The following is a 57,671-nucleotide window of genomic DNA, read 5'->3' as shown; positions in this document are numbered from 1 at the left end:
AAGACCTTGGAGCAGTCGATCGTGCCGTCCTCCGGGTCGGTCACCGTGACCTTGTACGGGATCTTGTCCCCGAACTCGATCAGCTTGCCGTTGACCGGGGTGTCGATCTTCACCTCGGGCGCGGTGTTGCCCGCGGTGATCGGGATGTTGGCGTAGCCGGTCTTGCCGGAGGAGTCGGTGACCTTGAGCTGGGCGGTGAAGTCGCCCTTGTTCTCGTAGGTGTGGCTGGGGTTGGCCTCGGTGGAGTCGAAGGTGCCGTCGCCGTCGAAGTCCCACTCGTAGGAGAGCGAGTCGCCGTCGGGGTCGCGGGAACCCTCGCTGGAGAAGTCGACCGCCAGCGGCACCGGCCCGTTGGTCGCCGAGGCGGTGGCCTTGGCGACCGGGGAGCGCTTGCCCTGGCTGTAGTCGATGCGGTACAGCCCCGAGTCGCTGTTGCCGCCGCCGAACGCGCTGCCCCACTCCAGGACGTAGAGCGAGCCGTCAGGGCCGAAGGTCATGTCCATCGGCTTGTTGAACTTCGCCGAGGACAGGAAGTCGTTGATCTTCAGCAGCTCCTCGTTCTCGTCCCAGCGGACCTCCTTGACGTAGTTGCGGGTCCACTCGTAGAGGAAGCCGGCGCCGTCGAAGTACTCGGGGAACTTCGTCTCGGAGGGGTTGTCCGGGTCGTAGTTGTAGACCGGGCCGCCCATGGGACCGGAGCCGCCCTGGCCCAGCTCGGGGAACTTCTCGGAGGGGCCGTAGCCGTACCAGATGTCGGGCTTCTGGACCTTCGGCAGCTCGGTCAGGCCGGTGTTGTTCGGCGAGGGGTTCGTCAGGTTGTCGCAGTCGAACTTCGCACCGATCTCGCCGGTGTCCGGGTTGTACGGGGCGTAGGGCTGGTTGTCACCGTGGCAGAAGGGCCAGCCGAAGTTGCCGGGCTTCTTGATGACGTTGTACTCGACCATGCCCTCGGGCCCGCGGTCCGTCGTCGGCAGCCCGCGGTCGGGGCCGTAGTCGGCGGCGTGGACGTAGCCCGTCTCCTGGTCGACGGTGAAGCGGAACGGGTTGCGGAAGCCCATCGCGTAGATCTCGGGACGGGTCTTCTTGGTGCCCGACGCGAACAGGTTGCCCTTGGGGATGGTGTAGGCGCCGCCCTTGGTGGGCTTGATCCGCAGGATCTTGCCCCGCAGGTCGTTGGTGTTGCCCGCGGTCCTGGCGGCGTCCAGCATCTCCTGGCCCTTGCGCCAGTCGATCGGCGCGTACCCCTGCCAGTCGGGGCTGAGGTTCGGCGGCACGTCGTCGCCGGTGCCCAGGTACAGCGTGCCGTCGGGGCCGAACTCGACGGCGCCGCCGGTGTGTCCGGGCTCGGGGAAGGTGCGGTCCCGGTACGCGGGCACGTCGAGGAGCTTCTTCTCGCTGGCGGTGTCGAGCTTGCCGTCCTTGAGCGTGAAGCGCGACAGCCTGTTCACGTCCTCGGCGCTGCCGGCCGGGGCGTAGTAGAGGTAGATCCAGCCGTTCTTGGCGAAGTCCGGATCCAGCTCCATGCCGACCAGGCCGTCCTCGCCGCCGGTGTAGACGTCGAGCTTGCCGGCGGTGGTCGTCTGGTGGGTGGCCGGGTCGAAGACCTGGACCTCGCCGGCGCGCTGGACGTAGTAGACGCGGCCGTCCTCGGCCACGTCCAGCTCCATCGGGTCGGCGGTGTCGTCGTCGAGGGTGACCTTCTCGTAGCCGTTCCAGACCGTGCCGCCGCAGTCGCCGGGCTCGGCTCCCGCGGCCCACTTCACGCCGCCGATGACGTGGTCGCGGAACTCCTCCTCGCTGTACGCGGGGGTGTCGTGGCCCATGGCGGTGGCCCAGACCTTGCCGCCCTCGGCGTTACGGCACCAGGAGATCGGGTGGTCGGCGCCCATGGCGTCGTTGCCCGGGTTGTACGTCGTCTCGTCGGCGGTGACCAGGACGTGCACGTCGCCGCGCGGGTTGACGTCGAAGTTGTACCACTCCTCGGGGCGCTCCCAGCGCTCGGGCAGGCCCTTGGTCGAGGGGTGCACCTTGTCGGCGACCTTCGCGGTGCCCTGGAGCACACCGGGCGAGTGGCTCGGCATGTGGGCGCCGCCGTTGATCAGCTCGTCCCACCACGGGAACTCGTTCTCGATCCCCATGTCGAGCGTGTTGTGGATGGCCGCGACGCCGCCGCCGGACTGCACGTACTTCTGCATGGCGGCGCGCTGCTCGTCCGTGTCCCAGACCATGCCGGAGTTCTGCAGCATGATGATTACGTCGTACTCGGCGAGCGTGGCGTCGTCGAAGACGGTCGAGTCGTCGGTCTGGTCGACCTCGAACCCGTTCTCCTCCGCCTCCTCCTTGACCATCTGGATGCCCGCCGGGATGGAGCCGTGGACGTAGCCCACGGCCTTGGTGAACAGCAGCGCCTTGAAGGCCGGCGCCTTTTCCGCCGCTGATGACGGCAGCGCGGTGAGTGCGAGCAGGACGGCGGCCAGCAAGGTGACCAACGACCTGCCTATGTCACGAGCATGACAGCTCATGAGTCGGTCCTCTCCTTCGGTGTGCGGGATGGGATGGGCGTACCGGTCGGTGAGAGGGGTTCGTGGGGCGCCGAGCGCGCAGGGGTGCGCGCAGGGGTGGTCCGCCGGGCCCGGATCGGGGTCCCGGAGCTCCGGGCCCGGCGGCGTGTGGCGCGGGGGGTGCGTGCGGTGCGGGTGCGTACGCGGTCAGGGTGCGTACGGGAGGACGGGTGGGTCGGGTAGGTCAGGTGGGTAAGGCGCGGCGCAGGAAGGCGAGTCCTTCGACGGCGATGGCGTCCTGGGTCGGCGCCAGCGCGCGCCACACCGACGCGGCCACCGCGATGGTCGCGTTGTGCGAAGTGAACGACTCGATGCACAGCGGGCCGCGGTAGCCCGCCTCGTCCAGCGCGCCGAGGAAACCGGGCCAGTCCAGGTGGTCCGCGCCGGGTGCGCCCCGGTCGTTGGCGCACACCTGGACGTGCGCGATCCGCCCGGCCGCCGCGCGCACGGCGCCCGGCAGGGAGCGCTCCTCGATGTTCTGGTGGTACGTGTCGAGGGCGACCCCGATCGTCTCGCCGGGCAGCCCGTCCAGCGCCGTCACGGTCTGCGCGACGGTGTTGAGCAGGCTCGTCTCGTACCGGTTGAGCGGCTCGACCGCCAGCAGCACCCCGGCGGCCGCGGCGTACGCGACGACCGGCGCGATGTTGTCCCGCCACTCGGCGTACGCCGCCGCCCGCTCGTCCGCGTCCATCCGCCAGGTCCTGCCCACCGCCGCGTACATCGGCCCGGCGACGACCGGCGCGCCGATCTCCCGCGCGGCGTCCACGCAGCGGCGCAGGTAGTCCTGCGTCGTACGGACCGCCAGCGGCTCGGCGCGGACGAGCCCGCGCTCCGGCGGCATCACGGCGAGCACCGCGGCCGCCGCCAGGCCGTTGCCGTCGAGCAGCTTCGCCGCGGCGGCCGGCTGCCAGTCACCCGGCTGCTCCAGCGGCAGCTCCGCGCAGTCGAATCCCCAGTCCGCCAGCCGCGGCAGCACCCCGGCCAGCGCGCGATCGGTCACCGGGGAGTGCCAGATCCACGGGTTGGCGCCGATCAGCCGTCGTCCGGCCGGCATCACTCACCGCCCCAGTCGCCGGGGTAGCCGGGCAGGTCCTCGCAGCCGCAGGCGCCGTAGTGCAGCGGGGGCATGCCCTCCTTGTAGTACTCGTCGAAGTTCTCCGCGGTGACCACCGGCTGCGGCAGCGTCCACTCCTTCGGGACCTCCTCGCCGGCCAGGATCTTGAGCGCGGCGATCACGGGCGTACGCCACTGGAAGGTCGGGTACGCCGGCGCGATGGCGGTCAGGTCCTTGTCCTTCCACGCCTGGAGGAAGTCCTGCTGGTCCTCGCCGGTGATCGGCGGAATGTCCTCGCCCGCGTCCTCGAACGCCTCGACGGCGGCGACCGACGTGGCGCCGGAGTCCATCCACACGCCGTCGATCTGGCCGTGCCGCGCGATGGCGTCGGAGACGATCGACTTGGCCTTCGACGGGTCGCCGTCGGTGAACTTCACCTCGACCACGTCGAGTCCGGCCTTCTCGAACGCGATCTCCGCCGCCGACCAGCGGGTCTCCAGCACGTCCACGCCGGGCGAGATGCGCAGCGCCACGATCTTGCCGCCCTTGTCCACCTCGTCCACCAGGAAGTCCGCGGCCGCGGCACCGTAGGCGTAGCCGCCGATGGGGCTGATGAACGTCACGGCGCAGTCGGTCTCCACGCCGCGGTCGAAGACGATCACCGGGATCTTGCCGCACGCCTCCTCGACGGCGGGGGTGAGGGTGGCGGTGGTGTTCGGCGAGACGATCAGCGCGTCGCAGTTCTGCCCCGACAGCTCCTGGATGTCGGAGATCTGCTTGTCGTCCTTGCCCTGCGCGTCCAGGACGGTGAAGTCCTCGATCTCGTCGTGCTGCGCGACCTCCGCCTTCATCGTCTTCAGCCCCACCTGCCGCCAGGGGTTGAAGACGCCGGCGTTGGAGAAGCACAGCTTGACGCCACCGTCGCCCTTCTTGGCGTACTCGGAGGTGTCGACCATCCCGCCCGACTGCGGATCGAGCATCTGCTCCCAGGGCTTGCCCTCGGGACCCTCGGGAGTCGCCTCGGTGAGCTCCAACTGCCGGTCGTAATCCGCCTGGTTGAAGAACTCCGACTGCTTGTCGCCGTCCTCCGCCTGCTCGGAGGCGGCGGGGTCGTCGGCCAGGTCGTCCTTCGGCGCGTCCGACGAGCAGGAGGCGAGCAGCGCTGCGGCCAGCAGCGCGGCGGCCGGTGCGGCCAAGCGGTTGCGAGCGCCGGGGCGGGTCGTGCGGCGCGTACGGCTCATGAGGAGGACTTCCCTTCCAAGGGCGTTGACGGTGCGGAGGGTGGTGGTGCGGTACGGCGCGGGCGCAGCCGGGAGAAGCCCGACCTGCCGGTGGCGCCGAGGCCGACGGCCGCGATGACGATGAATCCCTGGACCGTGGACTCCAGCGCGCCGGAGACGCCCTGGAGGTTGAGCAGCGTGAACAGCGCCTGGAGCGAGAACGCCCCGGCCATGGCGGCGACGACCGAGCCGCGGCCGCCGCCGAGGATGACCCCGCCGAGCACGACGGCGGTGATCGCCTCGAACTCAAGCCCCCGGCCGGCCTGCGCCGAGACCCCGGAGAAGCCGGCGACGAGGACCGCGGCGAGCGCCGCGGCGGTGCCGGAGAGCACGAACGCGAGGGTGCGCACGCGGGGTACGCGCACGCCCGCGAGCGCGGCGGCGCGCTCGTTGTCGCCGGTGGCCAGGAGCGTACGGCCGAAGTCGGAGCGCATCAGCCACACGGCGATCGCGCCGACCGCGAGGCACGCGAGCACCGCCCAGGGCAGCCAGCCCCCGGCCTCGCCGCGGCCGAAGTTGCGGAAGCTCTCCGGCAGCACGCCCTGGGGGGAGCCGCCGGTCCAGTAGAAGACGGCGCCTTCGAGGATCAGCATCATGCCGAGCGTCGTGATGAACGACGGCACCAGCAGCACGGTGGTGATGAGCCCGTTGACCAGACCGACGATCGCCCCTGCCAGCAGCAGCCCGGCGGTGACCAGCAGCCAGGGCGCGTCCGGGTACGAGCCGTAGAACTCGGCCCCGGCGACGACCCCGGCCGTGACCACCGCGCCGACGGAGAGGTCGAAGCCGCCGGAGACGATGACCATGTACTGGCCGGCGGCGAGGATCACCAGCGGGGCGGCGCGCTTGACGAACGCGAGGAAGGAGTCGGGTTCGTAGAACCCGGGGTCGGTGATCGCCAGCGCGGCGAGCAGGACGGCGAGGAGGACGTAGACGGGGGCACCGGTGCCGAGGCGGCGGCCGAGGGCGCCGAGGACGCTCGCCGGGCCCGCGGTGGTGGTGGGCGGGGTGGTCGTCGTCATGCGAGCGCTCCCTTCCGCTCCTCGTCGCGCTTCCGCGCCTCGTCGCGCTCCTTGGCCCGGCGCCGGAACGGGCGGGCGTAGAGGGCGACGGCGGCGATGATGACGACGCCGCGGACGACGTTCTTGAAGAAGGGGTCGACGGAGAGCTGGTTGAAGATGCTGTCCAGCACGGACAGCAGCAGCACCCCGCCGAGGGTCCCCGCCACCCCGCCGCGGCCGCCGGCCAGCGCGGTGCCGCCGAGCACGACGGCGGCGATGGAGTCGAGGTCGTAGCGCGCCTCGGTGCCCGCCCAGGGGGCGCCGGCGCCGAGCCGGGAGGCGAGGAAGAGGGCGGCGGCGCCGACGCACAGGGCGCACAGCACGTGGGCGTAGATGACGGTGCGCTTGGTGCGTACGCCGGACAGGCGGGCGGCGTGCTCGTCGCCGCCGGTGGCGTACATGTGGTGGCCCAGGCGGGTGCGTTTGGTGATCAGCCAGAGCACGGCGGCCACGGCGATCAGCAGGAAGACGGAGACCGGGATGAAGCCGATGCGGTCGTAGCCGAGGCGCTGGAAGGACGCGGGGACGTCGCCCGCGGGTCCGGTGTAGTTGTCCTCGATGTAGCCGCGCAGGATGAACGCCATGCCGAGGGTGGCGATGAAGGCGTTGACCTTCAGCCCGGTGACGATGAGGCCGTTGGCGAGTCCGACCGCGGCGGAGAGCGCGAGCACGGCGAGCACCGCGGTGACGACGCTGCCGCCCTCCATCGTCTCGGCGGCGACGAGCGTGCCGATGCTGATGAGGTACGCGACGGACAGGTCGAGCGAGCCGGTGAGGATCACCGCGGACTGGCCGATGGCGACCAGGCCGAGGGCGACGGAGTTCTGCATGATGCCGGTCGCGTTGGACTGGGTCATGAACTGGCCGCCGTCGATGGTGACGACGATCCAGCCGATGAGCGTGACCGCGGCGGCGGCCAGCCAGACGCCGACGACGGGGTCGGTGAGCTTGAGCCGCCCGGTCGCAGGCAGCCGGCGCGGGCGGGCTGCCGGGGCCGGGGCGTCGGTCCGTACGGCGGTCATGCGGCACTCCCCTCGGGGGCCGTGCCCGACGCGTCCCGGGTGGCGAGCCGCATGATGTCCTCTTCGCCCGCCCCGGCGGGGAGTTCGCCGGCGAAGGTGCCGTCGGCCATGACGAGGATGCGGTCGCTCATGCCGATCAGCTCGGGCAGTTCTGAGGAGACGATGAGGACGGCCATGCCGTCGCGGGCGAGTTCGCGGACGAGGGTGTGGATGGCGGCCTTGGCGCCGACGTCGACGCCGCGGGTCGGCTCGTCGAAGAGCAGCACGCGGGGCCGGGCGGCGAGCCACTTGGCGATGACGACCTTCTGCTGGTTGCCGCCGGAGAGGTACTGGACCTCCTGGTCGTGGCCGCGGGAGCGGAGGTTGACGCGGTCGAGCAGCCCGGAGACCTCCCCGGCCTGCGCGCCGCCGGCGTGGACGGCGCGGGTGACGAGGAGGGCGTTGTCGCGTACGGACTGGCGCAGCGCCAGGCCCTCGCCCTTGCGGTCCTCGGTGACCAGCGCGACACCGCCGCGGATGGCCTGGCGGGGGCTGCCGGGGCGCAGCGCGCGCCCGGCGACGGTCATGCTGCCGCGGGTGAAGGGCGCGGCGCCGAAGAGGGCCCGTACGAGGGCAGTCCGGCCCGAACCCTGGAGCCCGGCGACACCGGTGACTTCGCCGGCCCTGAGGGTGAGGTCGATGCCGGCGAGGCGCTCGTTGCCGGCGCCCGAGGTGGTCAGCAGCGGCTCGCCGATCTCCTCGGCGCGGGCGCGGGGCGGGTAGTACGAGCCGAGTTCGCGGCCGACCATGGCCCGGACGACGTCGTCGGGGGTGGTGTCGGCGGTGGTGAGGGTGGCGACCTTGCGGCCGTCCTTGAGGACGGTGATGCGGCGGGAGAGGTCGAAGACCTCGCGGAGGCGGTGGCTGATGTAAAGGATGCCGATGCCGCGGGCGGCGAGGCGGCGGATGAGCGCGTAGAGGAGTTCGACCTCGTGGTCGGCAAGGGGTGCGGTCGGCTCGTCCATCACAAGCACACGGACATCGGACGCCGCCAGCGCCTTGACGATCTCCACCGTCTGCTGGCGGGCCACCGAGAGGTCCTTGACCTGGGTGTGGGGGGCGATTCCGGTCTCGTCCAGCTCGGCGAGGAGCTCGGCGGTGCGGCGCTCCATGGCGCGCCGGTCGACGACCCCGCGGCGTACCGGCTCGCGGCCGAGGAAGACGTTCTCCGCGACGGTGCGGTGCGGGAGCAGCGCGAACTCCTGATGGATGAGACCGATCCCGGCGGCCTGGGCCTGTACGGGGTGCGAGAAGGCGTGCACCGTGCCGTCGAGCGTGATGGTGCCCTCGTCGGGGGCGTACTCCCCGGCGAGCACTTTCATCAGCGTCGACTTGCCCGCGCCGTTCTCCCCCACCAGGGCGTGGACCTCACCCGGTTCGAGGTCGAGCGACACCCCGTGCAGCACCCGTACCCCGAGAAAGCTCTTGGACACGTCCTGCATCGTCAGCATGAAATGCAGAGTCCCCAGGCTTCTTTGGACTGTCAAGAGCCTAAGCAAGGGCTTTCGCTGATGAGTTGGCAAAGACTTTGGCCGAATGTCGAACAAAGAAGGTCTTGTTGGTGCTCTTGGCGGTCTCTAAAGTGGTCGATGTGACAGCCGCTTCTTCGTCTTCCTCGCCGATGCCGCCACCGCCGCGGCCGTCGGCCTCCGGCACGCCTCCCCCCGGCACGCCCGGAGCACCGTCCGGGGGCCCGCCCGGCGCCCCGCCGTACAGCCCGCCCGCGGGCCAGTCCCCCGGCGAGGTGCTGGCGCTGATCAGCTCCGGCGCCGCCGCCACCCGCGCCGAGATAGCCCGGCTCACGGGCCTCGCGCGCTCCACCGTCTCCCAGCGCGTCGACGCGCTGATCGCGCACGGCTTCGTCGACGAGGACGCGGAAGCCGGCTCCACCGGCGGCCGCCCCCCGCGCCGCCTCTCCCTGCGCACGCGAGAACACGCCGTCGCCGGCGTCGACCTGGGCGCCTCGCACTGCCGGGTCGCGCTGCTGGACATCGGCGGCACGCTGCTCGCGGTCCGCGAGGACCCGCTGACGATCGCTGACGGCCCGGAGGCGGTTCTCGGCCACGTCGAACGGACCATGCAGCGACTGCTGGAGGAGGCCGGCCGGGACCCCAAGACGCTCCGCTCCATCGGCGCGGGCGTACCGGGCCCGGTGGAGTTCTCCACCGGCCGCCCGGTGGACCCGCCGATCATGCCGGGGTGGCACCAGTTCCCGATCCCGGAGTTCTTCGACGAGCGCTTCGGCGTCCGCGCGCTGGTGGACAACGACGTGAACGTCATGGCCCTGGCAGAACAGCGCCGCGCCTTCCCGGACACGTCGTACCTGCTGTACCTGAAGGTGGGCACGGGCATCGGCTGCGGCATCATCGCCGACGGCCGCCTGCACCGGGGCGCGCAGGGCTCGGCGGGCGACATCGGCCACATCCGCGTAGGCGAACGCGAGGAACTGTGCCGCTGCGGCAACTCCGGCTGCCTGGAGGCCATCGCGGGCGGCGCGGCCCTGGCGGTCCGCCTCCGGGAACTGGGCCTGGAGGCGTCGGCGGGCCTGGACGTCGTCCGCCTGGTGAAGGAGGGCAACCGCGAGGCGGTCCGCATGGTCCGCGAGGCGGGCCGGGCGGTGGGCGAGGTCCTGGCGGGCCTGGTGAACTTCTTCAACCCGGAGACGGTGGTGGTGGGCGGCGCCCTGGCGGCGGTGCACGACCAGTTGCTGGCGGGGGTGAGGGAGGCGGTGTACCGGAGGTCGCACCCGCTGGCGACGCATGTGCTGCGGATCGAGCCGAGCAGGACGGGGGAGAACGCGGCGGCGATCGGGGCGGGGATTCTGGCGATCGAGCATGCGCTGTCGCCGCGGCAGGTGGATATGGCGCTGGCGGGGGTGGCGGGTTGAGGCGGGAGGGGTGACCGGGGGTTGGCGACCGGCGACCTGTGGTTGGCGGTTGGTGGCCGGTGGTTGGCGACCTGTGGTCGGCAGGGGGTGGCCGGTGGCCGACGGTTGGTGATCGGTGGCCGGTGGCCGGTGGTTGGCGACCTGTGGTCGGCAGGGGGTGGCCGGTGGCCGACGGTTGGTGACCTGTGGCCCGTGGCCGGTGGCCCGTGGCCGGTGGCCCGTGGCCCGTGATCGGCGACCTGTGGTCGTTGGCCGGAACCACGTCCCCTCACACCCGCCCAAGGGTATGCGCCTCGACTGACAACGAGCCTGCCCACCACCGGGGTCGCCCACTCTGACCTGCACCGGGGCCAGGGTGTTCGCTCCGATCCCGGCGTACGGCCGCGGGCGTCAGCTCCGTGCGCGGCATGGGCCGGTCCGGGGGGGGCGGAGTCGAGGTGGACGGTGTCGTAGGTAGGCCGTCTCGACGTGGGTTTTGAGCATTGGGCCCACCTCGAACGCAGGCCGGCTGCGCAGAACAACCGCCGTCCGAGACAAGCGGCGATGATCGGGGACAACCGGCGGTAGAGCCCTCGGGTCTGACCCGAGCCAAGCCCCGGCGGGCGTACGCACCACGCAGACGGCCCGGCGGTCGCGTACCGATGCCCCTCCGGTGGCCCCGGGCGGAGAATTCGTGCCGTAACTCGGGGTAACACCCCCGGATCCAGCCCGAATCAGGCCGAGAGCACCGACTTTCGCACCCGCAGACGCATCCACCCAACCGGACCGCTCGGAATGGCCGCCACCGAGACAAACAAGCGGCAATCCGCCTCCAAAATCGCCACAAAACGCCCACGCGCGCCGACTTTCGCCCATCGACACGCACCCGACCGACTTCACGAATCCGCCGCCGCGACCGCAGCGCCCGAGTGAAGAAATTGGGTCGTAACTCGCGGTAACACCCCGGGATTTCGGCCCGAATCACCCCCCGAAGCCCGAACTTCGCCCCAAAACACGCACGCAACGACCGGAGCCCTATCCCGGCCCACCTCGGTCGCACCGAGTCCGCTCCCGTGGGGGGCATCCGCGCCGAGTGCCCAGCCGATGCCAGGGGCCCAACTCCCACCTTCCGTGGACCCGACCGATCGGGGTACGCCCGCCGCCGGCGCCCCGGCCCGCACCCACCCGGGGGAATCCGCGAACCGGACAGCCCCGCCGCGGGCCTCCGCCCACCGAGGACACGGGGCAACCGGAGCGGGCCCAGCTCCACACCGATTCGGGGTCGCTCCGCGAACAGGGCAGGCCAACTCCGGGCGGCCCGGCCCCCGTCCGCGGGGCTCCGCCTTCGTAGCGCAGCGTTAGGGTGCCCGCTCCCTCCGGGCCACCCATAGCCGCCGGTCTTTTACGGGCCGGAGTCCGGTGTCAAGGGTGGGGCGAAGCCCCATCGCGAAGCGACGTCCCTGAAGCGAAGCGGAAGGGACGCCCTTGACACCGGACGCAGGCCCGCACACTCAACAGCGGGGTGGCCCGGGGGGAGCCCCAACGACACGGCCACTCCCCTCACCGCACCCTCCGTACACCGGCCCACCCCACGCACCACCGCAGGCCCGACGCCGCACCCCCCGCACCCGGTCCCACCCCCACGACGTACCAGCTCAACGCCCCGCTACCCCCGCGCTGTCAGAGCAGGCGCATACCCTTGGGCGGGGGTGAGGGGATGTACGGGAGCGGACGCAACAGACCCGGCGCATACCTCGGGCGGGCATGACGGAACGTACGGGAGCGGACGCATCAGACCCGGCGCATACCTTGGGCGGGCACGACGGAACGTACGGGAGCGAACGCATCAGACCCGGCGCATACCTTGGGCGGGCACGACGGAACGTACGGGAGCGAACGCATCAGACCCGGCGCATACCTCGGGCGGACGTGAGAGTAGATGGGTCCGGAGGCGAACGGGGCGGACGCGAGGGGGATCGGCTCCCCGAGGCAAACGGACGGGCCCGCAGGGGATTGGGAACCCGTCGAGCAGCCGGGCGCGAGGGGAAAGTCCGGTCACCCGTGCGGACAGGCGGAGTGACGGGAAACGGGATCCAGACGAGGCGGCGAGCGCGGGAGCAAATCAGGTCTACGGGCGAACGGGGCGCGCGCGAGGGGGGAATCGGGTCTCCGAGGCGAACTGGCCCGGGAGGATCGGGTCCCCGAGCCTCCGGGCTCCCGGCTCCCGGCTCCCGGCTCCCGGCTCCCGGCTCCCGGCTCCCGGCTCCCGGCTCCCGGCTCCCGGCTCCCGGCTCCCGGCTCCCGGCTCCCGGCTCCCGGCTCCCGGCTCCCGGCTCCCGGCTCCCGGCATCAACGAGAGCAGGTGCTCACCCGGTGGATCGATCTGCCTTCCTCTGGGACGACTTCGCATGGACCACCCACATCCCCCTACCGCCCGAACCCGCCGCCCCACGCCAAGCCCCTTCGCACACCCAGGTCCGCGTTCCCGTCTGCTTCGCGCCGGAAGGCAGAGAAGACCAGCCGCTCGACGACTCCGAGATCGCAGCGGTCGCCCGGGCCGTCGCCAACCTCCCCCGGCTCTTCACCGCGCTCCTTCCCCACCTGCTCACCTACTGCGAAACACTCCGAGCCCACCCCGAAGCCCACGACCTGGCCCCGGACGACCTGCCGGCAGTCGACACCCCGGCAGCGATGACCGCCCTCATCGAAGTCGAGAACATCTACGTCCATCAGGTCAGCCAGGACGGCATCCCGTACGCAGGCATCGAGTTCTCCTACCCCTGGGAGGAGGAGCACGGCCTCGGAGTGCTCATGCACGACACCCGCATCGTCGAACTAGGCGGTGCCGACAGCGCTCTTCTCCTCTGGATCGCGAAGGAAGACGCACGCCAGGCCCCCGCGTAACCAGCCCACCGCACACCGACGCCAACCCCGACGCCCACACCGACGACACAGGCTCGGCACGAGCCGGACCGGCAACCAAGGCGGGTACGTCGAACCGCGGTTCAACGCGCCCGGCCGGGGCTCACACCTACCCCTTCCGACCCACCCCGCAGTACCCGAACACCGCCGGCGGCGCCCCCTCCGCGTCCTCCTCCGGCCGCCACCTGCTCATCGACACCACCCCCGGCTCGATCAGCTCCAGCCCCTCGAAGAACCCCTCGATCTCCTCCCGCGTCCGCGGCGTCAGCGGTGCCGCCGCCGACGCGTTGTACTGGTCCTGCGCCCGCCGGTTCTGCGCCGCCACCTCCGTGGCCCCCAGCGACGGGTCCAGCGTCGCGTGGGTGAGGGCCAAGTAGCTGCCCTGCGGGACGGCTTCCAGCAGGTGGCGGACGGCCCTCCGGGCCTCGTCGTAGTCGCGGAGGAAGTGCAGGATGCCCAACAGCGTGAGGGCGACCGGGCGGGTGAAGTCCAGGGTGTCCGCCGCGCCCGCGACGATCGCCTGGGGGTTGCGGAGATCGGCGTGGATGTAGTCGCAGGAGCCCTCCGGGGTGGAGGTGAGCAGGGCGCGGGCGTGGGTGAGGACCATGGGGTCGTTGTCCACGTAGACGATGCGCGCGCCCGGCGCCGCCCGCTGCGCGACCTCGTGCGTGTTGTTCATCGTCGGCAGCCCGGTACCGATGTCGAGGAACTGGCGGACGCCGGCATCCGCGGCCAGGTAGTGCACGGCGCGGCCCAGGAACGCGCGGTCCGTGCGCGCGATGTCGGTGATCTGGGGGAAGGTCTCTCTGTACGCGTCGGCCGCTCTGCGGTCGGCCTCGTAGTGGTCCTTGCCGCCGAGGAGGTAGTTCCACACTCTCGCGGAGTGCGGGACCGTGTTGTCGATCACCTGACGAGGGTCCTCGCCTCGGTACATGAACCGCCTCCTAGCTGCTGGTGCTACCCACCTCACCAGTGTCACCGGTAGCCGCCCAAGATAGTGGCGGCCCCGGGTGACAATCCTCCGCGCGGCTGAAGCCCGCGTGTCCGTTCCCCTTCGACGACCGACACGCCATCCTCGACGACCGACACGCCATCCTCGACAGCCGACGCGCCATCCCCGTCAGCCCTCCGCCGTCGCCGCCGCCAGGAACTCCTCCCACGTCTGGTGCCCCACCGCGTGGTCCGGAGTCAGGTTGGCGCCCGCGCGGAAGGCCGCGGCCGCCTTTCCCGGCATCCGCATCGCCATGACCGGGCGGCGCCGGCCGCTGCTCGCCGACTCCGTGGGCGTCGCGCTGCTCGTCGTCCTGGACACCCTGGCGCCCGCGGAGCGGCTCGCGTTCGTGCTGCACGACATGTTCGCCGTCCCCTTCGACGAGATCGGGCCGATGCTGGAACGCACCCCCGTCGCCGCCCGCCAGCTCGCGAGCCGTGCCCGCCGCCGCGTACGGGGCGGGGCGGCGCCCGCCGCCGCGCCGGGGGAGGACCTGCGGCGCAGGCGGCGGGTCGTGGACGCGTTCCTGGCCGCGACGCGTGGCGGGGACTTCGAGGCGCTCGTGTCCCTTCGCCACCCCGACGTGGTGCTACGGGCCGACCGCGCGGCGATCCCCACTCCGGAGCCGGTCGAGGTGCGCGGCGCGACGCCGGTGGCGCAGGGTGCGATGGCCGCCGCGGGCCGGGCGCAGTTCACCGGTCCCGCGCTGATCGACGGCGGCGTGGGCCTCGTCATGGCGCCGCTGGGGCGGATGCGGCTGCTGCTGGGCTTCACGGTGGCGGACGGGTTGATCACGGAGATCGACGTCATCGCGGACGCGGACCGGCTGCGGGGGGTGGAGCTGGGCGTGCCGGAGGCTTGAGCACGGGACCGGGGGCCCTCTCCCCGGGGGCCGCCACCGGCGCCGGGCGGGGGCTGCACCGCCCCCCGGTGCCGGGCGGCGGGACCCACCCCCGGCGCGTACCCGGCACCGCCACCGGCGCGTACCCGGCACCGCCACCGGCGCGGGTCCGCACCGCCCCGGCGCGCGCCCCCGGACCACCCCCCGGCGCGCGCCCGGGTCCTACTCCCAACACCCGCCCCCCCAACGGGTGAAGCTCGCCCCTCCCCCGGGTGGCAGCCCGCCCACCCGTCCCGCCGGCCCCGCGCAACCGCCCTACGGTGTGCGCCATGTTGATCATGAAAGCCCGCCCGGCGGCCCCGCGCCGCCGCTCGCTGGCCGCCGGCGCCGCCGCGGTCCTGGGGCTCTCCCTGCTCTCCTGGACCGGGCCGTCCGCGGCCACCGAGCCGGCCGCCCAGCGGTCCCCCGTGCCCGTCCAACTCCTCGCCCTCAACGACCTGCACGGCAACCTCGACCCCGTCGACGGCCCCGCCGGCTCCGTCGCCCGGGTCACCGACTCCGGCGACGTGGTGCGCACCCAGGCCGGCGGCGTCGCCGGGCTCGCGGCCCTCCTCAAGGGGGCCCGCGAGGGGCAGCCCAACTCCCTCACCGTCGGCGCCGGCGACCTCATCGGCGGCAGCCCGCTGCTCTCCGCCAACTTCCACGACGAACCCACCGTCGACGCCCTGGAGGAACTCGGCCTCGACGTCGCGTCCGTCGGCAACCACGAGTTCGACGAGGGCCCGGAAGAACTCCTCCGCATCGCGCACGGCGGCTGCCACCCCGCCGACGGCTGCGCCGTGCCCGGCGAGCCGTACGACGGCGCGGACTTCCCGTACCTCGCCGCCAACGTCACCCGCAAGGGCAGCACCGAGCCGCTGCTGCCGCCGTACTCGATCGAGACCCTGCCCGGCGGCCAGCGCATCGGCTTCATCGGGCTGATCACCGAGAACGCACCCGACGCGATCTCCGCCGCGCGCATCCGCGACGTGGAGTTCCACGACGAGGTCGAGACCGTCGACCGCTACTCGCGCGAGCTGACCGACATGGGCGTGACCGCCCAGACCGTCGTCCTTCACGAGGGCGGCAACCACGGCGGGAGCATCCCGTACAACGAGGACTGCGACGAGGGCGGCCCCGCCGCGAAGCTGGGGCAGCCGATCCGCCGGCTCGCCGAGTCGTTCACGCCGGCCGTCGACATGGTCCTCAGCGGGCACTCGCACGAGCCGTACGTGTGCACCGTCGCCGACCCCGCGGGCAATCCGCGCGTCGTCACGCAGGCCGCGTCCTTCGGCCGTACGTACACCGACCTCCGCTTCGCCCTCGACCCCGGGACCGGCGACGTGCTCCGCGGCACGGTGGAGGCCGCCAACCACCCCGTGCTCACCTCCGCCCCGCAGGACCCGGCGATGGCGAAGCTGATCGGCACCTGGCGCGAGCGCTCCGCCGAGCTGGAGAACAAGCCCGTCGGCTACATCACCGCCGACCTGCCGGGCCGCGGCTCGTCCGCGCCCGAACGGCCGCTCGGCGGCGTGATCGCCGACGGGCTGGCCGACGCCACCCGCGGCAACGGCGCGGAGATCGGCTTCATCCAGCCGGGCGGGATCCGCGGGGACCTCACGTACGGGTCGTCCGGCGACGAGGGTGACGGGGTGGTGACCTACGCGGAGGCGTTCCGCGTCTCACCGTTCGAGTCCGCGATCATGACGATGACGCTCACCGGCGAGCAGGTGGTCGAGGCACTGCGGAACGGCTTCTCCGGCGCGAACGAGAACAGCCCCCGGTTCCTCCAGCCGTCGGCGGAGCTGTCGTACGCGGTGGACCTGCGCCGCGAGGGCGGGGCGCGGCTCGACGCGGCGAGCGTACGGGTGGCGGGCGAACCGGTGGTGGCCGACCGGGAGTACCGGGTCACCGTCAGCGAGTTCCTCGGCGAGGGCGGCGACGGGTTCACGGCGTTCAAGGACGGTACGGACCGGCAGGGCGGCGACCTGACGGACACCGCGGCCCTCGTCACGTACCTGCAGAACGCCAGCTCGCCCGACGCCCCGCTGGCACCGCCGGCGCCGGCGCGCATCGCCGCCCAGCGGTAAGAGGCGGTAAGCCGCCGCCAGGCAGTAGGGCGTACGCCCCTGGCGGGCGGGCTCCCGCGGCTACGCTCGGCGGTATGAGCGAGACGTGGGAGCCCACCGGGGCCGGAGTGATGCGGCTGCCGTCCGGGCGGTACGTGCGCGGGCGCGGGCTGCGCAAGCCGGCGCCCGCGGGCCCGGATCCGGAGCTGGGGGTGTACCTGCTGGGCCGCCCCGCGCCGGAGACGGCGTGGGAGAGCCGCTGGGTCCGGTGGCCCGACTTCCGGCTGCCGGCCGACCGCGGCTCGGCGGAGGCGGCGCTGCGGGAGGCGTGGGAGCGGGCCGAGCGGGAGCGGGTGGAGATCGCCTGCGGCGGCGGGGTGGGTCGTACGGGAACGGCGCTGGCCTGCCTCGCGGTGCTGGACGGCGTCCCGGCGGGCCGCGCGGTGGCGTACGTACGGGAGCACTACAACCGCCGTGCGGTGGAGACCCCTTGGCAGCGCCGCTACGTCGCCAGGTTCCCCGAGGGCCGCGGCGCTCCGGCCCGCTAGCGCCGCGGCGCGCCGGCCGGACAGGGCGCGCACGGCCACCTCCGGCCCGCCCGCGTCCGCGGCTTCGCCCGGACCCGGCCCGGCGCCGCTCCCCCTACTCCAGCCCCGCCACCAGGATCTCCCCGTTCTCCTCCCGTACCTCGTACACCTTGATCGGCTTCACCGCCGGCGGCGACAGCGGCTCCCCGGTGGCGAAGTCGAAGACGCTGCCGTGGCACGAGCACAGCAGCCCGTCCTCCGTGACCTTGCCGGACGACAGGTGGCAGGCCAGGTGCGTGCAGTAGTTGGCGCTCGCGTAGACCTCGCCCTCGAAGCGGGAGACCGCCAGCTCGGTGTCGCCGACGAAGAAGCGGCGCACCACTCCCTCCGGGACCTGGCCGGAGCGGGCGACCCGGACGTACGTCGCGTTCTCGGTGTCGGGCATCGTCAGTTTCCTCCCGCCGGCGCCGGCTCCGCCGCCGCCTCTTCCGCCAGTTGCGCCAGGTCCACGTCCTCGTCCGCCAGCTTCGCCGGGTCCGGCGCGGCCGCACGGGCGATCAGGTCCTTCGCCGCCATCACGTCCCCGCCGCGCTCAGCCGCGAACGCCGCCCGCAGCACGCCCCCTTCGAGGTAGAACGCGGTGAAGTCGCGCTCCGCCACCGAGCCGCGCACCACCAGCCGGTCCCACGCCCGCGCGTGCCCGACGTGCTGGAGGTTGAGGCCGAACTGGTCCGACCAGAACCAGTGCGGCTCCCCGTGCACCGCCGTGCGGCCCAGGATGTTCTTCGCCGCCACCATCCCCTGCTTGTTCGCGTTGTCGAAGTGCTCGACCCGCACCCACCGCCCGTACAGCGGGTGCCGGTGGTTGGCCACGTCGCCCGCGGCGAAGATGCCCGGGACGCTGGTGCGGCAGTGTTCGTCGACGAGGACGCCGTTCTCCACCGCGACCCCCGAGGCCCGCGCGACCGCCGTGTTGGGCACCGCGCCGACCGCGACGACCACCGCGTCCCCCTCGACGCGCAGCCCGGACTCCGTGGTGACGACGACGCCCTCAGGCCCGGTCCGTACCGACGCGACGGTCTCGCCGGTGTGCAGCTCCACCCCCGCGGCCCGCTGGACGTCCGCGCAGAAGCGGCCCATCTCCTCGCCCAGGACCCGCGCCTGCGGCACCGCGGCCTGCTCGATGACCACCGGCCGCACCCCGCGCGCCAGCGCCGTCGAGGCGACCTCCGAGCCGACGAAGCCCGCGCCGACGATCACCAGCCGGCCGCCGGGGCGCAGCAGCGAGCGCAGCCGCAGCGCGTCGCACAGCCCGCGGAGGTGGATGATCCGCTCGTCGTCCTCCGCCACGCCCGGCAGTCGCCGGGCGCTCGCGCCGGTCGCGAGGAGGAACCGGTCGCCGGGGACGGCCGTGCCGTCGGCCAGCTCCACGGCGCCCGCGGCCGTGTCGATGCGCCGGGCGGCGGTGCCGAGGCGCAGTTCGACGGCGTTGTCGCGGCACCACTCTTCGGAGAGCAGCGCCGCGTCGGAGTCGTCGGCGGCGCCCTCCAGCAGCTCCTTGCTGAGCGGGGGGCGCTGGTACGGGGCGTGCGGCTCGTCGCCGACGAGGACGATGCCGCCGTCGAAGCCGCGGCGGCGCAGGGTGCGCGCGGCGACAGCCGCGGTCTGGCTGGCGCCGATCACGACGACGCTCCTGGGGGTGTCGGGCATGGGTCACTCCTGGGTGGCGGCGGTGGGTGAGGCCGGGAACGGGACGGACGGCGGAGTGGCGGACGCGGGTACGGAGTTCGCCGCCGCGGCGGGTACGGAGGCGGGTGCGGCGGCGGCCGGGGCTACCGCGGCGGAGCCCGCGAGGGCCGCCGGGCGCAGCCACACGCCGCCGTCCGCGACCCGTACCTCGTACCGCGGCTGGCACTCCTCGCGGTCGTCCGCCTGCCCGGTGCGCAGGTCGAACGCCCACTGGTGCCCCGGGCAGACGACCCGGCCGTGCAGCACGGTGCCGCGCGCCAGCGACTTGCCCTTGTGCACGCAGGCGTCGCGGAACGCGAACACGTCGCCGTCGGCGTAGAAGAGCGCGACCCGCTCCTCGCCGAGCGCCACCAGCTTCTTTCTGCGCCGGCTCACGTCGGTGAGTTCGGCGACCCGCGTCCATTCGGACATGTGCTGTGCTCCTCCGGATATGAAGAGACGGCGGCGGCCGGATTGTCGCGTCCGGCCGCCGCCGTCTGCCGGCCCGCGGTCCTTTCAGGCGGCGGCCGCGGCCGGCTCCAGGTCCGGCCGTACGTAGTGGTCGTAGAGCGCCTGGGTGTACGAGTAGCGCATCTCCGCGCCCCAGCACACGAATTGCAGACACCGCTGCTGGAGCCGCGGGGTGTCGGCGTGGTCGAGCACGATCTGGTATCCGCGCTCGCCGTGCACCACGTCCGAGGTGATGTGCAGATCGAAGAACTCGATCTCGTCCTCGGTGAATCCGTACGATTCCCGCAGCGGCACGATCTGCTTCTTGTAGATGCTCGGCACCTGCGACTCCAGCCCCACGACGAGCGCGGCGGTGGCGACCACGAAGTGCTCGCGCATGGCGACCGCGTAGCACCAGGACTGCAGGCCGCGGGTGACGGGGTTCATGTTCGAGGGGTCCTCGATGCGCTCCTTGGTGGTGCCGCACGCCTCCGCGAAGCGGATGAGGAGGTCGGTGTGGCGGATGTCCGCCAGCTCCTCCTCGTACATGTTCTGGAGCGTGAAGTCCTTGGCGCCCGTGAATTCGTCCGGGGTGTTTCCGTAGATGTACCCCAGGTAGTCGGCGAACGGGCCGACGTAGTGGTAGTGGTTCTCCGCCCAGCGGGCGAAGTGCTCGCGCTTGAGCTGCCCTTCCGCCCACGCGGTACTGAAGGAGGCGTTCTTCGCCTCGCGGCCCTTGATGGCCTCTTCGAGCGCGCTGCGGAATGCGTCTCTAGAGAGCAGTTCCGTCATCTGCTGCGTCCTTTCCGCGGTCCGTGTGTCACCAAAGTAGGGAGCGTGCGGGGGAGTCGAGGATGGTGTTTGTGCACAGGCGTGTGCGGAATCTCTGTGCACTGTGCCGGGTACGGGTGCGGGCGGGCGTCAGAAGAGGACGGTCGCCAGCGCCGTGGCCGTCACCAGACCGGCGACGACCGGCACGAAGCAGTGCCGTACGACCTCCTGCACCGGCACCCGCGCCACCCCCGCGACCGCCAGCAGCGACGACCACGCGATGAGCACGCCGCCGCCGGTCCACACCGAGCCCATCTGCCCCACGGCGGCCAGCGTCGCGGGGTCGACGTCCGCGGCCGGGCCGAGGGAGCCGGAGAGCGAGCCGGTCAGCGGCAGGCCGGCGAATCCCGAGCCCTCCAGGCCGGTGATCATGCCGATGATCAGAATGGCGAACGCCACGATGAAGCCGATGTCGGGGATGTACTGGTCGACGGCGGTGACGAGGTCGAAGAGCAGCGCCGGCGGGTTGTCGTCCTGCACGCCGGTGATCTCGGTGATGAAATCGACGTTGCCGAGGAAGAAGAAGCCGGCGATGGGCACGACGACGCCCATGGCCTTGAACGCGAACACGAGCCCGTCGACGACGTGGTCCGCGGCGGTGGTCAGGCCCTCCTTGCCGTCGCAGCAGAACACGGCGGCGAAGAGCAGCAGCATCGCGACCCCGCCGACGAGCCCGGCGGCCTCGCCGCCCTGGACCTCGGTGACGGCGCCGGTGAACTTGCCGAGGAGCATGTAGCCGACGATGGCGGCGAAGGTCAGCGGCACGATGAGGGCGAACGCGCGGGAGCGGCGCACGGGTTCGCCGGGGGTGCCGCCGGAGCCGGAGCCAGGGCCGGAAGCGGAGCCGGGTTTGCGGTCCGTACCGGAGCCGGGGCCTGAGCCGGGGCCGGAGGCGGTGTCCGGGTCCGGGTCCGGGTCCGTAGCAGAATCGGTTCCGCTGCCGCCTGAGCCCGCGCCCCCCGGCGGGCTGAGCAGCTTCGTCGCCGCCCCCGCAGAGCCGCCGGACGCCGCCGCCGTACGCGCCGTGCGCCCCGCCCCCGTACCGCCGAGGGACGCTCCCCCGCCGTCCGCCGACAGCGCCTCCGCCTCGGCCTCCCAGCGCAGTTGATGCTCCTCGCTGGTCGTGCCGAAGGAGCGCCGCCCCTTCAGATACACCAGCGTCAGCGCCACCACCCCGGTGATCACCGACAGCACCATCGCCCGGTCCGCGACCGCGGAGGTCTCCACCCCCGCCGCCTTCGCGGACAGCCCCGGCGCCACCTGGATCACGTAGTCGCTGGAGAGCGCCATGCCCTGCCCCGCGATGGCGATGGCCGCCGCCGCGCTGATGGCGGGCAGCCCGGCCCGGATCGCCGCGGGCAGCAGGATCGCGCCGATCAGCGGCACGGCGGGCGTCGGCCAGAAGAACAGGCTGATGAAGTACGTGACACCGGCGATGGCGACGAACGCCATCCGCCCGTTGCGCATCAGTGCCCGGAACGGCACCACCATGCGCCGCTCCGCACCCATCGCGCGCATCGCGCCGAGCAAGGCGGTGATGAGGGCGATGATGAGGAAAATACTGAAAAGCTCCCCGGCCGCGGTCAGGCTCGCGGAGAAGATCGCGGCCAGCCCCTTGACGAGGCTGCCGCTGTAGAACCAGGCCGTGAAAAAGGTCGCGATGACCGCGGGAACGACGACATTACGCCGCGCGATCATCACGCCGATGATGACGACAACCCCCGCGAGATACGTCCAGTGCGCAGCAGTCAGCTCCACGTCCGCACTCCCTACCCGGCGGCCGGCATTGCTGCCGGACGGCCGAAGTCCGATGGTTGTGCGGCACTCTGGCGACCGTTTCTGCCAGGCCACAGGGGGAGGGTGCACATTGTCCGGCACATTATTTGTGCACTGTGCGGGCGGGAAGACCCCGGAGTTTCCTCGTCGTTTCCCGGCGGGGTCGAAGCCGTTGCCGGGCGTCCGGAATGTGCGGTGCGCACAAGGCGGTCGCCGGATCCGGAGGCAGATTGCACATGGATCTTCGGTTCCGCCGGGCGGATACTCGCCGTATGGCCGAGTCGTACGAGTCGCAGCAGCCGTCCGTCCAGCAGCCGCCTGAGCAGCAGCGTCCGCCCCGTACCCCCGTGCTCGCCGCCGGCGGCATGGCCGCGAGCGCGCACCCCGCCGTCACCTTCGCCGGCGCCGCCGTGCTGCGCGACGGGGGGAACGCCGTGGACGCGGCGCTGGCGATGGCCGCGATGTCGTGGCTCGCGCTGCCGGGCCAGTGCGGCGTCGGCGGGGACGCGTTCGCCGTCGTACGGGAGCCGGACGGCCGGGTGTGGACGGTCTGCGGCAGCGGCTACGGGCCCGACGGCGGCGACCTCGACTTCTACGCCGCCCAGGGCCACGGCGCCGTGCCGCTCTCCGGACCGCTCTCCGTCGCCGTACCCGGCGCGCCCGCCGCCCTCGCCGCCCTGCACGCCGCCGGCGCCGGCCGCGAACTCGCCGGGCTGTGGGCGCCCGCCGCCCGCGCCGCCGAGCGCGGCCTGCCCTGCACCGCGAAGACCCGGGGCGACATAGCGGAGGTGCAGGAACTCCTGGCCGCCGACCCCGACGCGCTGCGGAACCTGCTGCCTGACGGCCGCCCGCCCGCCGTCGGCCACCAACTGGCGCAGCCGGACCTGGCCGCGACGATACGCAGCCTCGCCGCCGACCCCGCCGCCTTCTACACCGGCGCGTTCGCGGAGCGGGCGGTAGCCGCCCTGCGCGCGGCGGGCGCGCCGTTCAGCGGCGAGGAGTGGGCGCTCTGCGGCGACGTGGCACCGCAGCCGGCGATCAGCACCGCCTACCGCGGCCGTACCGTGCACCAGACCCCGCCCCCCAGCCCCGGCTGGATGGCCCTCCAGCAACTCGCCCTCTGCGACGGCACCCTCGGCGCCCTCGCCCCGCTCGGCGCCGACGCCGTGCACCTGCTGGCGTCGGCGGCCCGGCTGTCCTTCGCGGACCGCGTGGAGCGCTGCGCGAGCGACACCGACGCGTGGCGGGAGACGCTGACGCCGGCCGCGGTCGCCGCGGCGCGCGAACGCCTCGCGCGCGGCGAGGCGCCGCCGGGCGCGGCGGGGCCCGCGGACGGCGACACGACGTCGATGGTCGCCGTGGACGCGGACGGGCGGGCGGTGAGCTACATCCACTCGCTGGCGTTCACGTTCGGTTCCAAGGTCACGATCCCCGGCACCGGCGTGCTGCTCAACAACCGCCTGGGCCGCGGCGCGTACCTCATACCCGGCCACCCCAACGCGGTCCGGCCGCGCCGCCGGCCGCTGCACACGCTGAACGCGTGGATCGTCACGGACGCGGACGGCCGGCTGGAGCACGTCGGGAACACCCCGGGCGGGGACGGCCAGGTGCAGTGGAACACGCAGCTCATCTCGCACCTGGTGGACCACGGGATGGACCCGCAGGCGGCGGTGGAGGCACCGCGGTTCTTCATCCACCCGGGCAGCGACGCGGACGTCCTCGGGCAGCCGGAGGAGCTGCGGTGCGAGTCGCGGCTGGGCGCCGGGGTGCTGGCGGGGCTGCGGGAGCGGGGGCACGCGGTGACCGACGCGGGACCGTGGGGCGGGGGCGGCAGCGCGATGGTGATCACGGCGGACCGGGAACGGGGCTGCCTGCTGGGCGGCGCGGACCCGCGGCAGGACGGGGTGGCGCTCGGTGTCTGAGGGGCGTGCGGTGTCTGAGGGGCGTGCGGTGCCGCGGGCTGCCGGGCCGACGGGGACAACGGCGGCGCGGCGGACGGCTGTCGCGGGGGACGCGGCGGACGGATCCGGCGCTGCCGCGGACGGGTCTTCCGCGGCGGTGGAGCCGGGTCGTACGGGGACGGAGGCGCGGGGGGCGGCCGTTGCCGCGGATGTGCAGGACCGGCCCGGCGCCACGGCGGACGGCCCGGCCGCGGCGGATGCCGGAGCGCGGGCCGGTGGGCCCGGGACCCCCGGGTCCGGGGCCGCCGCGCCCGTGCCGCAGGGGGACTACCGGGCCGCCGTCGTCGACGGCGGGCTCGCGCTCAGCGCGGGAATGACGCCGCGGGTCGACGGCAGGCTGACCGTCACCGGGCTCGTCGGCGGCGACGTCGACCCCGCGGTGGCCCGCGACGCCGCCGGGCTCGCGGCGCGCAACGCCGTCGCGGCGATCGTCGCCGCCCTGGACGGCGACGCGCGGCGGCTGCGGCGGCTGTTGCGGATGACGGTGTACGTGGCGTGCGTCGACGGGTTCACCGACCTGTCGGCGGTCGCGGACGGCGCCACCGCGGGGCTCCGCGGGGCCGCGCCCGCGGCGGGGCTGCCGGTGCGGTCGGCGATCGGGGTCAGGTCGCTGCCGTCGGGGGCGCCGGTGGAGGTCGAACTGACGGCGGCCGTACGCCCATGAACCCGGTCCGCGCGTGGCGCCGCAGGGCGGAAGGGCACAAGCGCGCCTCGGGGCCGGCGCCGGCGAACGCGCCGGAGGCCGCGGGCGGCCCCGAGCCGGTCGCCGGGGCCGAGTCCGCCCCCGGAGCCCAGTCCGTCCCCGGAGCCGGGACCGCACCCGCACCCGAGACGGCACCCGCGTCCACGACCGGCGCCGTGTCCGGGCCCGCCACCGCCCCCGGATCCGTATCGGCCGCCGCATCCCCCGCCAAGTCCGCGTCCGCCCGCTCGCGGGCCGCGCGGTGGGGGCTGGTGCCCGTGCTGACCGCCACCGTGACCACCACGATGGCCAACACCGTCGTCAACGTCCCGATGACCTCCATCCTCGCCGACCTCGACGCCCCCCTCAGCCGCGGTGTGCTCGTCGCCACCGCCTTCCCCGTGACCCTCGCCGCCCTCATGCCCGTCTCCGGCTGGCTCGGCGACCGGTTCGGGCACCGCCGCGTCCTGTGCTGGGCGATGTCCGGCGTGCTCGTCGGCTCCGCCGGGGCCGCGCTGGCGCCGAGCCTGCCGGTGCTCGTGGCCTTCCGGATGCTGCAGGGGCTCGCCGCCGCGCCCGTGCTGCCCGTGGTGATGGTGCTGGTGGTGCAGGTGCTCGGGGAGGGGCGGCGCGGGCGGGCGCTGTCGCTGTGGGCGGCGGCCAACGGCGCCGGGCAGGCGCTCGGGCCGACGACCGGCGGGCTGCTCGCCGAGTTCCTCGGCTGGCGCGCGGTGTTCTGGCAGATCGTCCCGCTGTCCGCGCTCGTCGTCCTCGGCGGCAGACTGCTGCTGCCCAAGCCGCAGGCACCGCCCGCCCGTACCCGGCTCGACTGGCGCGGCGCGCTCACCGTCACCGGCGGCGCCGCCCTGCTGCTCACCGCCACCTCCGCGGTGCCCTCGCAGGGCATCGGCTCCCCCGCCGTGTGGGGGCTCGCGGGCGGCGGGCTGCTCTGCCTGGCCGCGTTCCTCCTGGTCGAGCGGGGCCGGCCTGGGGCGTTCCTGCGGCCCCGGCACCTGGTCGAAGTGCGGTATCTGCGCTCGTCGTTCGCCGCCGCCGCGCAGATGTACGCGCTGGGGGCCACGCTGCTCGCGGCGCCGGTCTACCTGGTCGAGACGCACGGCATGCCCGAGGGCACCACCGGGCTGGTGGTGCTCGCGCTGCCGCTGGCCATGGCGTCGCTCGCGCCCGTCGCGGGGCGGGCGACCGAGCGGTTCGGCGGCCGGGCCGCCATGCGCGGCGGGCTGCTGACGCTGCTGGCCGGGCTGGGCGCGCTGGCCGCCGTCGCCGGCTGGCACGGGGCGGCGCCGCCGCTGGTCGCGGCGCTGCTGGCGCTGGGCGCAGGGGTGGCGTTCATCCAGACCCCGGCGGCGACCGGCGCGTCCCGGTCCCGGGCGGGGCGTACGGGCGCGGGCCTGGGGCTCTTCAACCTCGTACGGTTCGGCGCCACCGCCCTCGGCACCGCCTCCGTCGCCCTGCTGGGCACCGAACCGGAGCGGCTGGTCTGGGTCTTCGGCACCGGCGCGGCCCTGGCGGCGGCGGCGTTCGTCTTCTCCTTCGCCGGCAAGGACCCGCAGCCCGACGCCGCGGCCGTGCCGGAGCCGCAGCTTCCGGTACGTACCCGCTGAGGGCCCCGGCGCTACGCCGGGGGTGACAGCTCGGCCTGGAGGACCCGCAGCGAGTCGTTCAGCGTCTGGATGCGGTGCGCCAGCCACACCGTGAACTGCGTCTCCGCGGACCGTACGTCCATCTGGAGTGCCCGCGAGGCCCGTTCGAGCTTGTAGAGCATCGTGTTGCGGTGGAGCTGGAGGCGGCGCGCCGCCGCGTTGAGGTTGCCCGACTCGGCGATGTACGCGAGCACGACCTGCTCCAGGTTGCCCGTCTGGCCGTCCGCGCGGCGCAGCGGCTCCAGCACCTCGCGGGCGAACTCCCGCCCCTGCGCGCTCGCCGCCGCCTCCTCGACCGCCGCGAACACCCGCAGTTCCGCGTACCCGCACACCTCCGGCACCTGCACCCGTCCCGAGAGCTCCAGCGTGATCCGCGCCTCGCGGAAGCTCGCCGCCACCCCCGCCGCACCCGTGGCCGCACGGCCGTACGCGATCTGCGCGGCGGCGTCCGCCCGGCCGGTCACCAGCCGGTGCAGCCACCGCCCGTACCGCTGCAGCGCCGTCTTCTCGGCCTGCGCGTCGAACGGCGCCGCGGCGTCGGCCGCCGCGAACTCCGCGACGACGACCAGCAGCCGCCCCATCAGCGTCGCCATGGTGAACCCCTTGCCGTGCCCCGGCGCGGCGCCCGCCGCGCCCTGGCCCGTACCGCCGGGGCCGCCGCCCGCGCCTCCGCCCGCCGCGTCCGCCGCCCCCGCGACCGCCCGCTGCACCGCCTGCGCCCGCGCCGCGCTCGCCGCCGGCATGGCGACGACGAAGACGGCGTGCCGCGCGTCCATGTCGAAGCGGTAGTGCCGCGAGCGCGCCTCCAGCTCGTGTGCGTCCGTGAACCGCCCGTGCACCAGTGTGTCCAGGAAGTCGTCCCGCGAGCGCTCCTCCGCCTCCGTGACCGACCGCTGCCGCAGGATCTCCGACGCCACCAGCGGCGCCCCCTGCTCCACGATCACCCGGTGCTGCGCGAGCGCGTGCGACTCGGGCGCGAGCACCGGCTCGACGACGGCGACCGTCCCGTACGGCTCCCCCGCCACGCCCACCGGCGCGCACACCACGTGCAGCCGCTCGCCCCACGGCGCGGCCACGTCGAGGTCGCGGGCCGCCACGTGGTGGTGCCCGGCGTGCGGCGGGTGCGGCCTGCCACCGCCCGCCTTGGCGTGCACGGCGTCCGCCAGCTCCTGCCACTCCGCGTCGGAGGCCGCCCGGTCGCGCTCCGCGCGGGCCAGCAGCTCGCCGCCGCGGTCCAGGATCAGCACCGAGCCGCCGGACAGCGTCGCCATCGACCGCGCCAGCGCGGGCAGTCCCGAGCCGGCGGCGAAGACCTCGCCGAGGGTGCGGTGGACGCGGACGCTGTACTCCAGCACGTGCGCCGTGTCGGCGATCGACTTCACCGCCACCAGCCGCCCCACGCGGTGGTAGTCCGCCTCGGGCGCCAGCCGCACCAGCGGCAGCCCGGCGGTGTCGGCGGCGCGCATCAGCGGGCCGAGGTCGGGCTCGATGCCCTGCTGGAGCCGGGCCAGCACGGCGGCGGCGCCGCGGGCGGCGAGGCCGGAGAGCAGCCGGCGGGAGTCGGGGGCGGCGACGAGTTCTGCGGCCGGGGCGTAGACCGCGATGCCCGCGAGGTCCTCGCCGGCCGCGGGCCGGTCGGCCCCGGGCGGCGGCGGCAGCTCGGCCAGCGGCAGGCACCAGGTCACCTCGCGGCGCAGCCCGGCCTTGCCGCCCAGCAGCCGCCCGCGCAACACGGGCTCGGCGAGCAGCGATTCCACCGTCATGTGCAGTTTGTGCGATGTGTCGTGTGCCATCTGCCTACATCCTCCTGCGGCGATGGTGCGGATTGTACGAAGCCGCCTCGGCCGGAAACGCCAAAGCTAGGGACGAGGAACGAGGAACGTCACGGGAACCACGACGCGCTGCCCGGCCGATGAGGACGTGGAGGTCATCTTGTCGAGAAAAGCACTTGCACACCAGAGTCCGGGCAAACCGACCTGGCCGGGAGGACAGCGGTGACGGCCCCGGATCGGGCCGCCACGCCCGCCTCACCCGCCTCGCCGGCCGCCTCCCCGGCCGTGCTGCGCGCCACCGACCCGGCGGCCCCCGGCGAGACCGTCACCGAGGTCGCCGCCGCCACGCCGGCGCAGGCCGCCGAGTCGGTACGCACCGCGCACCGGGCCTTCGACGGCTGGGCCGCCGCCCCCGCCGGGCGCCGCGCGGAGGCGCTGCACGGCGCCGCCGCTGAGCTGGCGGCGGACGCGGACGGGCTGGCGCTGCTGATCTGCCGAGAGGAGGGCAAGACGCTCGGCTCGGCGCGCGGCGAGGTGGCCAAGACCGTCGAGCAGTTCCGGCTGGCGGCACAGCTCGCGTACCTGGTGGAGGGGGCGACGTACCCCGGTGAGAGCCCGGGTGTCGCGGCCTGGACGCTGCGCGTGCCGCTCGGCGTCGTCGTCGCCATCACCCCCTGGAACTTCCCGGTCTCGCTCGCCGCCCGGAAGATCGCCCCCGCGCTGGCCGCCGGGAACACCGTCGTCTTCAAGCCATCGCCGGTCACGCCGGGCGTCGGCGCGCGGCTGGCCGCGGCCTGCCATCGCGGCGGGGTGCCGGAGGACGTGCTGCGGGTCGTCCAGGGCGACGACCCGGCGGCGATGGCGGCACTGGCGGGCGCGCCGGAGGTACGGGCGGTGACGTTCACCGGCTCCGACCGGGTCGGCGCGGCGCTGCGCGGCACCGTCGGGCCCGCGGCCCGGGTGCAGTTCGAGCTGGGCGGGCACAACGCCGCCCTGGTCTGCGCCGACGCCGACCTGCCGCGCGCGGCCGCGGAGGTCGCGGCCGGGGCCTTCGGGCTCACCGGGCAGGTGTGCACGGCGACGGACCGGGTGCTGGTGGAGCGGGCCGTGGCGGCGGAGTTCACGGAGCTGCTGGCGGAGCGGGCCGCGAAGCTCACCGCGGGGCGCGGCGACGACCCGGGCGCCGACATCGGACCCGCCGCCACCGCCGGGCAGCGCACCCGCCTCACGGCGCTGCTGGACTCCGCCGTCGCCGCGGGCGCCGTCGTCGCGGGGCGCGGGTCGCTGGCGCCGGGGGCGGATCCCGCGGGGCACTGGGTGCTGCCGGCGGTGCTGACGGGCGTACCGGCGGACCATCCGGTGAACACCGGCGAGCTGTTCGGGCCGCTGCTGTCCGTGGTGCCGGTGGCGGGGCCCGAGGAGGCGCTTGCGGAGATCAACGCGGATCCGCACCGGCTGGTCACCGCGATCCACACCCGCGACCTCGGCACCGCGCACCGCTTCCTGCGGGCGGCGCGCTGCGGGGTCGTGAAGGTCAACGAACGCACCACAGGCAACGGCGTCGCACCGCCCTTCGGCGGCTGGGGCGCGTCCAGCTCCGGCGCGTTCCCCGAAGGGGGCCGGACGGCGCTGGAGTTCGTCACGGACACGAAGACCGTGTACTGCGCGTACTGAGGAGACTCCCATGCACAAGATCCACCGGCTCACCCTGGAAGACGCCCTGGTCATGCTGGAGGCCGCCGAGGCGGAAGCGGCGCGGATCGGCGTCAGGCAGACCATCTGCATCGCCGACGACGGCGCCCATCCGATCGCCCTGCACCGGATGACGGGCGCGCGGCTGACGGGCGTGGAGATCGCCATCGCCAAGGCGTTCACGGCCGCCGGCCACCAGCGGGCGACGCACCTGTTCAACGAGGAGCCGAAGGGCCCGGCGCTGCCCGGCAACGAGGCGTTCGGGATCCAGCACATGCACCCGGGGCGCTTCGCGGCGTTCGTGGGCGGGTTCCCGATCGTGTACGAGGGCGAGGTCGTCGGCGCGGTGGGGGTGAGCGGCGGCAACGGCGACCAGGACAAGGCGGTCGGCGCGGCGGCGCTGGCGGCGTTCGAGCGGAAGGTGGCGTCGGGGGCGGCGTGACGACGACAGCGACGACGGCGACAGCGGCGACGGCGGCCCGTCCGGCGGCCGTCTCCCGCTCGCGCGGGGCAACCCTCCGCACGGACACGGCCCTGATCCTGCTGACCGTCACGGCGGGGATCACGGACGCGATCTCGTTCCTGGGCCTGGGCGGGGTGTTCACGGCGAACATGACGGGCAACCTGGTGCTCGTCGGCATGGCGGCCACCTCCGACGAGGCGTGGCAGGAGGTGCTGCGCGGCGATGTCCTGCGCTGCACCGCCTCGTTCGCGGGCTTCGTCCTCGGCATGCTCGCCGGCTTCCGCCTGCTGCGCACCCGCCCCGCCGGCTCCGCCCGGGTGCTCGGCGCCGGGCTCGCGCTGCACGCGGTGTTCCTCGCCGGGTGGGTCACGACGGACGCCGCCCCCGGGACCGCCGCCGGCGCCGGGCTGATCGCCGCGTCGGCGACGGCGATGGGCGTGCAGACGGCGGCGGCCCGGGGCCTCGACCGGGCGGGCATCACGACGACGTTCGTCACCGGCACCCTGACGTCGCTGATCTCCGGCCTGGCGCAGGGCGACCGCCGGCACGCCGCCCTGCGCACGGCGGTCCTGGCGGCGCTGCTCGTGGGGGGACTGCTCGGCGGGCTGCTGCTGGCGTACGCGCCGAAGGCGGCCGCCGTGCCGCTGCTGGTGGCGACGGCGGGGGCGATGGCGCTGTGCGTACGCCCGGGTCAGCGGCCGGAACGTACGGGATGAACCAGGTACTTGAGGTGCGTGACCCCCTCCCCCTCGACGGCCCGGACCTGCTCAAGGCGGACCTGGCTGCCGTCCACGCCGTCGAGGAGGCGGGAGCCGCCGCCGAGGAGGACGGGCACGACGTGGAGTTCGAGCACGTCGAGCAGGCCGGCGGCCAGATACTGCCCGGCGATCCGGCCGCCGCCCCACAGCATCACGTCCTTGCCGTCCGCCGCCTCCTTCGCCCGCGCGAGCGCGGACTCGATGCCGTCGGTGACGAAGTGGAACGTGGTCCCGCCGGCCATCTCGACGGCCGGGCGCGGATGGTGGGTGACGACGAACACCGGGTAGTGGTACGGCGGCTCGTCGCCCCACCAGCCGTTCCACTGCTCGTCCTCCGCCCAGGGCCCGCCGCCGACGGGACCGAACATGCCGCGGCCCATGACGGCGGCGCCGATGTTCTCGACGGTCTCCGCGAAGACCTGCGAACTGGCGTTGACCTCGCCGCCTTCGCTGCCGTGCGCCTCCCGCCAGCCGGCGAGCGGCACGACCCAGTCGTGCAGGGCCTCGCCGCCCTCGCCGAGGGGGTTCCCGACGCTCTGATGCGGTCCGGCGACGTAGCCGTCGAGGGAGATGGAGATGTGACATCTGAGGTTGGCCATGGGGATGAGCATGTCCGGGGTCGGGGAATGACGTCCAATGCCAGCACATCGAAGATCACATCAATATTCTTGATGAGTGCTGAACCTCGTCCATCTGAAGGTGCTCGCGGCGGTGGCACGCCACGGCTCCGTGACCGAAGCCGCACGTGAACTCCACTACTCGCAGCCGTCGGTGAGCCACCACCTGTCCCGGCTGGAGGCGGCGACGGGCGCGAAGCTCGTCCAGCGCGCGGGCCGCGGCATCCGCCTCACGCCGGAAGGTGAACTCCTGGCCCGCCGCGCCACCGAGATCGTCGGCCGCGTCGACGCGGCGACCAGCGAACTCACCGCCCAGCTCGGCCTGCGCACCGGCCGCGTACGCCTGGCCGCCAACGCCTCCGTCCTCAGCACGATCGTCCCGAGGGCGGCCCGCACGCTGGCCGGAGCCCACCCCGGCCTGGCCCTGAGCATCGCCGACCGCCACCCGGTCGAGGCACTGCAGATGCTCCGCAGGGGAGACGCCGACGTGGCCCTCGTCTTCCGCTACGCGCACGCCCCGCTGGAGGACGACGGCTTCCGCCTCGCCCACGTTGCGGACGACCCGATCCACCTGATCAGCCGGCACCCGGACGACAGCGTGGCCGACCACCGCCACTCGCCGTGGATCGGCGGCTGCGAACGCTGCCGGCACGAACTGACCGCGGTCTGCGCGACCCACGGCTTCACCCCGCGGATCGACTCGGTCTGCGACGACATGGTCGTGGTCCAGGCCCTCGTCGCGGCGGGCATCGGCGTCACGACCCTGCCGGGCCTGGCCCTTGCGGCCCACCGGGGGGAGGGGATCCACACGACGGAGATCCCGGGGGCGGAACGCCGGATCTACGCGGCGACGTACGGGGACCCGCCGGACCCGCCGGGGGCGACGGCGCTCGTGGAAGCGCTGCAAAAGGCAGCGGCGGAACTCACGGCCCAGTAGTCTCGACAGAAGCGTCTCCGGATCATCGCCCCGGCAGCGAACTCCGCCCTTCCGCGAAGGAGTTCGGCCGACGTCACGGCGGGTCTGCAGCAATTCTGCATGCGGGCTGCAAGGAAACGCTCTGGTCACCTCCCGCAGACTCGGATGCGCGGGCCGGATTCCCGGTCCGATGCCGCAATCTGGGGGAGACGAGATCGACTATGCCGCGGTTTGTCATCGTGGGAATGACGAGGCTGGCGATGACTGCGCCCGTCGAGGAATTTCCGCTGCAATACAGCGCGTACCGCAGCGCTTCATGGATGCGCTGCGCTGTCGTGGGAGGTGCGTACAACGTCGCCGGCGCGTTACGGAAGCTGGGGAGTGAGGCACATATCTGCACGCTCGTGGGCACCGACGAGGCCGGAGCGGTGATCCGGGAGGCCATGGAGCGGCGGGGACTGAAAGGACGGGGAGTCGTCGATGTCGCGGAGACGGCCAAGACCATGATCCTCACCGACCCGAGCGGGCGCGTGGCACGTAACGCCTGGGCCGTGGGCGGCTCGGGCGACTATCCGATGGAGCGCTTCATCGAGCAGGCGGTGGACGCGGATCTGGCGGTGATCACCAACCGGCCGTTCGGCGAGCCCTTCCTGCGGCCGGCGAAGGAACTGCTGGGGCTGCCGGTGGCCGTGGACCTGCATGTGTCGGCCGATCTGGACGACGAGAGCCACCGGCCGTGGCTGGAGGTGGCCGACGTGCTCTTCTGCAGCCATGAGCGGCTGCCGGGCACGAGCGCCGAGTGGATCGGGGAGGTCTTCCACCGCTACCCCGGGTGCCGGATCGCCGCGGTGGGACGCGGCGAGGACGGCTGCGTCATGGGGCTCCAGGACGGGCGGCTGGTGGAGATCGGCGCGGTCACGCCGCGGCCGGTCCGCGACACGGACGGCGCGGGGGACGCGTTGTTCGCCTCCTTCCTGCACGGCTGGCTCACCTCGGGCAAGCCGGTGGAGGCGCTGGAGTCGGCCGTTCTCTTCGCCGGCTGGAAGGTCGGGGCCGGCTCGGCCGCCGAGGGATTCCTGACCGACAGGGAACTGGCCGCTCTGCGCCGCGTCTACCCGCTGCGTACGCGGGTCGGCACCTGGCGCTAGTGCGGCGCCGGCGGGGGTTCCGCGGGTTCGCCGGGCCCTGAGTCGGGATCGGTGCCGGGATCGGTGCCGGGATCGGCGTCGGGATCGGCGTCGGGATCGAGGCGGCGCCGGTGTCCGGCGGCGCGCTCCGCGTGCGGGAGGGCGCCGAGTTTGCGGTAGACCGTTTCGGCCCGGGCGTAGTGGCCCCGGGCCGAAAGGGGATTCCCGTCCTGCTCGGCGACCTCTCCGAGGATTTCGCGCAAGGTGCCCTCGTCGAAGACCGCACCGGCGCCCCGAAGCTCGGCCAGCGCGGTTTCGAGCTGGGCACGCGCCGCGGGGCGGTCGCCGGCCCGCAGGTATGCCTGGCCGAGTAAACGACGGGCGAGGATCTCCGAGTTGCGATCCCCCTTTCCCGCGATCATGTCCATCGCCTTGGTGAGATGGCGGAGGGCATCGTCGTCGTGCCCCCGGAGGCTCTTCACCTCGCCGATGGCGAGATGGGCCTTCGCCTCCCCGCGGGTGTCGGCCGCTGCTTCCCGGATGGCAAGTGCGTCCGCGAACAACTCGCCGGCCCGGTCCAGTTCCTCTCGTTGCATGTGCACGAGGCCCACGTTGTGCAGGACCAGGGCCTCGCCCGGGCGGTCGCCGATCTCCCGGCGGAGGGCCAGGGCCTGGTCGAAGGCGGCGAGGGCCTCCTCGTAGCGGCCCGTGTCCCGCAGGGCCATGCCGAGGCCGGTACGCATCCTTGCCTCACCGAGGCGGTGCCGGCAGGCATGGGCGGCCTCCGCGCCGATCTCGTGACTGGCGATCCAGTCCCGGTGGTATCGCGTGTAGATGAACACACCCCACATAGCGTCCACGATCTGCCAGGCGGCCGCATCGTGTCCGCGCTCCGAGGCGAGCCGCAGGACGGCCATGAGGTTGGCGAGTTCCTCCTCGAACCACCCGAGCGCGGTGGCGAAGTCCGCGAACGTACGGCTCTCCTCCGGCGGGAACCGGTATTCCGGCACCGGGCGCCGGCGGTGGGGATGGACGACGTGATCCGCGCTGTCCGCGGTGGCGAGATAGTGATCGATGATCCGCCGCTCGGTCACCGCACGCAGTTCGCGGTCGTCGTCCGCTTCGCCCCGGTGCCTGGCGTGCTCGTGGATGAGGTCGTGGAAGTGGTACCGGCCGGGCTGGTCCATGCCGAGGAGGTTGGCGTGCACCAGAGTCGCCAGGCCCTCGGCCGGCGCGGGGATTTCGGGACGTACGGCGGCCGCGGCCTCGGCGACACCGACGTCGAACTCGCTGCCCGGGTGCAGGCCCATCCGGCGGTACAGCCGTGCGGCGTCGTCGGGGAGCGCCGTGTACACCTGGTCGAGTCTGGTCGTCATGGATACCTCCTCGTCTGCTTCTGTGAAAGGAGAGCCGACGGCGGGGCCCGTCACCGCCGTCGCCATGCTCCAGCCGGGCCGCGCGACGAGCAGCGCCGCGCTGACGCAGACCGCCAGCGGGAAGCGGCCGCAGGAGAGGACCAGTTCGCGGGCGGCGGCGGCATCGGCCGCGACGCGCTCGTGGCCGGCCATGTTGCCCAGCAGTTCTATGGCCGAATCCGTGTCCAGCGGATCGAGCCGCACGAACTCGGCACCGTCCAGCACCAGGGGCCGGAGATGCCATCGGCTGGTCACCACGCAGACACTGCCCGCGGACGCCGGCATCAGGGGGCGGACCTGGGCCGCCGACAGGGCGTTGTCACAGAGGACGGCGATACGTCTGCCGGCGGTGACCGTACGGAAGTGGGCCATCTGCCCGGCGAGATCGAAGGGAACGTGCTCCGGAGCCACGCCGAGCGCCTGCAGAAACCGGGGCAGCACGTGGGCGGGACTGGTCGGCTCGCCTACCCGGTGCCCCTCCAGCCCGGCGTAGAGCTGACCGTCCGCGAAGTCGTCGCTGTGGCGGTGCAGCCACGACAGCGCGAGGGACGTCTTCCCGACCCCCGGCAGACCGCTGATGGAGACGAGCGCGGAGGAGTCCTCGCGCCGCGCCCGCGCCAGCGCATGGTCGAGAACCTCCAGCCCCGCCTCGCGGTTGGTGAAGTACCGGGGCCGCGGCGGAAGCTGCCGGGGAACCGGCGGCCGCTGCCGGGGCACGGCACCGAGGTACACGTCCCCGCGGATGGTGGCCGCCTGCAGACTGGGCCCGTGGACGGTCCCGGACAGCTCGTTGCGGGTGTCACTCCGCCCCCATGGCGCATGACCGTCGGACGGTGGCATACGGATACCCCCAGGGTCGTCAAGATCAAATCCGACTGTAGCCACACCTGGGCTGGCATATCCCTCTGGCAACCGCCAACACTCGAATGAGTGGCTGGCACGCTCACGACTCCGTGCGACTGTCGCACAGAGCACCGGACGCAACCAGGGGATTGTCAGCCGCCTTTGGACCGCCCGGAACCGGACACGCACACCCCACCGGCCCGAACCACAACTCCAGCCCCCCGACATACGTGCCACCGGGCGAAGTTGCGCTACCCGGCGTCCGGAAAAGGGCCAAAGCGCCCACGCAGCCCGAACTTTGCCTGCCTGCACGCGTAGCGACGCACACCCGGTCGGTTCGGGCAGCGAATGGCAGGTGCCGCACGTCGCTGCCGGCAGCTCGCCGGACGGTCGCCGCCCACTACGGAGCAGGAACCTCCTACGGAGGGGGCCGCGGCGAGGGGCCCCGATGCTCCAACCCCCCGGACCCGGCGCCCCACCCGAGTCGCTTGCCCCGTGCCACCCCCGGTGCCGGGACACCCGCCGCCGCTGCACCCCCCGGTGCCGTCTGCCGACAGTGGTGCGTAGGCCGGGGGCGCTCGTGGCCGCCGGGTCGGTGGTCGGTGCCCGTTCGGTGTGGACGGTGCCCCGCCCGTTGTTGGGGGCGGGGCACCGGGGGTGGTGCGGATCAGGCAGTCGGGTTGCAGGCGCCTGTGGCGCACTTTTGGAGCCAGTCGGCGAAGTCCGCGTCGTAGCGGTTGCCTATCGTCGTGGTCAGCAGCGTGCGCGCCGACTCCCAGTCGCCCGTGCGGTAGTGGTCCAGCAGCGTCGCCACGTCATCCGGGTGGGACTCGATGAGGTAGCGGACCGCCAGGTAGCCCCACTGGTAGGTGCGGGTGGTGTTGGTGTTCTCGTAGGTGGTGTCGAAGAGCGTGCTGAGGGCGTAGGTGTTGTTGCCCGCCTCCTCGATCGCCTTCTCGTTGGGCAGGTCGCGGTACGAGTAGTTGATGTACTCGGCGAAGCCCTCGACCCACATGACCGTCGGGGTCTTCATGTTCTCCTCGAAGTCGCCGTACATGTTGAAGCGGCCGTCGAGGTAGTGCGTGTATTCGTGGTTGAGGTTCCAGATCTCGAACTCGTCCGCCCATTCCGCGCGGTAGGCGACGAACCGCGGCAGGTTCCCTTCCTTCGCCGGGTCGCCTTCCAGGTACATGCCGCCGTTGTTCGTGTCGATGCCGAAGATGACCCCGGCATAGGTCTGGTAGTCGAGGCTGGAGTCGAAGGCGACGACCTCCAGCTTGGTGTTGTTGTCGTCCGCGACCGGGCCGTTGTCCTTGGCCACGCCGTGGAAGAACTCGTCCTGCCCGAGCATGCTCTTGCAGGACTGTTCGAGCTGGTCGTCGGTCAGCTTCTGCGCCGCGATCTCCAGGGTGTCGGCACACGTGTGCGCGACCGGCAGGACCGCCTCACGTACGCGCTCCTGAAGGTTGCACGTGCCGAAGGCATCGCAGTTCTCCTTGTCGTACGCATCGGTCATCTCCGCGACGCCGACCCACAGCGCCGCGGTCGCCGGGTCGTCGAGGGAAGTGGCGCCGAGCAGTTCCTTCGCCAGCGGGCGGACCGCCTCGCGGAGCTGGTCGTGCTGGAGGAAGCGGCCCAGTTCGCGGCCGGCGTTGGTGGTCAGGAACTGCTTGTCGGTGCCGATCAGGTCCTTGTGGTTCGTCGCGAAGTCGCGCAGGAGGGTCAGCACGCTCTGGTCGGCCGCCACCGCGTCGACGAACTCCGGCACCCAGTTGCCGCGGAAGATCACGGTGTAGGTGCTGTTGACGGCGTTGACCATCCAGTAGAACTCGTCGTACGAGGAGTCGTAGTCCGTCAGCAGCTTCTTGACGACGTCCAGGTAGCGGGCGTTCTCCATGGCGCTGTCGATCAGGATGACCGACTCGGAGAGCGTCTGGCCGTTGGCCTCCGTCACGTCGTAAGCGCGGGCGGAGTTGAAGAAGGCGTCCAGGCCGCCCTGGATGGCGGTCTTGAGCGCCGGGCCGTACTCTCCGACGCCCTCGGGGTCGCCGTACTGCACGTAGTAGCCGGCGCGCAGGTAGAGCACGATCTGGGTGATCGACGCGCTGTTGTCGCCCTGGTACGAGGCGGCGGTGTCACGGTAGGCGTTCGCCACCGTGACCATCTGCGACTCCTGGAAGAGCGCGCGGGCGTCGGCGCCCGTGACGCTGAACAGCGTGTTGACGCAGGCCGTCTCCGACGCCTTGATCTGGTCGACCAGCGCGCCGCCGGTCTTGGACGCGAAGTCCGCGACGTTGCACTCGGCCGCCTCGGGGCCGGCTGCCGTACGGGCCAGCCGGCGCGCGGTGGCGTCCGCGCCGGCCTCCTGCGGCGGGAGAAGGGTGGCGTCCGCCTTCAGTTCGGCGGTCGTCATCGGGTCGCCGGGCGCGAGGGCGGCGGCGAGCGCGTCGGGGGTGGACTGCTTCGGGGCGGGGACCGACACCGGCGCGGGCGCCCTGCCCGGTGCGGGTGTGGCTTCGGCGGCGGGGGCGACCAGTGCGTACCCCGCCCCCAGACACATCACCAGGGCGACCACCAGGAGGTAGAGCCCCGTTCTCGAAATGGGGGGTTTGGCTATCAAGTGAGCCTCCGAGTTCGTACGTTCCGCGTGCGCGGGACGGCCGGGAGCACCTGGCTGTCATGCACACGAGGCTTGGTGCCATGTAAAATTACACACGTCACATGGCGAGCCAAGGTCCCCGTCATCGCGGGCACTTGCACTTTTGATTCGTGAACACCCCGGCCGCATAACGGATTCGCATCGTCGCGGGATGAGCAGCCCGCGGCCCGCTCTCTCCCTGACAAGCGTTCTTTCGCCCTCTCCTCCCTCATGGAATGACCGCCATGTCCGAAAGCCCCACCGCCTTTCCCGCGTCCGGCGCCGCCCCCGGCGACGCCGACCTGACCGCCCTGATACGCGACGCGCTCCCCGGCACCGCCGACGCGGCGCTCGACGAGCTGTACCGGCGGCACCGCGCCGCCGTGCTGGCGTACGCGCGCAGTTGCACGCGGGACCCGCACACCGCCGAGGACCTGACGTCGGAGGCGTTCGCCGGTGCGCTACGGGCCGTGCGCGGCGGCAGCGGTCCTGACGGGCCGTGGCGGCCGTACCTGCTGACGACCGTCCGGCGGACCGCGGCCGCGTGGTCCCGTACGGCCCGGCGCACCGAGCTGTCCCCCGACTTCGAGGGCTGGCTGACGCGGGCGCCGACGGTGGAGAGCACCGAGGAGGGGACGCTGCGCAGGGAGGACGCGAACCTGGTGCTGCGCGCGTTCCGCAGCCTGCCGGAGCGGTGGCAGACGGCGCTGTGGCACTCGGCGGTCGAGGGCGAGCCGCCGGACCGCATCGCGACGCTGCTGGGCCTGACGGCGAGCGGCGTCGCGTCGCTCACGGCGCGGGCGCGGGAGGGGCTGCGCGAGGCGTACCTGGCGGAGCGCGCGGGGGAGGCCGGGGCGCCGGCGGAGTGCCGGCACTACACGGGGCTGCTGGCAGCGTCCGTACGGCGCGGAGGGCGGCGGCGGCGCGGGCAGCGCGGTCTTGAGCACCACCTGGCGGTGTGCCGGCGGTGCCGGCGGACGAGCGCGGAGCTGCGGGAGCTGAACAGCTCGCTGACCGCGGCGCTGCCGGTCGGGCTGCTGCTGTGGACGGGGGCGTCGTACGGGGCGGATGGTGCGGGAAGTTCGGGGGGCACGGAAGGTACGGGAGGCGCGTCGGGTACGCCGGGCGCCCCGGACTCCGCGGCCGCGGGCGCCGGTTCCGGTACGCCCGCCTCCGCCGCCTCCGGGGCCGCCCCAGCCGGCGGCACCGCCTCCGCCGCCGCCTCGGGAACCGCGGGAGGCGCCACCGGCGCAAGCGGCGCCGTCACCACCCTCGGCTCCGCCGCGACCGCCGCGACCGCCGCCACCGGCGGCGCCGCCTCCACCGGGCTCGCCGCCGCCGTCAAGGCCGCCGCCGTCGGCGCCGCCGTCCTCGCCATCGTCGTCACCGGCTACACCACCCTCCCCGGCGGCGGCGACCCCCCGCCGCCACCGCCCGCCCCCACCGCGACGACCGCCGCCCCCACCCCCACCGCGGAGCGCAGCACCTCCGAGGCCGGCGGAAACGACACAGACCCCGACGACCCCCCGTCCACCGCCTCCGCCGACCGCACCAAGGGGCCCGACGCCGCCGAGGACCGCAACGGAGACGGCGGTCCGGACCGCAAGCCGACCGCCTCCGACGGCGGGCCGCCCGCAGGCGACGACGACACCGGCCCCCCGCCCGACTGGTCCCCGCCCGCCGACGACCGCACCGCGCTGCCCGTCGCCGCCACCGGCCGCTGCATGGACATCGGCGGCGCCGCCGGCGACCAGCCGTACGAGGCCGACTGCGACGGCGGCCGCAGCCAGCAGTGGGAACTCCTCGTCTCCCTGCCCCCCGTCCAGGAGGTACGCATCCGCAACCACGCGACCGGCATGTGCCTCACCCACTCCGGCACCGACGCCGACGGCGCCCCGGTCAGCCAGCAGCAGGGCGCCTGCCGGTCCGACGAGTCGACCGCCCACTGGAAGTACTTCCTGGAGGAGGACGACAAGGTGGTCTTCACCCAGCGGGACTCCTCCGGGCAGTTCCTCGGCCTCGACGACTGGCGCGCCGCCGCCGAAGGCCGCCCGCACGCCCCGGACATCGGCACGACCGCGAACTACGAGGCGACCCCCTCGCTCCGCTTCCGCTACCGGGGCCCCGCCTTCGGCTACTGACCGACGACGGCGAGAACTCTTGGTAAAGCACCGGCAAAGTCGCGGGACGGCCCGGCCCGTACGCGCTCCTCCCCTACAGGAACCGATCACCGAGTCCGTACGGGAGAGGCATGAGCAGCGTTGCGCGGCTCGACGTCGGGAACGCCGACTGGGCCCCGGGGTACGAGCGCCGGGAGCGGTGGCGGCGGCGGCCGGTGCTGACGGCGGTACAGCGGTACGCGGGCCTGAGTTGCACGGCCCTCGGCGTCCAGGACCTGCCGCCGCGCCGCGTGGGCCCGCGGGTGGTGGAGCACCATGTCGCGCTGGTCCTGCTGGCCGGCTCCGGCTGGTTCTCCTGGGGCGGGCGGGAGCGGATCCACGTGGGGGCGCCGGCGCTGCTGTGGCTGCTGCCCGGCGTCCCGCACTCCTACGGTCCCGGGAAGCCCGGCTGGACGGTGGCCTTCGCCGGCTTCAGCGGCCCGGCACTCGCCGCCTGCGCCCAGCGCGGCCTCATCCCCGCCCCGGACGACGCCGTCGTCCCCCTCGCCACGGGCGCCCCCGCGCACCGTACGATCCGCAAACTCGCCACCGTCTGCAACGAGTCCGAGCCCGCCTACGACGCCACCTCCGCCGCCGGGCTCCACGAACTCCTCGCCGTCCTGCGCCGCTCCCGCACCACTCCGCCGCCCCAGCCGCCCGCGGTCGTCGAGGAACTCGCCCGCGCCGCCCACCTGCCGGTCTCCGTGACCGAGCACGCCCGCCGGCTGGCGCTGCCGCTGGCCGAGCTGCGCGAGGAGGTCCAGTACACGGCCGGGTGCAGCCCGAAGGACTTCGTCCTCGGCACCCGGCTGAACACGGCCAAGGACCTGCTCGCCACCAGGGACCTCAAGGTGGCCGCCATCGCCCGCCGCATCGGCTACGCCGACCCGGGGCACTTCACCCGGCTCTTCACCCGCCGGGTGGGCGTGCCGCCGGGCGCCTTCCGCGCCGGGCACGCACCCCGGCCGCATTGACGTGCGCCTGCCCGTTCCCTAACGTGCTGTCGTTTCGGGGCGGGGATGTCATGGGTCCAAGGCGGTCGGCTTGAGTCTCATCGAACGGGAACAGCCCCTGCTCGATGGGTTACGGCCGGACGAGCGGGCGGCGCTGCTGGCACTCGGCGTACCGCGGAGCTACCCGAGCGGCGACGTGCTCCTGCCCGAACGGGCCCCGACCTCGTACGTCGTCGCCATCCTCCGCGGCTGGACGGTGGTCTCGGTGGCGACCGAGCGCGGCCACCGGCTCATCCTCGCGCTGCGCGGCGCCGGGGAGCTGGTCGGCGAGTTGGCGGCCGTCGACCGCAGGCCGCGCAGCGCCACGGTCACAGCGCTGGGGGCGGTGGACACCGTGGTGATTCCCGGCGACCGGTTCCGCGGGTTCCTCGGCGCCAGTCCCGCGGTCAGCGCGCTGGTGCTCCGGCAGCTCAGCTCCCGGCTGCGCAGCTCGGACGGCGAACGGCGGTCGCTGGCTTCGGAGAACGTGCTCCAGCGGCTGGCCGTACGGCTCCTGGAGCTGGCCCAGCGCACCGGCCGCCGGCACCCCGACGGCAGCGTGACCATCGACCTGCCACTGCCGCAGCACGACCTCGCCGCCTCCGTGGGCTCGACCCGGGAGGCCGTCGCGAAGGCGCTGCGGCTGCTGCGCGGGCAGGGCATCGTCCGTACCGCGACCAGGCGGCTGGTCGTCGTCGACACCGAGCCGCTGCGGCTGCTGGCCGGCGACGGCACCGAGGTTGTGTAAACGGCTACATACACCGGCGCCCGGCGCGGCCATCCTGAGTACGCGGCACGGTCGCCGGGCGTCGTCCGAGGGGGGGTTGGAGTGAGCGTGAGCAGGGGCGGGGCGGTCCACCGGCTGGTGGTGAGCGCGGACATCAAGGGTTCCGGGCGCCTCGGCCACCGGGCCAGACTCCGGGCGCGCCAGGGGATGTACGAGGTCTTCGAGGCGGCCTTCGCCGCCGTGGGGGTGGGCGGCGACCGGGTGCACCTGGAGGACCGGGGCGACGGGGTGCTCGCCGCGCTGGCGCCCGAGGTGCCGCCGGCGGCGCTGGTCGGGCTCTGGCTCGAAGAGGTCCACCAGGGCGTGCGCGAGCACAACGAGGGGCTGAGCGAGCCGCTGCGGTTGCGGATCGCGATGCACGGCGGGCCCGTCGGCGACGACGGCAGGGGGCTGGTGGGCCGGGCGGTCGACCTGGCCTGCCGGCTGTGCGACAGCGAGCCGGCGAAGGCGATCCTGGCGGCGGACGACGACGTGCACGTGGTCTTCGTGGCCTCCGACGTCCTCTACCACTCGGTGGTCGCCGAGGGCGGCAGGTTCGTGGAGCCGGAGCACTACCGGCCGATTCCGGTACGGGCCAAGGAGACGGACGAGGTCGCGTGGTTCCACGTACCGCGCCGGGCCGCGCCCCCGTGGCCGGCCGCCGCACCGCCCGAGCAGCCTGCCCCGACCGCGGCGCCCGGGGGGCGGCCGGGGCAGGCACCGGGGGCGAAGTACTGGATCAACGTCAACGGCCACAACCAGATCGTGGACGGCGCGGAGGTGCACGGCGACATCGTCGGGGTGCGCGTGACCCGCGAGCGGGACGGCGGCGCGGAGGGGGCGGAGCGCGGTGAGTGACGGCGGCGGCGGTTCCGGCGCGGGCGGGCAGGGCGGTGGCGGGGGCGCCGGAGGAGGAGGCGGCGGGCGCAACGGCAGCGGGGGCGCGGGGCGCCACGCGGGAGCAGGCGGCGGCGGAGGCGGCGGGCAGGGACGCGGCGACGGCGGCGGTTCGGGCGGCGGGTCCGGCGGCGGCTCCGACGAAGGTCTCCTGAGCGCCGCCCACTCCGGCCCGTTCACCGGCCGCGTGGAGGACGGCGCGTACGACGCCGCACAGCAGGCCCGCGCCAACTTCGTGGACGTACAGGGCCGCAACGCCATCGTCGACGGCACCCGCGGCGACGTCCACCTCGGCGACCACCACCACTACACCACCCCCCGCGCCGACCTGCCGCGCCTGGTCACCGGCACCGTCCCCCGCGACGAACTGCGCCGCCTCCGGCTCGTCTTCGAAGAGCCCCCCGGCTATCCGGAGCTGCGCGGCATCCTGGAGCGGCAGCGCCTGATCGCCCTCTGCGGCGACGCCGGCAGCGGCCGCGGCTACGCCGCGCTGTCGCTGCTCGACGAGGTCACCCGCGGCCAGGTCGAGCGGATGGACCCGCGCACCGAGCTGGACCGGATCGCGGAGGCCGACCTGGCCGAGGGCCGCGGCTATCTGGTGCAGATCGCCGACCAGGTGCCGCTCGCCCCGCGGTGGCGGCCCGACGCCGACGACCGCGACCGGCCGGAGCGGGACGGCAGATGGGTCGCGGAGCGCCCCGCCGAGCTGCATCTCGACCGGCTCGGCGCGCTCCTCGCCCGGCGCGGCGCGTACGCGATCCTCGTCGCCGGCACCGACGCCTTCGGCGACGAACTGCTCCGCGGCCGCTACGGCCACCTGTTCCGTACGGCGTCGGCCGACGGCATGCTGCGCCGGCACCTCACCGCGCTCCTCGGCCACGCCGAGGAGGAGCCGCTGGCGGAGGCGCTCGCCCTGGCGCGGCGGGCTGACGTCACCGAGGCGCTGGGGCTCGACCCGCTGCGGCCGCACGAGGTGGAGTCGCTCGCCCGGCTGCTCGTCGCGCGGCTGCGGGCGGAGTCCACCGACGACGAACTCCTCGCCGGGCTGCGCACCTTCGCCCCGTCCCAGGCGCGGGCATGGTTCGCGACCACCGGGCGGGCCGCGCCGCGGGGCCGCGACGCGGTCGCGGGCGCGCTGCGGCAGGCGGCGTTCCGTACCGCGGCGGCCGTCTACAACGGCTCGCCGTACAGCGTCGCGACCTCGGCCGCGGAGCAGTTGGCGTGGGAGTTCGCGCAGGCCGCGGAGCCGGGCCGGGAGCCGGGGCGGGTGCTCTTCGGCGACCACAGCCGGGCCCGGCTGGCGGCGGCGCGGGCCGAACTCTTCACCGGGGACGTGCTGTTCGCCGACGGCCGGCGGCTGGAGACCCGCAAGGTGCGGCTGCAGGGAGGCGCGCTCGCGCGGGCCGTCCTCGCGCACGTGTGGGAGGAGCACCACAACGTACGGGGACCGCTGTGCCAGTGGCTCCGTACGCAGTGCGCGGACGAGCGGCCGGTGGTGTGGGTGCCGGCCGCGATCACCGCCGGGGCGCTGTGCACGCTGGACTTCTCGTACGCGCTCCAGGAGATCGTGCTCCCGCTGGCGTCCGACGAGTTCGTGCAGCAGCAGCTCGCCGCCGCGACGATGCTCGCCCAGGCGGCGGCGCTGAGCGAGCCGCTGCGCGTGGTGGTGCGGCACACCGTACGGGGGTGGGCGCGCGAGGACGACGAACCACGGGCCGGCACGGCGGCCCTGGTGCACGGCTTCGGGACCGTGGCGGAGTCGGTGTCCGCCTCCCTCGACGAGCTGGGCCGCATGGCCGGCCGGCAGTACGGGGGGCCCGACCCGATCGGGCTGGGCTACGGCGCGCTCAGCGCGGCCCGGCTGCTCGCCGGTGCGGAACCGGAGACCGTGCTGGAGCGGCTCGGCGCCTGGATGGGCGACCGGCGCACCAGCCACCGCAACCTGGCGCTGATCACCGTCGACTACATGATCCTGCTGCACACCTCCAGGCTGTGGGGACTCCAGGAGACCCCCGCGCGCCGCGGCCACGAGCGCTGGCCGCTCGCCGCCGCCCTGCTGGACGCGCATCCGCGGCTCACGCGGATGCTGGGAGACCTGGTGTGGTGCGGTCTCGACACGGCCAGGTCGCGGGACCGGCTGGAGGACTCGCTCGCCGAGTGGATACGGAACGGGGACGAGGACCCGCAACTGCTGGACGTCCTGTGCGCGTTCCTGCCGCACGCCCTGTACGACGAGGACGACGCCGCGCGGCTGCGCAACCTCGTACGCCGCCTGGAGCGCGACCCCGACGAACCCGTGGCGCCCGCCACCGTACGCAGGCTGCGCGAAGCGATTGCCGGGCAGCGGGCCATGACCGTACGAACGGACTGATCCGGCCCGCCGGACGAGACGAGGAAATGCAGATGCCCATCCAGCCCCCACCCGTCCCCGCCCCGCCCCCCGCGCCGGGCCCGCCGCCGATGCCCCACGCGCCCGGACCGGCACCGGTACCGGTACCCGCACCCCTGCCCGGGCCGCCGCCCGCGCCGGGCGCCGGGAACGGCCGGCTGACGGGGCTGACCCCCGCCGCCCCGCACCCGAAGACCCACGCCGACCGGCCCGCCGCCGCCCAGCAGTTGGCCGGCCCGTTCCTGCGCGAGTACCGCCCGGAGTGGCCGTACCGGCACCCCAGCGCCCAGGTCGCGACCGTGCTCTACTACCGCGGCCGGCCGACGCAGACGGTGCACCCCGACGGCGGGGTGCGGTTCCTGCTGCGCTGGTGGTTCCCCCGCCCGTACACCGCCTTCGAGCTGCAACTCGGCTGGCACACCGTGTCGTTCAAGGCCGAGCTGCCGGCGGAGGAGAACGGCCGGACCTTCCCCGCGGAGGTGGACGTGCGGTGGCAGGTCAGCGACCCGCAGCTCGTGGCGCGGTCGCAGGTCACCGATGTCGCCGCGCTGCTCGTACCGGAGCTGGAGCAGCGGCTGCGCGACGTCTCGCGCGGCTACTCCATCAACAGCGCGGAGGAGGTCCGCGACGCCGTGCGGGCGGAGCTGCGGACGCAGCCGCTGGGCAGCCAGTTCGGCCTGGACCTCGACGTGTTCGTCACCATCTCGGTCGACCGGCTGATCCGGGACCACGGCAAGAGCATGGGGCAGGTGCTGCACCAGACGGACCTGGAACGGCTCAAGCACAGGCTGCGTGACCTCAGGGACGACAACAAGCGCGAGCTGATCCGCAAGTGGGCCGCCGACTTCCAGGAGGCGGTGGCGAGAGGGGACCACGCGCTGATGGCGCAGATGATGGCGCGCAACCCGAAGGACCTGGCGGCGATCCGGCAGATGTTCCGCAAGGAACAGCGCAAGGAGCGCCAGGACGGCATGGAGCTGATGTCCCGGCTGATCGACGGCGGGCTCCTCGAACGCTGGGAGCTGGGCGACCAGGCCATGGTGGTGGTCGAGTTCCTGCGGTCCGGCACCCGGCACGTCACCTCGGACTCGCTGCCGCAGTTGACGGGCGGGGGTACGGGGACGGGGCCCAGCCTGTACTGGCAGGCGGCGGCGGGCGACGACGGCGGGGAGGCCGCGGAGGCACCCGAGGCGCCCGATCCGCCCGAGCGGACCGACTGACTGACCGACCGACCGACGAGACGGGAGGCGGGGACGATGCCGGCCCCGGACACCGCACCCCAGCACCCACCGTCCGCGGGGGCGACTCCGCCGGACCCGCCGCCCGCCCCGCCGCCAGCCCCGCCGCTGGCCGCCCCGCCGCCCGCCCCGCCTCCCTCCGTCTCCCCGCTCTCCGAGCCGGGCCCCCGCTACGTCGCCGAGCGGCTGCTGACCACCCTGCGCGAGGAGATCGCGCGGGCCGACACGAAGGCGGCCGTCCTGCTGTCGAGCGGCGTGGCCCTGCCCGCGCTCGCGGTCCCGGCCGTGCCTGCGGGCGTCGGCTCGGGCCCGGTGGGCGTGGCCGGGGTGGTGCTGTGGCTGGCGGGGATCGCGATGCTGGCCATCGTCACCCTCCCCCGTACCCGACCGGGCACCCCGCGCGCCGGCCCGTCGCCGACCGCGCTCCACCGCGGCCCCGGGCGGGACGGTGCGACGGCGGCGGTACTCGCGGCGGGGCGGGACCCGGGGCGCTGGCTGCTGGAGCAGTCGTACGACCTGGGGGCGATCCTGGCGGCGAAGTACCGCTGGATGCGGTGGGCGGTGGGGTGCCTGGTGGCGGGAGGAGCGGTGACCGCGGCGACGGCACTGCTCTGAAGGCAGTTATCACAGCACTGTTATATTAGCGCTGTGACATCTACGGACCCCACCAAGCTGCCCGACCCCTGGCAGTCCCTGCACACGCTCCTCGCCGGCCTCGACGCCGAGATCGAGCAGGTCTACGCCGACCGCGGCATCAAGGGCGTACGCCCCCGGTTCGCGTATCCGCTGATCCGGCTCGCCCACACCGGACCGCTGACCATCCGCGAGCTGGCGGAGTCCCTGCACCGCTCGCACTCCGCGGTCAGCCAGACCATCGCCGCCATGCGCAAGGAGGACCTGGTCACCTCCGAGCCCGGGCCCGACGCCCGTACCCGGCGGATCGAGCTGACCGAACGCGGCCGGTCGCTCGTCCCGTTCCTGGAGGCGGAGTGGCGCGCGACGCACGCGGCGGTCGCCGAGCTGAACGACGTGCTGCCGTACACGATGACCGCGGTGGTCGAGGACGTACAGGCGGCGCTGGCGGACCGGTCGATGCGCGAGCGCATCGAGGACCACCTCGTCGAGCCGCCCCGATGAGCCGGCGCGTCCGCTTCCTCGACACCCGCCCGCTGCGCAGCAGTCCCCCGTACCGCGCCCTGTGGATAGGCACGTCGGCCTCCCAACTCGGCGCCCAGATCACCCTCGTGGCCGTGCTCGCCCAGGTCTGGGACCTGACGGGCAGCACCGTCGGCACCGGCGCCATCGGCCTGGCCACCGGCGTGCCGATGATCCTCTTCGGCCTCCTCGGCGGCACCCTCGCCGACACCGTGGACCGCCGCACGCTCGTACGGGCCACGACGGCGGGCCAGTTGCTGGCCGCGGGCGCCCTGTGCGCGCAGGCGCTGGCGGACAACAGGAACGTCGTCCTCCTGCTCGCCCTGGTCGCCCTCAGCACCGCCTTCTCCGCCCTCGGCGCCCCCGCCCGGCGCACCTTCCCGGTCCGCCTGCTGCCGGCCGACCAGGTCGCGGCGGGCCTGGCGCTGAACAACGTCTCCTTCCAGTTCGCGATGCTCGCGGGACCGGCGACGGCCGGGCTGATCATCGCCCGCTGGGACCTCCCCGCCGCGTACGCCACCCAGGCCGCGGCGATCGCCGTCGCGATGGCCGCGGTCTTCCGCCTCCCCTCGATGCGCCCCGAAGGCGTACGGGCGAAGGGCGGCAGGCGCCGCGCGGAACGCGGCGGCTGGCGCATCGTCCTGCGCCGCCACACGCTGTGGGGCTCGCTGGCCACCGACCTGTCCGCCACGCTCCTCGCGATGCCGATCGCGCTCTTCCCCCTCGTCAACGAGGTCCGCTTCGACGGCGACCCGCAGACCCTCGGCCTCTTCCTCTCCGCCGTCGCGGTCGGCGGCATCACGGCGGGGCTGCTCTCCGGCACGGTCACCCGCTGGCACCGCGGCGGCCTGGTCCAACTGACCGCGGCCGCGGTCTGGGGCCTGGCCCTCGCCTGCTTCGGCCTGGCAGGACCCCTCTGGCTGGCCCTGGCCTGCCTCGCCGTGGCGGGGGCCGCCGACACGGTCTCGGTCGTCACCCGCAGCGCCCTGGTCCAGCTCGAAACCCCCGACGCCTACCGCGGCCGGGTCTCCTCGGTGGAACACGTCATCGGCGTGGCAGGACCCGAACTCGGCAACTTCCGCGGCGGCCTCGTCGCCTCCGCCACCTCGGCGACCGTCTCCCTGGTCACGGGCGGCCTGGCCGCGGTGGCGGCGATAGCGGCGATAGCCGCCGCCAACACCCCCCTCAGGGCCTACCGCACCCCGGCGCCGGAAGCGACACCCCCGGCCGCGCAGGAGGCCGCCGCCCAGCCGGCCTCGTGACCGCCCTCCTCAGCCGGCGGCGTAGAAGGCGTGGGCGGCCGGGGTGATCCACTCCGGGCGTTCCCAGGTGGGCCAGCGGTCGCGGGCGGACCCGTCGATCGCCGCGGCCGCCTCGTCGGCGGGGACGGACGGGACCTGGCCGGCGCCGAAGTCCACGCACACGGAGCGCCGCGCCAGGGGCCGGGGCTGATCCGGCGGGGTCGGTGCCGGATCAGGCCCGCCGCTCGGCCGCGGCCGCGACGATCTCGTCGAGGCGGGCGAGGGCGGCGGTGTACTCGTCTATCTGCTGCCTGATCCGGGCCCGTTCGGCGTCGAGCATGGCGCGCTGCTCGCCGGTCGTGGTGCCGGTGTCGATGCAGGGGAGCAGTTCCGCGATGCGGCGGCTGGGCAGCCCGGCCGCGTAGAGCTGCTGGAAGAAGCGGACCCGGTCGACGGTGCCGTCGGGGTACTGGCGCTGCCCGCCGGCGCTGCGGGTGGGCGTCAGGAGCCCCTGCTCCTCGTAGTAGCGCAGCGCCCGGACGCTCACCCCGGAGCGTCTGGCGACCTCTCCGATACGCACCGGCACCCCTCTCCTCGGCACAGGACTTGCATCTGACGTCAACGGTAGGTCCTAGCGTACCGGTATGACCACCACGCACACCCACCCCGCCCCCGGCCTCCGCCTCGACGGCTCGGTCGCCCTGGTGACCGGCGCCAACCGCGGCCTGGGCCGCCTCTTCGCCCAGCAGCTCCTGGACCGCGGCGCCACCCGCGTCTACGCGACGGCCAGGCGCCCGGAGTCGGCCGACCTCCCCGGCGTCGTACCACTGCGGCTGGACGTCACCGACCCCGCCCAGGTCGCGGCCGCCGCCGACGCGGCGGACGACGTGACACTCGTCGTGAACAACGCGGGAGTCAGCCACTGGACCGACCTCGTCACCGGCGACCTCGCCGCCGTACGCGCGGAGATGGAGACGAACTTCTGGGGCACCCTCAACGTCGTACGCGCCTTCGCCCCGGCCCTGGCCGCCAACGGCGGCGGCGCGATCCTCAACGTCCTGTCCGCCCAGTCCTGGTTCGCCTACCCGGGCACCAACGGCTACCACGCCTCCAAGGCCGCCCAGTGGGCCCTGACCAACGCCGTCCGCATGGAACTGGCGGCCCAGCACACCCTGGTCACCGCCCTCCACCTGGGCGCCGTGGACACCGACTTCAGCTCCGCCTACACCGGCCCCAAGGGCGACCCCGCCCCGGTCGCCCGCGCCGGCCTGGACGGCATCGAGGCGGGCGCGGCCGAGGTCCTGGCCGACGCCTGGAGCACCCACGTCAAGAAGTCCCTGGCCGAGGACCCCACCCGCCTCTACGACGAGATCCGCGCCGGCGTCGTCTGACCGGTCCCGCCCCGGGCCGCGGAAGGCGCGCCGGTCCGCCGCTCCGCACCCGGGCCTCGCGGCCTCCCTACAATCTTCTCGCATGGTCACAAATGCGGTGAAATTGCCCTGGGCCTGTACGGTCAACGGCCAGGATGTCTCCCTCGACGTGGATCCCCGGGAATCCCTCCTGGACGTGCTGCGCGAGCAGCTCGCGCTGACCGGCACGAAGAAGGGCTGCGACCAGGGCCACTGCGGCGCGTGCACGGTGCACGTGGACGGCCGGCGCGTGCTGGCCTGCCTGACCCCCGCGGTGCAGGTCACCGGCCGGGCGGTGACCACGATCGAGGGTGTCGCCGGCGCGGACGGCGGGCTGCACCCGTTGCAGCAGGCGTTCATCGACCATGACGCGCTGCAGTGCGGCTACTGCACGCCCGGCCAGATCATGTCGGGCATCGCGTGCATCGCCGAAGGCCACTGCGAGACGGACGACGAGATCCGCGAGTACCTGAGCGGCAACATCTGCCGCTGCGCCGCCTACGTGGGCATCGTGGCCGCCGTACGGCAGACCGCGGACGCGGTACGGAACGGGGCCTGACGCCGTGCGCCCCTTCACCTACGCCGCGCCGGACACGGTGGCCGCCACGGTGTCCGCGCTGCACATCGCACAGCCCGGCACCAGGATCCTGGCCGGCGGCACCACCCTGTACGACCTGATGAAGCTGGACATCGAGACGCCCCCCGCGGTCCTCGACGTGCACCGGATCGCCGAACTCCGCACCATCGAGGCCGGCCCGCGTGAACTGGTGCTCGGGGCCGGCGCCCGCATGGCCGACGTCGCCGACCACCCGGCGGTCAAGGCCGCGTACCCGGGCCTGTCGGAGTCACTGTGGCGCGCCGCGTCGCAGCAGTTGCGCATCATGGCGACCGTCGGCGGGAACCTCCTGCAGCGCACCCGCTGCCCGTACTTCCGCAACGGCCCGGAGTTCCCGTGCAACAAGCGCCGGCCGGGCAGCGGCTGCGCCGCCGTCGGCGGCCACGACCGTACGCACGCGCTGCTCGGTGGCAGCGACGCGTGCATCGCCACCTACGCGGGCGACTTCGCCGTCATGCTGATCGCGTTCGACGCCGTCGTCGACGTCGTCGGCCCGGACGGGGAACGTACGGTGCCGCTCGCCGGACTGCACGTCGAACCCGGCGACGACCCGGCCCGCGAGCACGTGCTCGCCCCGGACGAACTCATCGTCCGCATCCGGGTGCCCGCGACCCCGGCCGCGCGCGGCTCCACGTACCTCAAGATCCGCGACCGCGAGTCCTACGCGTTCGCCCTCGCCGCCGCAGGTGTCGGCGTGACCGTCGAGGCGGACGGCGCGGTCGGCGACTGCCGCATCGGGCTCGGCGGCGTGGCAACCCGGCCGTGGCGGGCCATGGAGGCCGAACGGACCCTGATCGGGCGGCCGTTGACGCCGCAGTCCGCGCGGCGCGCCGGGGAGGCCGCCTTCGCGGGGGCACGCGCGGGCGCCGAGAACGGATTCCGCATCGAACTGGGCGTGCGCACCGTCGCCGACGCGCTGCGCATCGCCGGAGAGCGAGCCATCCGATGACCGCCGTCCACGCTCCCGGCACCGGCGGCCGGCTACTGGACATCCGCCGCGTCGACGCCCGGGAGAAGGTCACCGGCCGCGCCCGCTACGCCGCCGACCGGGTGCCCGAGAACGTCGCGTACGGGGCGTGGGCCACCGCGCGGGCCGGCAAGGGGCGTATCACGCGCGTCGACACGGCCGCCGCGGAAGCCGTGCCCGGCGTCCTGCAGGTGATCACACGGTTCGGGCCGGACGAACTGCACGACGTCGGCTTCCTCATGGCCGGCGGGCACGCCGTGCAGAGCCTCCAGCCGCTGCGCGACGACCGCATCGCCTACCGCGGCCAGCCGATCGCGCTGGTCGTGGCCGACGGGCTGGTCGCCGCGACCGAGGCGGCCCGGTCGATCACCGCCGAGTACCGGGAGGAGCCGTTCACGGTACGGATCGACGCCGAGGGCGCCGAGTCCGTACGCCAGGAGGAGGCGATCCCGCTGCCGTTCCTGGCCGATGTCAGGGTCGGCGACGCGGACGCGGCGTTCGCGGCCAGCCCGGTGCGTATCGATGGCACGTACGAGCACCCCGCCCAGCACGCGATGCCGATGGAGCCGAACGCGAGCGTCGTGCGCTGGGAGGGCGACCGGCTGATCGTCGACGACACCACCCAGAACGCCAACGCGGTACGGTTCGGGCTCGCCACCCAGCTCGGCATCGACCCGGCGGACGTCGAGGTCCGCTCCCCGTACGTCGGCGGCGGCTTCGGCCAGAAGAACGCCATGCATCTGCACCTCGGGCCGATCGCGGTCGCCGCGCGGCGGCTCGGCCGGCCGGTGAAGATGGTGCTGCCCCGGCCGCAGGTCTTCCACCTCGGCGCGTTCCGGCCGAACACCGTGCACCGCGTACGGCTCGGCGCGGACGAGAACGGCGAACTCCGCGCCGCGATCCACGAGGTCGACCAGCAGACCTCGCGGCACGACCTGTTCCCGTGCGAGAGCACCACGGTCTCGTCCCGGCTCTACGCGGCGCCCGCGTTCCGCGGCGAGCAGCGCCTGGTCCGTACGGACGTGCAGACCCCGGGCTTCATGCGGTCGCCGCACGAGAGCCCGGCCATGTTCGCGTACGAGTCGGCCATGGACGAACTCGCCTGCGCGACCGGCCGCGACCCGGTCGAACTGCGGCTCGCCAACGACGCCGGCGCGGACCCGGTCACCGGGCTGCCGTTCTCCGGCCGGCATCTGGCCGAGTGCCTGCGCCGCGGCGCGGCCCGCTTCGGCTGGGCCGAACGCGACCCGGAGCCGGGCTCGATGACCGCCGAGGACGGTTCGGTCCTCGGCTGGGGCGTGGCGGCCGGGTGCTATCCGGGCGGCATGGTGCCGGTCGTCGCGCGGCTGTCCGCGGCGGCCGACGGCAGCGTCGACGTCGCCGTCGGCGGGCACGAGATGGGCCAGGGGCTCCGCTCGGCGGTCGCGCTGCTCGTCGCGCGGGACCTCGGCGTGCCGGTGGACACGGTGACCGTACGGGCCGGGGACACGACGGCGGCGCCGCAGCACCTTACCGCCGGCTCCTGGGGCACGGCGAGCGCGCTGCCCGCCGTACAGGCCGCACTCGGCGAACTGCGCGAGACCCTGGGCGCGCCCGGGGCCGGTGACCTGGACGTGGGGGCCGCGGTGCGCGCCACGCACAAGCCTGCGGTGACCGTCGAGGCGACGACGCTCGCCCCCGGCCAGACCCGCAAGGACCTCGCGCAGCTCGACCACGGCGTCCTCGCCGTCGGCGGTCCCGTCTACCCCGAGTTCGTCACGTTCAGTTGGGCCGCGCACTTCGCCGAGGTACGGATCGAGCCCACGACCCGGCGCATCCGGGTGCCGCGCGTCGTCACCGTCGTGGACTGCGGCCGGGTGGCAAGCCCGGTCACCGCGGCCGGCCAGGTCCGCGGCGGCGTGGTGTGGGGGATCGGGCAGGCGCTGCGCGAGGAGAGCGAGGTCGACACCCGGTTCGGCGGGTTCCTCAACACGACGCTGGAGGACTACGCGGTGCCGGTCAACGCGGACGTCCACCGGATCGACGTCGACTTCATCGACGAACCGGACCTGCGGTTCAACCCGGCCGGGGTGAAGGGCGTGGGCGAGGTCTGCATGGTCGGCGTCTCCGCGGCCATCGCCAACGCCGTGCACCACGCGACCGGCCGGCGCATCCGCCGGCTGCCGATCCGGCTGGAACATGTCCTCTGAACGACCGGCGACCGCACCACCCGCCGGCACCACCCCCTCCGATCGCCCGCCGGCCGGCCGCCCGTCGGTCAGCCGGCCGGACGCGCTGAGTCCGGCCGCGCTCGCCGACGCCAGACGGCACCAGCCGGTACGCGGCCTGGCCGGGCTGGCCTTCGTCGTCCCCGTCACCGTGCTGCTGTCCGCCGCCGCGGGCGGCGCCCTGCACTCCCTCGTCGTCCTCGGACCGATCACCACGTTCGCGCTGCCGATCATGGCGATGATCGCGTTCTGGTGGGCGGACTGGCCCGGCACGTTGCTGGGCGCTGGGCCTGACCGCCTGGGCGGCCGTGGTGCGCCCCGACGCGATCGAGGCGGAGGACTACGGTGCCTGGTTCACATCGATCGGCGCGTGGCAGATGCTCTTCTGGGTCGCGCTGCGCGGCTGGCTGTTCGCCCGTATCGGCCGGACGTGGCTGCGGCTCCTGCTGGGCAACGTCGTCGTGGTCGCGTGCGGCTGGGCCGGCTACCTGCTCACCGGCCACGTCCTCGGCTGGCCGGGAGCCCGGATCACCGCGACCGCCGGCACCGCCATCGGCTGCGTCCTGCTGGTGTCCACGCTTTTCGAGGCGTGGCCGGCGATCCGGTGGACGCCAGGACCGGGCCGTACCCTCGCCGTGCTGAGCGCGGTGGGCCTCACCGTGCTGCTGGTCCGGCTGCTGCCGAAGCTCGCCCATGCCCTCGCCGTCCCGCAGCCGCGCGAATGGAGCTGGACGACGCACGTCATGCTGAACGCCCTGAGCACCGCGGTGATCCTGCACGTGGTGGTCTGGAAACGCTGGCCGGTGCGCACCCCGGCAATGCATCTACGGGCCCGCGGGTAGGAACCAGTCCGGTTCGGATCCTCGTGGCCGGGAGGCCGGATGCGTGCAGGAGTCGTGGTCGCCGCGCACCCCGGGGTGGCGGATCTCGCCGTACGGGCCGAGGAGCTGGGCCTGGACAGCTTCTGGGTCTACGACACCCCGATGGTCCACGGGGACCCCTTCGTCGCCTTGAGCCTCTGCGCGCAGGCAACCCGCCGCATCAGGCTCGGTATCGGCGTGACCTCGCCGGCGCTGCGCTCCGCCCCGGCCGCGGCGAGCGCGTTCGCCAGCCTCAACGCCCTGGCGCCGGGCCGGATCATCTGCGGCGCCGGCACCGGGAACACCGCCCGGCGCACCCTGGGCATGCCGCCGGCCAAGGCGGCCGAGCTGGAGGACTTCGTCACCGCGCTGCAGGACCTGTGCGCCGGACGCCCGGCCGCGTACCGCGAAGGGGACCGGGCCGGCGAGGTCCGCTTCCTGCACACCGGGGCGCACGTGAACACCGCCGACCCGATCGAGTTCGTCGTGGCCGCGTTACGCGGCCCGAAGGCAGCCGCCGTCGCCGGCCGCCGCGGCACCGGCCTCATCTCCTTCGGCCTGCTCGACCCCGCCGCCTGGCAGGCACTGCACACCGCCCGCCGCCGGGCCGCCGCCCCCGCTACGGACCCCTCCGGGGACTCCTACCTGATCACGGCGCTCCACGTACTCGACGAGGACGAGGACGTCACCGGCGACGCGGCCAGGGACGCGACCGGCCATCTCGTCATGTCACTGCTGGCCTTCGCCGCCGACACCCCGGCCGTCATCGCACACCTCGGCCCCGACGAACGCGAGGCGGTACGCCGCCTCCTGCACCGCCGCGGCACCACCGCCACCGCACCTGACCGGTACACCAAGATCTACCCCGGCTACCTCAGCCGCATCGCACCGCGGGACCGGGACCTGATCCTGCCCTCGCTGATGAACGCCCTGGCCCTCGTCGGCACCCGCGACGACCTCCTCACCCGCATCACGGCCCTGGAACGGGCGGGCATCGACGAACTCCTCATCCAGCCGGTAATCGACGCGCCCACGGAGATGGCCCGGCTCGCCCGGCTCCTCGCCTGAGCACGAGGGGTGCACCGTCCGGGCGAAATAACCCGAGGGCAACGCGTGGCCGTACGCACCGATTGCACCACCACTCTTAACTTTGTGCACATGAGAATTAACATTCTGTCACCATGGACACGGAGGCTGGCCGCGCTGGCAGCCGCCGTGGCCATCTCGACAACGGCTGCGGCAGGCGCCGCCCCGGCCCACGGGTCGTTCCTCGGCCGGCTGCACACCGTCCGCCCGGTCGCCTCCACGGTCCCCGCGAACGGCGACGTGAACCCGTACGGCACGGCCGTGGTCCCGCGCGACAGCGGGAAACTCCGCCGCGGCAACGTGCTGGTCAGCAACTTCAACAACAGCCAGAACCAGCAGGGCACGGGCACCACCCTGGTCCAGATCAGCCCGCGGGGCAACGCCAGGCTGTTCGCCCAGATCGACCCGGACAACCTGCCCGGCCCCTGCCCCGGCGGCGTGGGTCTCACCACCGCCCTGAGCATCCTGCCCGGCGGCTGGGTGGTCGTCGGCAGCCTGCCCACCGCCGACGGCACCTCCGACACCGCCAGCGCAGGCTGCCTGCTGGTACTCGACAACCACGGCAAGGTCCGCAAGACGATCGCCGGCGACGGCATCAACGGCCCGTGGGACATGACCGCCGCGAGCCACGGCAAGCGCACCGACCTGTTCGTCACCAACGTGCTCAACGGCACCGTGGCGGGCGGCGGCAACGAAGTGGACGAGGGCACCGTCCTGCGCATCACCCTCAAGCACCACGGCAAGCAGCCGCCGCACCGCGTGAAGACCACCACGATCGGCTCGGGCTTCGCCCAGAAGACCGACCCCGCCGCCCTGGTGATCGGCCCGACGGGCGTCGGCCTCGCCAAGAACGGCTCGCTCTACGTCGCGGACACGGTCAAGAACCGGATCACCGTCATCCCCCACGCCCTGTCCCGGCACTCCAGCGCCGGCACCGGCAGGGTCGTCACCAGCGACGGCTTCCTCAACGGCCCCCTGGGCCTGGCCATCGCCCCCAACGGCAACATCCTGACGACCAACGGCGGCGACGGCAACATCGTCGAGACCACCCCGAGGGGCCTCCAGATCGCATTCCGGCAACTCG

Annotated in this window: 47 protein-coding genes and 1 pseudogene (2 of these 48 cut by a window edge); 29 read left to right on the top strand and 19 right to left on the bottom strand. The window is 73.7% G+C overall.

Annotated elements, in window-relative coordinates; genetic code table 11:
- The 7 genes from CXR04_RS20545 to CXR04_RS35290 all read right to left on the bottom strand — a co-directional run.
- Positions 1-2,522, bottom strand: the 5' portion of a protein-coding gene (locus CXR04_RS20545; protein ID WP_199850496.1) for a ThuA domain-containing protein. The gene continues 586 nt to the left of window position 1, outside the view; only the first 2,522 of its 3,108 coding nucleotides appear in the window; the start codon lies at positions 2,520-2,522; its stop codon lies off the left edge, out of view.
- 223 nt (positions 2,523-2,745) lie between these two features.
- Positions 2,746-3,615, bottom strand: a complete 870-nt coding sequence (locus CXR04_RS20540) for a sugar phosphate isomerase/epimerase family protein (RefSeq protein ID WP_199850495.1) — start codon at positions 3,613-3,615, stop codon at positions 2,746-2,748.
- Positions 3,615-4,856, bottom strand: coding sequence for a substrate-binding domain-containing protein (locus CXR04_RS20535; RefSeq protein WP_101423804.1), 1,242 nt, complete (start codon positions 4,854-4,856; stop codon positions 3,615-3,617). The genes CXR04_RS20540 and CXR04_RS20535 overlap by 1 nt, the downstream gene beginning before the upstream one ends.
- Complete coding sequence (locus CXR04_RS20530; RefSeq protein WP_101423803.1) at positions 4,853-5,917, bottom strand: ABC transporter permease; 1,065 nt, start codon at positions 5,915-5,917, stop codon at positions 4,853-4,855. The genes CXR04_RS20535 and CXR04_RS20530 overlap by 4 nt, the downstream gene beginning before the upstream one ends.
- Positions 5,914-6,978 carry an ABC transporter permease gene (locus CXR04_RS20525; RefSeq protein WP_101423802.1) on the bottom strand — a complete coding sequence of 355 codons (1,065 nt, stop codon included), beginning with the start codon at positions 6,976-6,978 and terminating at the stop codon, positions 5,914-5,916. Before CXR04_RS20525 ends, CXR04_RS20530 begins: the two co-directional genes overlap by 4 nt.
- Positions 6,975-8,468 carry a sugar ABC transporter ATP-binding protein gene (locus CXR04_RS20520; RefSeq protein ID WP_101423801.1) on the bottom strand — a complete coding sequence of 498 codons (1,494 nt, stop codon included), beginning with the start codon at positions 8,466-8,468 and terminating at the stop codon, positions 6,975-6,977. The genes CXR04_RS20525 and CXR04_RS20520 overlap by 4 nt, the downstream gene beginning before the upstream one ends.
- 40 nt (positions 8,469-8,508) lie before the next feature.
- Complete coding sequence (locus CXR04_RS35290) at positions 8,509-8,673, bottom strand: hypothetical protein (protein WP_199850698.1); 165 nt, start codon at positions 8,671-8,673, stop codon at positions 8,509-8,511.
- Here CXR04_RS35290 and CXR04_RS20515 point away from each other — a divergent pair.
- On the top strand, positions 8,639-9,904 hold the full coding sequence (locus CXR04_RS20515) for an ROK family transcriptional regulator (protein ID WP_101423800.1): 1,266 nt from the start codon (positions 8,639-8,641) through the stop codon (positions 9,902-9,904). The genes CXR04_RS35290 and CXR04_RS20515 overlap by 35 nt on opposite strands.
- Before the next feature lie 2,352 nt (positions 9,905-12,256).
- Positions 12,257-12,787: a DUF6985 domain-containing protein gene (locus CXR04_RS20505; RefSeq protein ID WP_101423798.1), complete on the top strand. Its 531-nt coding sequence runs from the start codon at positions 12,257-12,259 to the stop codon at positions 12,785-12,787.
- A 127-nt stretch (positions 12,788-12,914) separates the two neighbouring features.
- Here the strand turns inward: CXR04_RS20505 and CXR04_RS20500 are convergent, their stop codons facing one another.
- The gene (locus tag CXR04_RS20500; RefSeq protein ID WP_101423797.1) at positions 12,915-13,739 is read right to left on the bottom strand and encodes an SAM-dependent methyltransferase; all 825 of its coding nucleotides are present in this window, start codon (positions 13,737-13,739) and stop codon (positions 12,915-12,917) included.
- Positions 13,740-14,070: 331 nt separating this feature from the next.
- On the opposite strand from CXR04_RS20500, the pseudogene CXR04_RS20490 reads away from it, so the two are divergent.
- The 3 genes and pseudogenes from CXR04_RS20490 to CXR04_RS20480 all read left to right on the top strand — a co-directional run.
- Positions 14,071-14,658, top strand: a pseudogene (locus CXR04_RS20490) (sigma factor-like helix-turn-helix DNA-binding protein); the annotation flags it as partial.
- 308 nt (positions 14,659-14,966) lie between these two features.
- Positions 14,967-16,766, top strand: coding sequence for a bifunctional metallophosphatase/5'-nucleotidase (locus tag CXR04_RS20485; RefSeq protein WP_101423796.1), 1,800 nt, complete (start codon positions 14,967-14,969; stop codon positions 16,764-16,766).
- A 74-nt stretch (positions 16,767-16,840) separates the two neighbouring features.
- The gene (locus CXR04_RS20480; protein WP_101423795.1) at positions 16,841-17,293 is read left to right on the top strand and encodes a protein-tyrosine phosphatase family protein; all 453 of its coding nucleotides are present in this window, start codon (positions 16,841-16,843) and stop codon (positions 17,291-17,293) included.
- A gap of 94 nt (positions 17,294-17,387) precedes the next feature.
- Here the strand turns inward: CXR04_RS20480 and CXR04_RS20475 are convergent, their stop codons facing one another.
- The 5 genes from CXR04_RS20475 to CXR04_RS20455 form a co-directional block, all read right to left on the bottom strand.
- Complete coding sequence (locus tag CXR04_RS20475) at positions 17,388-17,717, bottom strand: Rieske (2Fe-2S) protein (protein WP_101423794.1); 330 nt, start codon at positions 17,715-17,717, stop codon at positions 17,388-17,390.
- Between the two features lie 2 nt (positions 17,718-17,719).
- Entirely contained in the window at positions 17,720-18,982 is a 1,263-nt protein-coding gene (locus CXR04_RS20470) for an NAD(P)/FAD-dependent oxidoreductase (RefSeq protein WP_101423793.1), read from the bottom strand.
- Between the two features lie 3 nt (positions 18,983-18,985).
- Positions 18,986-19,432: a Rieske (2Fe-2S) protein gene (locus tag CXR04_RS20465; protein WP_101423792.1), complete on the bottom strand. Its 447-nt coding sequence runs from the start codon at positions 19,430-19,432 to the stop codon at positions 18,986-18,988.
- An 84-nt stretch (positions 19,433-19,516) separates the two neighbouring features.
- Positions 19,517-20,242, bottom strand: a complete 726-nt coding sequence (locus CXR04_RS20460; protein WP_101423791.1) for a TenA family transcriptional regulator — start codon at positions 20,240-20,242, stop codon at positions 19,517-19,519.
- 129 nt (positions 20,243-20,371) lie between these two features.
- Entirely contained in the window at positions 20,372-22,039 is a 1,668-nt protein-coding gene (locus tag CXR04_RS20455; RefSeq protein WP_101423790.1) for a hypothetical protein, read from the bottom strand.
- A gap of 290 nt (positions 22,040-22,329) precedes the next feature.
- Here CXR04_RS20455 and CXR04_RS20450 point away from each other — a divergent pair, with 290 nt between their 5' ends.
- The 3 genes from CXR04_RS20450 to CXR04_RS20440 all read left to right on the top strand — a co-directional run bounded on the left by CXR04_RS20450 (position 22,330) and on the right by CXR04_RS20440 (position 26,325).
- Entirely contained in the window at positions 22,330-23,979 is a 1,650-nt protein-coding gene (locus CXR04_RS20450; protein WP_101423789.1) for a gamma-glutamyltransferase family protein, read from the top strand.
- 292 nt (positions 23,980-24,271) lie between these two features.
- Positions 24,272-24,682, top strand: coding sequence for a RidA family protein (locus tag CXR04_RS20445; protein ID WP_101426500.1), 411 nt, complete (start codon positions 24,272-24,274; stop codon positions 24,680-24,682).
- On the top strand, positions 24,679-26,325 hold the full coding sequence (locus CXR04_RS20440) for an MFS transporter (RefSeq protein WP_234380364.1): 1,647 nt from the start codon (positions 24,679-24,681) through the stop codon (positions 26,323-26,325). Before CXR04_RS20445 ends, CXR04_RS20440 begins: the two co-directional genes overlap by 4 nt.
- Before the next feature lie 11 nt (positions 26,326-26,336).
- On the opposite strand, the gene CXR04_RS20435 is transcribed toward CXR04_RS20440, so the two are convergent.
- Entirely contained in the window at positions 26,337-28,157 is a 1,821-nt protein-coding gene (locus CXR04_RS20435; RefSeq protein ID WP_101423788.1) for a PucR family transcriptional regulator, read from the bottom strand.
- Between the two features lie 201 nt (positions 28,158-28,358).
- Here CXR04_RS20435 and CXR04_RS20430 point away from each other — a divergent pair, with 201 nt between their 5' ends.
- The 3 genes from CXR04_RS20430 to CXR04_RS20420 are packed head-to-tail and all read left to right on the top strand — an operon-like array spanning position 28,359 to position 31,007.
- Positions 28,359-29,810: an aldehyde dehydrogenase family protein gene (locus tag CXR04_RS20430; protein ID WP_101423787.1), complete on the top strand. Its 1,452-nt coding sequence runs from the start codon at positions 28,359-28,361 to the stop codon at positions 29,808-29,810.
- 10 nt (positions 29,811-29,820) lie between these two features.
- Positions 29,821-30,270 (top strand): GlcG/HbpS family heme-binding protein, encoded by a 450-nt coding sequence (locus CXR04_RS20425; protein ID WP_101423786.1) that lies wholly within the window; start codon positions 29,821-29,823, stop codon positions 30,268-30,270.
- Positions 30,267-31,007, top strand: coding sequence for a DUF1275 family protein (locus CXR04_RS20420; RefSeq protein ID WP_234380363.1), 741 nt, complete (start codon positions 30,267-30,269; stop codon positions 31,005-31,007). Before CXR04_RS20425 ends, CXR04_RS20420 begins: the two co-directional genes overlap by 4 nt.
- Here CXR04_RS20420 and CXR04_RS20415 read toward each other — a convergent pair.
- Entirely contained in the window at positions 30,983-31,648 is a 666-nt protein-coding gene (locus tag CXR04_RS20415) for a dihydrofolate reductase family protein (protein ID WP_101426499.1), read from the bottom strand. The genes CXR04_RS20420 and CXR04_RS20415 overlap by 25 nt on opposite strands.
- Before the next feature lie 76 nt (positions 31,649-31,724).
- Here CXR04_RS20415 and CXR04_RS20410 point away from each other — a divergent pair, with 76 nt between their 5' ends.
- Together CXR04_RS20410 and CXR04_RS20405 are read left to right on the top strand one after the other, a co-directional pair.
- Positions 31,725-32,603: a LysR family transcriptional regulator gene (locus CXR04_RS20410; RefSeq protein WP_101423785.1), complete on the top strand. Its 879-nt coding sequence runs from the start codon at positions 31,725-31,727 to the stop codon at positions 32,601-32,603.
- Between the two features lie 200 nt (positions 32,604-32,803).
- The gene (locus CXR04_RS20405) at positions 32,804-33,730 is read left to right on the top strand and encodes a carbohydrate kinase family protein (RefSeq protein ID WP_101423784.1); all 927 of its coding nucleotides are present in this window, start codon (positions 32,804-32,806) and stop codon (positions 33,728-33,730) included.
- Here CXR04_RS20405 and CXR04_RS36500 read toward each other — a convergent pair.
- Together CXR04_RS36500 and CXR04_RS20395 are read right to left on the bottom strand one after the other, a co-directional pair.
- Entirely contained in the window at positions 33,727-35,964 is a 2,238-nt protein-coding gene (locus CXR04_RS36500; RefSeq protein WP_159072362.1) for a tetratricopeptide repeat protein, read from the bottom strand. The two genes, CXR04_RS20405 and CXR04_RS36500, sit on opposite strands and share 4 nt — an antisense overlap.
- A 670-nt stretch (positions 35,965-36,634) precedes the next feature.
- Positions 36,635-38,587, bottom strand: coding sequence for a collagenase (locus tag CXR04_RS20395; RefSeq protein WP_234380362.1), 1,953 nt, complete (start codon positions 38,585-38,587; stop codon positions 36,635-36,637).
- A gap of 263 nt (positions 38,588-38,850) precedes the next feature.
- Between CXR04_RS20395 and CXR04_RS36495 the strand changes: the two genes are divergently transcribed.
- From CXR04_RS36495 to CXR04_RS20350, 9 genes are all read left to right on the top strand, one after another.
- Positions 38,851-40,746, top strand: a complete 1,896-nt coding sequence (locus CXR04_RS36495; protein ID WP_159072361.1) for a sigma-70 family RNA polymerase sigma factor — start codon at positions 38,851-38,853, stop codon at positions 40,744-40,746.
- Between the two features lie 110 nt (positions 40,747-40,856).
- Entirely contained in the window at positions 40,857-41,738 is an 882-nt protein-coding gene (locus tag CXR04_RS20385) for a helix-turn-helix domain-containing protein (RefSeq protein WP_199850494.1), read from the top strand.
- A 70-nt stretch (positions 41,739-41,808) separates the two neighbouring features.
- Complete coding sequence (locus CXR04_RS20380; RefSeq protein ID WP_101423781.1) at positions 41,809-42,504, top strand: Crp/Fnr family transcriptional regulator; 696 nt, start codon at positions 41,809-41,811, stop codon at positions 42,502-42,504.
- Between the two features lie 81 nt (positions 42,505-42,585).
- Positions 42,586-43,380: a hypothetical protein gene (locus tag CXR04_RS20375; RefSeq protein WP_234380361.1), complete on the top strand. Its 795-nt coding sequence runs from the start codon at positions 42,586-42,588 to the stop codon at positions 43,378-43,380.
- Complete coding sequence (locus CXR04_RS34915; RefSeq protein WP_159072360.1) at positions 43,373-45,790, top strand: hypothetical protein; 2,418 nt, start codon at positions 43,373-43,375, stop codon at positions 45,788-45,790. The genes CXR04_RS20375 and CXR04_RS34915 overlap by 8 nt, the downstream gene beginning before the upstream one ends.
- Before the next feature lie 32 nt (positions 45,791-45,822).
- Entirely contained in the window at positions 45,823-47,028 is a 1,206-nt protein-coding gene (locus CXR04_RS20365) for a hypothetical protein (RefSeq protein WP_101423779.1), read from the top strand.
- A gap of 36 nt (positions 47,029-47,064) precedes the next feature.
- On the top strand, positions 47,065-47,661 hold the full coding sequence (locus CXR04_RS20360) for a Pycsar system effector family protein (protein ID WP_234380360.1): 597 nt from the start codon (positions 47,065-47,067) through the stop codon (positions 47,659-47,661).
- Positions 47,662-47,694: 33 nt separating this feature from the next.
- Positions 47,695-48,183, top strand: coding sequence for a MarR family winged helix-turn-helix transcriptional regulator (locus tag CXR04_RS20355; RefSeq protein WP_101423778.1), 489 nt, complete (start codon positions 47,695-47,697; stop codon positions 48,181-48,183).
- Positions 48,180-49,463 (top strand): MFS transporter, encoded by a 1,284-nt coding sequence (locus CXR04_RS20350; RefSeq protein WP_101423777.1) that lies wholly within the window; start codon positions 48,180-48,182, stop codon positions 49,461-49,463. Before CXR04_RS20355 ends, CXR04_RS20350 begins: the two co-directional genes overlap by 4 nt.
- 9 nt (positions 49,464-49,472) lie before the next feature.
- On the opposite strand, the gene CXR04_RS20345 is transcribed toward CXR04_RS20350, so the two are convergent.
- Positions 49,473-49,619 carry a hypothetical protein gene (locus tag CXR04_RS20345; protein ID WP_234380359.1) on the bottom strand — a complete coding sequence of 49 codons (147 nt, stop codon included), beginning with the start codon at positions 49,617-49,619 and terminating at the stop codon, positions 49,473-49,475.
- A 55-nt stretch (positions 49,620-49,674) separates the two neighbouring features.
- On the bottom strand, positions 49,675-50,022 hold the full coding sequence (locus CXR04_RS20340) for a MerR family transcriptional regulator (RefSeq protein WP_101426495.1): 348 nt from the start codon (positions 50,020-50,022) through the stop codon (positions 49,675-49,677).
- A 64-nt stretch (positions 50,023-50,086) separates the two neighbouring features.
- Here CXR04_RS20340 and CXR04_RS20335 point away from each other — a divergent pair, with 64 nt between their 5' ends.
- From CXR04_RS20335 to CXR04_RS20305, 7 genes are all read left to right on the top strand, one after another.
- Positions 50,087-50,833, top strand: coding sequence for an SDR family oxidoreductase (locus CXR04_RS20335; RefSeq protein ID WP_101423776.1), 747 nt, complete (start codon positions 50,087-50,089; stop codon positions 50,831-50,833).
- Between the two features lie 82 nt (positions 50,834-50,915).
- Positions 50,916-51,410 carry a (2Fe-2S)-binding protein gene (locus tag CXR04_RS20330; RefSeq protein ID WP_101423775.1) on the top strand — a complete coding sequence of 165 codons (495 nt, stop codon included), beginning with the start codon at positions 50,916-50,918 and terminating at the stop codon, positions 51,408-51,410.
- Positions 51,411-51,414: 4 nt separating this feature from the next.
- Positions 51,415-52,416, top strand: coding sequence for an FAD binding domain-containing protein (locus CXR04_RS20325; RefSeq protein ID WP_101423774.1), 1,002 nt, complete (start codon positions 51,415-51,417; stop codon positions 52,414-52,416).
- Positions 52,413-54,623, top strand: coding sequence for a xanthine dehydrogenase family protein molybdopterin-binding subunit (locus tag CXR04_RS20320; RefSeq protein WP_101423773.1), 2,211 nt, complete (start codon positions 52,413-52,415; stop codon positions 54,621-54,623). Before CXR04_RS20325 ends, CXR04_RS20320 begins: the two co-directional genes overlap by 4 nt.
- Positions 54,624-54,949: 326 nt before the next feature.
- Positions 54,950-55,483 (top strand): hypothetical protein, encoded by a 534-nt coding sequence (locus tag CXR04_RS36045; protein WP_234380358.1) that lies wholly within the window; start codon positions 54,950-54,952, stop codon positions 55,481-55,483.
- Between the two features lie 39 nt (positions 55,484-55,522).
- On the top strand, positions 55,523-56,569 hold the full coding sequence (locus CXR04_RS20310) for an LLM class flavin-dependent oxidoreductase (protein WP_101423772.1): 1,047 nt from the start codon (positions 55,523-55,525) through the stop codon (positions 56,567-56,569).
- A 90-nt stretch (positions 56,570-56,659) separates the two neighbouring features.
- Positions 56,660-57,671 carry the 5' portion of a hypothetical protein gene (locus tag CXR04_RS20305; RefSeq protein ID WP_234380357.1) on the top strand. The gene runs 116 nt beyond the window's last position, so only the first 1,012 of its 1,128 coding nucleotides appear in the window; it begins with the start codon at positions 56,660-56,662; its stop codon lies off the right edge, out of view.

This window comes from Streptomyces sp. CMB-StM0423 (assembly GCF_002847285.1).
Classification (GTDB): domain Bacteria; phylum Actinomycetota; class Actinomycetes; order Streptomycetales; family Streptomycetaceae; genus Streptomyces.
This window is presented reverse-complemented; position numbering and strand designations above follow the sequence as displayed.

Coding starts and splice junctions, on each gene's coding strand:
- CXR04_RS20540 (WP_199850495.1), bottom strand. CDS start 3,615: ATGCCGGCCGGACGACGGCTGATCGGCGCCAACCCGTGGATCTGGCAC.
- CXR04_RS20535 (WP_101423804.1), bottom strand. CDS start 4,856: ATGAGCCGTACGCGCCGCACGACCCGCCCCGGCGCTCGCAACCGCTTG.
- CXR04_RS20530 (WP_101423803.1), bottom strand. CDS start 5,917: ATGACGACGACCACCCCGCCCACCACCACCGCGGGCCCGGCGAGCGTC.
- CXR04_RS20525 (WP_101423802.1), bottom strand. CDS start 6,978: ATGACCGCCGTACGGACCGACGCCCCGGCCCCGGCAGCCCGCCCGCGC.
- CXR04_RS20520 (WP_101423801.1), bottom strand. CDS start 8,468: ATGCTGACGATGCAGGACGTGTCCAAGAGCTTTCTCGGGGTACGGGTG.
- CXR04_RS20515 (WP_101423800.1), top strand. CDS start 8,639: ATGCCGCCACCGCCGCGGCCGTCGGCCTCCGGCACGCCTCCCCCCGGC.
- CXR04_RS20500 (WP_101423797.1), bottom strand. CDS start 13,739: ATGTACCGAGGCGAGGACCCTCGTCAGGTGATCGACAACACGGTCCCG.
- CXR04_RS20485 (WP_101423796.1), top strand. CDS start 14,967: ATGTTGATCATGAAAGCCCGCCCGGCGGCCCCGCGCCGCCGCTCGCTG.
- CXR04_RS20480 (WP_101423795.1), top strand. CDS start 16,841: ATGAGCGAGACGTGGGAGCCCACCGGGGCCGGAGTGATGCGGCTGCCG.
- CXR04_RS20475 (WP_101423794.1), bottom strand. CDS start 17,717: ATGCCCGACACCGAGAACGCGACGTACGTCCGGGTCGCCCGCTCCGGC.
- CXR04_RS20470 (WP_101423793.1), bottom strand. CDS start 18,982: ATGCCCGACACCCCCAGGAGCGTCGTCGTGATCGGCGCCAGCCAGACC.
- CXR04_RS20465 (WP_101423792.1), bottom strand. CDS start 19,432: ATGTCCGAATGGACGCGGGTCGCCGAACTCACCGACGTGAGCCGGCGC.
- CXR04_RS20460 (WP_101423791.1), bottom strand. CDS start 20,242: ATGACGGAACTGCTCTCTAGAGACGCATTCCGCAGCGCGCTCGAAGAG.
- CXR04_RS20450 (WP_101423789.1), top strand. CDS start 22,330: ATGGCCGAGTCGTACGAGTCGCAGCAGCCGTCCGTCCAGCAGCCGCCT.
- CXR04_RS20440 (WP_234380364.1), top strand. CDS start 24,679: ATGAACCCGGTCCGCGCGTGGCGCCGCAGGGCGGAAGGGCACAAGCGC.
- CXR04_RS20435 (WP_101423788.1), bottom strand. CDS start 28,157: ATGGCACACGACACATCGCACAAACTGCACATGACGGTGGAATCGCTG.
- CXR04_RS20425 (WP_101423786.1), top strand. CDS start 29,821: ATGCACAAGATCCACCGGCTCACCCTGGAAGACGCCCTGGTCATGCTG.
- CXR04_RS20415 (WP_101426499.1), bottom strand. CDS start 31,648: ATGGCCAACCTCAGATGTCACATCTCCATCTCCCTCGACGGCTACGTC.
- CXR04_RS20405 (WP_101423784.1), top strand. CDS start 32,804: ATGCCGCGGTTTGTCATCGTGGGAATGACGAGGCTGGCGATGACTGCG.
- CXR04_RS36500 (WP_159072362.1), bottom strand. CDS start 35,964: ATGCCACCGTCCGACGGTCATGCGCCATGGGGGCGGAGTGACACCCGC.
- CXR04_RS36495 (WP_159072361.1), top strand. CDS start 38,851: ATGTCCGAAAGCCCCACCGCCTTTCCCGCGTCCGGCGCCGCCCCCGGC.
- CXR04_RS20385 (WP_199850494.1), top strand. CDS start 40,857: ATGAGCAGCGTTGCGCGGCTCGACGTCGGGAACGCCGACTGGGCCCCG.
- CXR04_RS20365 (WP_101423779.1), top strand. CDS start 45,823: ATGCCCATCCAGCCCCCACCCGTCCCCGCCCCGCCCCCCGCGCCGGGC.
- CXR04_RS20360 (WP_234380360.1), top strand. CDS start 47,065: ATGCCGGCCCCGGACACCGCACCCCAGCACCCACCGTCCGCGGGGGCG.
- CXR04_RS20350 (WP_101423777.1), top strand. CDS start 48,180: ATGAGCCGGCGCGTCCGCTTCCTCGACACCCGCCCGCTGCGCAGCAGT.
- CXR04_RS20335 (WP_101423776.1), top strand. CDS start 50,087: ATGACCACCACGCACACCCACCCCGCCCCCGGCCTCCGCCTCGACGGC.
- CXR04_RS20330 (WP_101423775.1), top strand. CDS start 50,916: ATGGTCACAAATGCGGTGAAATTGCCCTGGGCCTGTACGGTCAACGGC.
- CXR04_RS20320 (WP_101423773.1), top strand. CDS start 52,413: ATGACCGCCGTCCACGCTCCCGGCACCGGCGGCCGGCTACTGGACATC.
- CXR04_RS20310 (WP_101423772.1), top strand. CDS start 55,523: ATGCGTGCAGGAGTCGTGGTCGCCGCGCACCCCGGGGTGGCGGATCTC.